Source organism: Stenotrophomonas sp. YJH_SMC_40, assembly GCF_059368615.1.
In genome coordinates this window covers 1-57,671 of record NZ_JCAFRX010000009.1, presented here as the reverse complement: position 1 = coordinate 57,671, position 57,671 = coordinate 1, and the positions used below count along the sequence as shown (strand labels likewise).

The following is a 57,671-nucleotide window of genomic DNA, read 5'->3' as shown; positions in this document are numbered from 1 at the left end:
GTGCTGGCGTTCTTTGGTAACCGCCGATCTTGGTCGGCACCACACAGCTCCGGTAGTCGCCAACCTTGGTCGGCGGCTTCGTGCCAACCAAGGTTGGCACCTACCAAGGCAGGGCCAACGGTGGCATCGACCGTACAAGCCGCTGTATTCGTCTTCGTCTGCGCTGCCAGCCACCCGCTGCTGGATGCGATGACCTCCGGCGGCCTCGGCGTGGCCCTCGCCTGGCCCTGGAGCGAACAACGCTTCTTCGCGCCGTGGCGACCGATCCGCGTTTCACCGTTCGCCCCACAGTTCTTCAGCGCGCGCGGCCTGGCCACCCTGCTGTCGGAACTGCGCTGGGTGTGGCTGCCACTGGCTGGCGCCGTTGTTGCCTGGAAACTGATCCAACCCGCTCCTGCTGCCCCACGAGATCCGTCATGAGTCCTGCCCTGCCTGCTGCCCTGGTTGCCGAACTGTCCGCCCTGCTGGGCGCGGAGGGCTGGCGCATGGATGACAGCGCGCTGGAGGCCAACGCGCAGGACAACTCGTGGCGTCATCAACGCCCCGCCGCCGTCGCGCAGCCTGCCAGCATCGAACAGGTGCAGGCACTGGTGCGCGCATGCCGGGCCCATCACGTAGCGCTGGTCGCACGTGGCGCCGGCACTGGCACCACCGGCGCGGCCGTGCCGCTGCCCGGCAGCATCGTGCTGTCGTTCACCCGCATGGACCGCATCGTCGAGATCCGCGCCGGCGATCGCTGCGCGGTGGTGCAACCGGGCGTACTCAATGGCGCCCTGCAGCAGGCACTGGCCCCGCATGGCCTGTTCTGGGCGCCGGATCCTTCCAGCGCCGAGATCTGCAGCGTCGGTGGCAACCTGGCCTGCAATGCGGGCGGCCCGCGCGCGGTGAAGTACGGCACCAGCCGCGACAACGTGCTGGGCCTGGTGGCAGTGACCGGCACCGGCGATGTGATCCGCTGCGGCGGCGCCTACACCAAGGACGCCACTGGCTACGACCTCACCCATCTGCTGGTGGGCAGCGAAGGCACGCTGGCATTGATCGTGGAAGCCACGCTGAAACTGACCCCGCTGCCGGTCAGCCAGGCCGGGCTGCGCGTGCTGTACCGCGATGCCGATGCCGCCGCAGCCGCGGTATCGCGATTGATGTCGCAGCCGGTAGTACCCACCCGCCTGGAGTTCATGGACGCACGTAGCCTCGAGCTGCTGCGGCTGAACGGTGCCGACGTGCCGGAGGCCGGTGCAATGCTGCTGGTGGAAGCCGATGGTGACCACGACACCCTGCCTTATCTGCTGCAGGCCCTGGCCAGCGCCGCTGAAGGCGACGGCATGATCGAACTGGACGTGGCGATGGAAGGCCGTGCACGCGACCAGCTGTGGGCCGCGCGCAAGGCACTGTCGCCGGCACTGCGCACCGTCGCGCCCGGCAAGATCAATGAAGACGTGGTGGTGCCGGTGTCGCGTATTCCAGAGCTGGTGGCTGGCGTGCAGGCATTGGCACGCGACTACACGCTGACCATCGTCACCTTCGGTCATGCCGGCAACGGCAACCTGCACGTCAACATCCTCTATCACCCGGACGATGCCGAAGAGAACGCGCGCGCGCATGCCGCACTGCCGAAGATCTTCGAGCTGACCTTGGCACTGGGTGGCACGCTGTCCGGCGAACACGGCATCGGCCTGGCCAAGCGCGATTTCATGGCGCAGGCCTTCACCCCGGCTACCTTGGCGACGATGCGTGCGATCAAGGCCGCGCTGGACCCGGATGGCATTCTCAACCCGGGCAAGGTGTTGCCGCCGGCATAGACCGCGCGCACTCCTGTAGAGCCGAGCCATGCTCGGCTCACCGCGCGCAGCGCGGACTTCCCGCCTGCGGAACGAAGAGCAGCCGAGCGTGGGCTCGGCTCTACAAAGGCTTGTCGTTCGCGATATCGATCAGGGTCTGCCGGAAACTGGGCAGCAGCACGCGATTACCGTGCCCACTCAGATGATCGTTGTCGAAAAACAACGGTCCGCCCTCTTCCACGGCCGAACAGGTCTGCGGCCCGCACAACAGTGGCAGCGGATCCCACACCGTCAGCGATGGATAGCGCGCTGCCAGCTCAGCCAGCAACGCCATCTGCGGCGCGCGCAGCCTCTCCAGATCGGAACGCGGCATGCTCAGGCCACCGGCGCAGGCGGGATTGCGGCGGTTGAACCAATCCGAACAACGGTAGGCCCCGGCCTTGAACAACGGCAGCGGTGCATCCACAACCACGCGCACACCCAGCCGCTGCAGCCGCCCCAATACCCGATCAGCCTCATCGCGTGCCGCCTGCGCATGGGCCGGCGTGCGTTCGGCCAGCAGCTGCCGATAGATTTCCTGTGCATCCTGTCGCTGCCAGTCGAATCCGCGCAGCTCCGGCATGCGCAACGCCGCCAGCAGCACGATGTCTCCGGGGCGGGCCTCGCGCTCGATGGTCGACAACGCGTCTTCAATGAAGCCCTGGCAATCGGCCGGGCTGGCCCGCAACAGATTGACGAAGCTGCAGCCACCACGATCCTGCTGGCGCACCTCCATGCCGGTCTGGCGCGCGACCATGCTGGTCATGGTGCGATAGGCCGCTGCGTGTGAGTCACCGGCCACGAACAGGCGCCGCCCTTCAAGCGCCGGTGCACTCACCGGCTCCAGCGGGCGCCACGCCGGGTAGCGGCGCGCCTGCCATGCATAGCCGTCGCGGGTAACGCTCAGCGAGACCTGCTCGTGGTACTCCACCGTGGCCCAGGCGCCTGCGCCGCATAGCGCGACCACTGGCAGCGCCATCCCCAGCACCTTGGCCGGTGCCAGGCTCAGCAGTGATGCCGCATTCCGCAGTGGACGCTCGATGAAGTGATACGACACGGCGGAGACCGCCAGCAACAACACCGGATACAGCCACAGCGCGACGCCATGCAGGCCATACGTCCAGCGCAGCAGCACCAGCAGTGGCCAATGCCACAGGTACAGCGAATAGGACAACCGGCCCAGGTAGGCCAGCGGTGCGCAGCCCAGCGCGCGCTCAATGCGCGATGTACCTGGTGCCGACACGCTCGCCAACAGCATCAACGTACCGGCCGTGGTGGCCAGCACGCCCGGCACCGGCATCGCCAGCTGCGGTGCGATCACCACGCCTGCACCCAGCAGCACCAGACCGGCCACTGCAACCGCATCACCGCTCCGGCCCGGCGTACGCGTGCGCATCCACTGGTAGAGCAGCGCGCCCGCAGCCAGCTCCCAGAACCGCGCCGGCAGCAGGTAGAACGCTGCCGCCGGCGCCGTCTGCGCCTGCCAGCCTGCCCACGCCAGCGACAGCAGGGTGAGCACCGGCAACAGCCAACGCGACCACGGCCAGCGCTCACGCCCGCGCAGCCACACGAAGAACAGCAGCGGGAAGACCAGATAGAACTGCTCCTCTACGCCCAGCGTCCACGTGTGCAGGAACGGATTGAGTTCCGCACCGGGCGAGAAATAGTCGTCCTGCTGCCCGGCCAGCACGATGTTGCTGAAGCCGACCAGCGCAGCCCAGCCGGCTTGGTCGAACTGCTCGTTGCGCCACGCGCGGGGAATGAACAGCGCCGACAGCACGAAGGTGGCCATCAACATCACCAGCAGCGCCGGCAACAGGCGCAGCACGCGGCGCCGGTAGAAGTCGAGCAGCATCGCGCCCAGCGACGCATGGGTGCGCGAGGCCAACGACTGGCTGATCACGAAGCCGGACACCACGAAGAACAGGTCCACACCGGTGAAGCCACCGGGCAGCCACTTCGCATTGGTGTGGAAGACCACGACGGCCAGCACCGCCAATGCACGCAGGCCATCGATGGTGGCGTTGTGGGAACGCTCGGGAGGGGACATGCAGGCAACCGGCAGAAGACAGGGCGGCAGCATCGCCACCGTTTGCGCAGTCATTCAATGGATAATCGCGACAGACCTGGACATCGTTCAGGTCCGGTCCCGGAGCGACGCGATTGTAGAGCCGAACCATGCTCGGCTGCTCTTCGTTCAGATCGCGATGAGCCGAGCGTAGGCTCGGCTCTACGGCAGCAGCCAGGGGGCAGAGCCCATTGCCATGGCAATTGGATCCGACCCCGCTGCACGTCCGCTTACCAGGCCATGCGCAGGCCCAGCTGGCCGCCCACATTGCGGTAGCCGTAATCACCGCGCTGCACGCTCACGCCCCCCCACGCGCCCCAGCGCTGGCCCAGCTTCAACTCGGCACCGGCCTGCACCTCATAACGGTTGCGCGGCACGTCTGCGCCCAGCGTGTCACCGTTGAACTGCAACGTGCTGGTGCCGCTGCCACGCAGCCAGTTCACGCCCAGGTACGGCTGCACCGTGTTGCCGGCTGCAGTGTCATGGCCAAACACGCGCACGCCCAGACGCCCGCTCAGGCCGCCAGCATCGGCATGGTCGATCACCGTGCCATTGCTCTCCACGTGGCGATCGGCGCGGAAATCGACATAGCTCAGCTGCAGTTGCGGCTGCACATACAGTGCGCTGGCGGTGCCCTGCCACACGTTGAAGGTGTAGCCGGTCTCCAGCGACGCACTGGCCATGCGCGAATCGTAGTGCTCCGGCTCCAGGCCAATGCCCTGCACCCGGTTATCGAAACGGCCGTACTGCAGGTTCGCATCCATGTACGCACCCTGCGTACCGTCAGCCGCCTGCATCCAGGTGCCGTACACACCTACCGCGCTGCCACGCACCCGACCCTTGGCGCTGTAGCCGGTCAGATCGGACACTGCGCTGCTGTCGGCACGCCCCGTGCCCATCATCACGCCGAACGCTGCATTGCCCCGGCGAACCAGGTCAGTGCCAATCTGCAGCACCGAGGTGTTGCCATCAATCGACAGCTGGCCACCGACCGCGCTGAAGTCCGCCTGCTGCCGGCCCACGCGCGCCCATGCGGCACGGCCTTCATCCAGCGAAACGGCACCGATGCGGTCATTCAGACGATGGGAAAACATGTTGATGGCTGCCGACTGGTTGGCCAGGTACGCCCCGGCTTCGGGACGCAGCACCGGCACCGGGTCCACCGGATCCACGGGGTCCACCGGATCGATGGGGTCAACCGGATCAACCGGGTCCACCACACAGCCCGGCGCGGCCGGATTGTCCTTGCAGATATCGAACCATTGCGAACGCAGATACCAGTTGCCATCGGTGGGATCTATCACGCCCCCCTTGAACAGGAAGTACTCATAGGAGCCGCCCACGGCGCGGCCGGCCAGCGCATAGGTTGCCAGCGATGCACCATCCACTTCGATCAGCTGGATGCCATCGGTGGTCTGAGCGCCAACGCCGCCAATGTTCTTCACCGCAATGCTTGCATCGCCCGAAGTATCGCCACGCACATGCAGGCGATCAAAGGCGCTGTCGTCACCGCCCAAGGCGCCCTGGAACAGGAACGTCGCGCCCTCGCTGTGCAGATCACCGTCTACGGTGAGCGTGTTGAATCGGCCACTGCCGTCGGACAGCGCCACACCACTGTTCAGTACGCTCAGTTCGCCTACCGTGGCATCACCGGTCAGTGTCCACTGGCTTCCGCTTTCAATTGCCATCGTCTGCACCAGGTTGGACGTGCCCTGCCACAGCGACCCGTCTGCCAGGCGCACGTGCACATCGGACTGCGGCACCAGACCGGCATCCTCGTCCTCGGGCGTGATGACGATGTCGCCGACCATCTGCGAATGCCCCTGCAACACCACGTCGAAACGCCCCGCCACCGCCGCATCCAGTGCGATGGCAATGCCATTGCCACCCGATACGTAGGCGTTGTTGGACAGCGTCAAACCGGAGTCACGGCTGCTGCGAACCCACACACCACCGTGCTGCACGCTTTCCAGCGCACTGCCGTCGATGCCCAGGCTGCCGTTGTCATTGATCACCGCAGCCCAGGCGCCCTCGCCCTCGGTGCGAATGTGCGAACCGGTCAACGTCATCCCGCCGCTGCCCCCGGTCAGCACACCATGGGCCTGCTGGCCTTCGGTACGGATGATGTTGTCGTCCAGATGGATGCTGCCGCCCTGGCGCGCAACCGCACCAATGGCACCCGCGCCCGTGGTGTGAATCTGGGCCGCACGCGCAGTGATGATCGGGCCGGCGCCGATGCCAGTGAAATCGGCATACAGGCCATGGCTGCTCTCACCGGACGTGGTCACAGTCACGCGGTCCAGATCCACCGTACCGGTTCGGGCATCAATGCCCACCGCACGGTCCCCCTCGCTGATGACGGAACTGCGGGCCATTGCCAGCGTCGAATCGGAGAACATCTTGACGGTTGCGGTCCCGTTGCCGGTGCTGTGGAAGCTGGAGTCCGCCACAGTGACTGCATTGCTGCGACCATTGATGTCCAACGCGATGCCGCTGGCGTTCACCGCGCTTCCTGAAAGATCAAGCTGGTTGTTATCACCCAGCCAGATGCCCGACTCGCCTTCAATCGAAACGCCGGTCAGGGTCATGTTCGCCCCGGTGGCCGACACCGCGCGGCTACCCAGCCCCATCGCCGAGATCGAGCCACCGGTCATGCTGATGTCACCGCCGCCGGCGAGGCCGACCGACGACACGCCTTCCATGCGGATGTTCACATCCTGCAGCGTGGCCTGGCTGCCGGTATGCGCCACAACCCCCATGCCGGTGCCCTTGTTGATGACGTCGGTCGCCGTCAGATGCAGTTCACCGCCCGTCGTTGCCAGCGCGGTGGTGGCACCAAAACCGCTGGTGACCAAAGTCGAACCATTCAGTTCGATACGACTGCCAGCACCTTCGGCGCGGGCGGCGGATGCGCCATCGCCATCGGCACTCACGTTGACCGCACCCAGCGGAACGATGCTGCCGCCGTTGAGCGCATGGAAGGCGTGGTTGCCCACGCCGGTGGCGCTGTAATCCCCCGCTGCCGGGGTCTGTGCGTCACCGTCTGCGATGACCTGCTGTGCGTGTGCACGAACAGGTATGCCAACGGCGAGTGCCGCCGTCAAGGCGAGGGCCAGCGCCGAGTATTGGATCTGATGGGATCGCATGTTGAGGCCTCCTTTTGTCGAGACCGGCATAGTGCATGTCGCGTTCAACGCCCACCATGCAATTAGTTGTAATGTCGGATGCGACACCGCCGCTGCACATGCGCCACCAAGTTTCGTGAAAAGGAACCTGAGCCTGGCAACCCGGCGTAGTGGTTGCGCGACTGGCCCCCAGCGCCATCCTCACGGCTTCAATACGGGCGCCAGGTAGTAATCGCCGCTGCTGTCCAGCTCGGGATACTCCGGTGACCGCAGCGAGATGAGTCCGGTACGGACGGGGGAGCTGCGCATCAGACCGCCACGCGAAAACACCAGCGCGGTATAGCTGATGACGTACTGCAATCCGTCACCGGCGGTAGTGTCGAACTCCATCTCCAGTTCCTCACCCAGGCGGAGCGGCCTTCGATCCAGCAGATTCCAGTAGACATCGAAAGCCAACAGCACCGAATCGGGAGAGCTGGCATAGGATGCGTACGTTCTTCCCTGGTATTGCAGGTCACCTGCGTACGTCAGACCTGGCACATCCAAGCGCACGAAGACACTGATGGGCCCGCCCGGAAACGCGCACTTCCTCAAGGATGAGCGCCCTCTTTCCTGATCCATGAAGACGCGTGGTTGTACTGGAGCAGCTGCATAGACCGTATCAAGCACAACGTCCGGATAGGCTGTGTAGTGTTCGCATGCCATTGCCGGCCCGGATACCAGTGACAAGCCGGCAAGAACGGATCCAAGCAGTGAGCGAAGACGCGTGTAATGGACGATGGCCAGACGCATTGAATATCCTCATCGAAATTCAGCTCATCGTGCCCACCCTCGTCAACGCAGCCCATCAAATCCGTTGCAGATGTCCGACGTGGTCCTACCAGTAGTCCACGTTGAGCACTGCCTCTCCTTTGATCATGCCTGGAACAAGAGCATCCGCGGTGCGGTAATAGCGAGCGGTGAAAGCATGGTCATGCACTCCCCCCGTGCCGGGATTGAAGTGCCAGGCCCGCCCAAACTGCACCTCGCTGCCGCCACGTAGAAGCTGTACACGGACCCCCTTGGCACCGGAATCCGCTGTAGGGGTCAACAGGCTTCCGGTGTTTCCCCCATCCCCCGCATCCTTCAACATCAGTTCCGCGCGCGGCACGTTGGCTCCGCACTCCATGCGAACCACCACGATCTTGTCTTTCGCCGTATCCCCCGGCGCGATCAACTCCGCGACGCTGACATCCTGTAGCACCTCCGCAACGTCCCGCACAGGGCAGGTTGTCGGAGGAAACTGCATGTCAATACTGATGGGAAGACTTGCATTGATCGTCGAATGGTCAACGGAGGAAAATTCCAGATCCAGCGTGGTATGGAAGTCGCGCATTCTCTCGCCGCGGCTGTACACGTATGCGATCACAATGAAGTTCGTGTTGCCAGGAACACCTGGAAAACGGTTGGGACCAAGTCGCAACGGCCAGTACGAACGGTCTCCATCGCTTGCAACAAATCCCAGCAGCGCCGAATCAGGACCAACTTCGTACAGCGGAAGCCGACCTTGGATGGGATACGCGGTGAAGTCCACATCCGAGACCCAACGCAGTGCCGGGCCCACCAGGGTCATATCCAGAGAGTGCTTACTGGAAACGGGGCAACCGCTGGAACTGATATTGGTTCCGTCGTCCCATATCATGCGGACCGTGTCAGGATGCCCGGGCCTGCTCTTGTTGATGACGATGGGCGCTTGTACGGTGAACGTGCAGCTGCTTGCATGGCCCGCCAGGGCAAGCAGCAAGGAAACTACCATGGCGAGGAAAACCCGACGAAACCATCGGCGCGTGTCAGTAGCAGTGTGCAATTGATCAATCTCCTGCCAGTAGCCCGGCGATCGGCGTTCATAGAAGAAAGCGAAGGGGGTGGTGACGCGCCCATTGCTCTTGGCCCGTCCAGGACCATCGATTGGGCCGTGATTGTCCGCTGGCAACTGCAATGCACTCACCAGTAGTCCACGTTGAGCAAGGCTTCGCCCTTGATCAGGCCGGGCACCAACGATTCATTGGTGCGGATGTAGCGCGCGGTAAAGGCAATCTCATGCGTGCCGCCGGCACCGGGCTCGAAACGCCAAATGCGCCCGAACCTCACTTCACGGCCTGCTTGCAGGAGCTGCACCCGCACGCCTTTCGCATCTGAATCCGGCGTCGGCGTCAGCTGGCTTCCAGAATTTGTCGCGTCGCCAGCATCGGTCAAGGTGATCTGCGCACGCGGTGCGTCCGAGCCGCAGTTCATGCGCACCGCCAGCGGCTTCTCCTTGGCTGTACTGCCCGGACCAGGCAGTTCCGCCAGCTGCACATTCGGGAGCACTTCCGAAACATCCTGCAGGGGACAGGTTACGGCCGGGAATCGGGGCGCCAGGTAGTAGGCTGCGCTGGAGTCCAGGCCCGGATATTCCGGCGATCGCAACGAGATCTGACCGGTGCGGACACTGGACGTGCGCATGCGCCCACCGCGCGAGAAGACCAGCGCTGTGTAATTGATGGTGTGCTGGAGCCCGTCACCGGCGGAAGTCTGGTAATCCATCGCCAGCTCCTCCCCGAGACGAAGCGGCTTTCGCTCAAAGATATTGGAGTAGACATCGAAGGCGAGCAGCGCTGAGTCTGGAGAGGACGCATAGGACGCGTAGGTCCGACCTTCATAGTGAAGCTCCCCGGCATAGACAAGCCCGGGAACATCCAGCCTGACGAGCACTGCAATGGGGCCACCGGGAAACGAGCACTTGCGCAAGGCGGACCGCCCTCGCTCCTGCGCCATGAAAACATATGGCGCAACCGGGGCGGACAGATAGACCGAATCAACTACAACATCCGGATAAGCGGTGTAGTGCTCGCATGCCTGCGCGGCCCCTGTAACCAGCAGGAGTGCCACGAGAAGAATGTACGGTAACGCACAGGGTGGCATGCAGCGGGGAATGGCAGGATGCACAGCGAGTCTCTGACGAATTTCAATTCATCGTCATCGCTTCCACCACACCACGCCATCGAATCTCTTGCAGAACGCCAGGAAAACCGCGGCAAAGATACCGCCTGAATGTGCTGACGCCGCATGGAACCACGACGCTGCCCCCTTTACCAATAGTCGACATTCAGTACCGCTTCGCCCTTGATCTGCCCGGGCTCCAACGCCTCGTTGGTGCGGATGTAGCGCGCAGTGAACGCGATGTCATGCGTGCCACCCACGCCGGGTTCGAAATCCCAGATACGTCCAAAGTTCACTTCACTTCCGCCCTGCAGGAGCTGCACCCGCACGCCTTTCGCATCCGAGTCAGCCGTTGGCGTCAGTTGGCTACCTGAGTTTGTCCGGTCGCCAGCGTCGGTCAAGCTGATCTGCGCACGCGGTGCATCCGTACCGCAGCTCATGCGCACTGCGACGGGCTTCTCCTTGGCGGTACTACCCGGTACGGGCAGTTCCGCCAACTGCACATCCTGGAGCGTCTCCGAGACATCCTGCAGCGGACAGGTCACTGCGGGAAACTGGGGAGCCAGATAGTAGGAGGACGTCAGATCAAGCTCAGGGTGTGCCGGTGATCGCAGCGAGACCTGCCCGGTCCGCACGCTGGACGTGCGCATGCGCCCGCCCCGCGAAAACACCAGCGCCGTGTAGTTGATGGTGTTCTGCAAGCCATCCCCCGCAGCGGTCTCATACGGCAGTTCCAGCTCCTCACCCAAGCGCAGTGGTCTTCGGTCAAAAATGTTCGAGTACGCGTCGAACGCAAGCAATGCAGAATCAGTCCCGGTAGCATAGGAAGCGTAGGCCCGCCCCTGGTACTGAATGTCCCCGACGTAGACCAAGCCAGGAATCTCCAGCCGCACGAAGACCGACACCGTGCCACCGGGCAGTGAGCACTTCTCATATGCGGCCCGACCGCGTTCCTCGGCCATGAATACATTGGCTCCGGACGGCGGGGATGTGTAGACGGTGTCGAGCAGTACATCCGGCTTCGCTGAATACTGCTCGCAGGCCATTGCGGCTCCCGCCGTCACAACGAGCGCCAAGGCAGTGAACAGTTTCGCCGGAATCGATTTGCGCAGCACCATGCCGGTAGATGCAGTGCGAACATGAGCAGACATGCAACATTCTCCGTTATGGACAGTGGCCGCCGCACGTTGCGTGCGCACGGCCATCACTCACTCGTAGTCAGCAGTGACCACGATCTCGGTAGAAACCTCACCCGCGCTCGGCGCTTCGCCGGTGGGCAGGAAATAGGCGGCACGCAGGTCGTAACGCGCGGTGGCGCCAGCCACCGGCACATCGATGCCGGTGTCACCATCCTTCAGATAGTTGCTGCCGGTGGTACCGGACAGCAGCGAGATCGACACGCCTTCGGCGGCATCGCTTACAGCGGTGTTCTTCCAGCGCGTTGCATCGCCGTCGGCGGCGGTACCGGCGAAGGACAGCACGGCCTTGCTTACGCCAACGCAGCCCGCGAATTGCAGCGCCCCGGCCTTGATCTGCGCATCGGCGCCGGGCGTCAGGTCGCTGGCCTTCACCGGGTCCAGGGTGATCGGCGCTGCGGTGAGCGTGCAGGTGCCGGGAAGCACCTTGCCGCTGATGGTGAGGGTGGCGCTATCGGCCAGAGCCAGCGGCGCGGCGGCCAGCAGTGCGGTGCACAGAGTGATGCGGTTGAACAGGTTCATGAAAGAACTCCTTGGGTTGAAAGAATGGAATCAGGACATCAGAACGAGGTGGCTTCGACCGCATCCAGGGCGGCCTGCAGCCCATTACTCGGGGCCGGCAGCGGCGTGCACACCGCCTGGCTCCACGACAGCCCATAGGCATCGGGGGCATCCGGGGTGGTGTATTCCAGGCGGCAGCGATGTGGGCCGTCCGGGTCGACGATCAGCTGGCCCTGTTCGGGTGCGCCACGCAGCTGGATCACACCGCCCTGGCCCACTGCGCCATAGCTGCGGCCGGTCTCATCTTCGATACGCGCGGCAAATGGCAGCGGCTGGCCCAGCGCATCGGTGGCGTCGATGAACAATGTGCGCTCGCGCTTGGCATTGAACGCAACCCGCACGATGCTGCCCGCCGTCGGCGCAATCCGCTGCGAGGTCTGCAGCAGCTCCACATCCATCGGCAGGCCCGACGGGTCCAGTTCGATCTGGTTCCAGCGGTAGGGGCTCACGTGCGGCAGCAGCGCATAGCCGTTGCGACCGATGCGCACGTCGCTGCCGTAGCCGATGCGAGCGCCCTGCGCGCCATCGGCCTGTACCAGCGCGAAGCCATCGCCCACCGGCGCACCGAAGTTGATGCCATCGCGGTGCACCACCACACTGCCGGCCGCGCTGGCGTTGAAGGCGTTGTAATCACCCGACCGGCTGTAGCCGGCGGTGACCGTGCCATGCCCACCGCGATAGGACGCGTAGGCATTGGCGCTGCCCGCCCCGTCACTGGAATCGCTGGCAGACAGGCTGTAACTCAGCTGCTGATCAGCACCCAGCGTTCCGTTCAGGCCCAGCTGGCCCTGATCACCGCGTGCCGAATGGGCCACCTGGGTGCTCAAGCGCGGCGCACGCGGGGCCGAGCCCAACGGAATGCTGAAGGTCGCCGCATAGCGGGTGTCCTGGCGGCCATCGCCCATCTGCAGGCGCATGGCAGACAGGCTCAGATTGGCGCGGCCCATGCTGGTCTGGAAGCGCAGCTGCAGATCGTTGTGCTGCTGCGCGCTGTCCCAATAGCGCACCTGTCCGCCATTGAGCGAGAGCGTGCTGCGCTCGCCAATACGCTGCGAGAAGTTCACCTGGAAGCGCTGGCGCGCACGGCCACTGACGCCCCACTCGTCGTTGTACGCCTGGGCGAAATCATTCAGGGAGAGATAGCCGCGCGTGCTGTAACGCAGCGCTGCCAAGCCGAAGTTGGTACCCGTTGCGGTGATGTAGCGCTGGTAGTTCAGCCGGAAGCTGTTGCCGGTCACCTGTTCGCCATTGGCCAGGCGTGCGCGCGAATGGGTAACGTCGGCACCGAACGCACCGAGCGGTGTATTGATTGCACCGCCGAACAGTGCGGACTGGAAGTCTTCGGCAATCTGCACCCCGCCCAGCGCGGTGAAATGGTTGCTGATGCCACGTGCGTAGGTGCCTTCGGCAAAGCGCAGTGCTTCACGCACACCGCGTGCATCGCGAAGTTCACCGGCGGTGACGCTGAAGCGGCTGGCGCCCGGCCGCAGCGCCTGCGGCACTGCGGAGAAGTTGACAGTGAACTGCTGCTGGCGGCCATCGGCTTCAGTGACGGTGACGTCCAGGTCGCCACCGAAGTTGGTCGGGTACAGATCTTCGATGGAGAACGGCCCCGGCGCCACGCTTACTTCGTGGATGACGTGGCCATTCTGGCGGATGCTCACCACTGCGTTGGTTTCGGCAACGCCCTGCACCACCGGCGCGAAGCCGCGCAGCGAGTCCGGCAGCATGCGCTCATCGCTGGCCACCCGCACACCGGTGAATGACAGCGACTCGAACAGTTCGCCACCGGTCGTGCCCTGCCCCAACAGCAGCTGGGCATTCCATGCCGGAAGATCGCGCTGCAGCGTGCTGCTGATCACATCATGACGCGAGCCATGGCTGCCCTGGCTGAAGGACGAACGGTGACGCAGCCGCCACGCGCCCAGGTTCACGCCCGTGTTCAGCCCCAGATAGGTCGCCTGCTGGCCCTGGTTGCGGCTGTGGTTGATGTTGTAATCGAAGAAGGCTGCCGTGACGCCGTGGTCGCGCTGTGCAGGTGCCACGTAGCCGCGCGCATCGCGCGCCTGCGCAGCCTGCGGCACGTTCACTAGAAGCTGCAGATTGCTTTCATCGAACTCGACCGTGGCACCGTCGATCAGGCTGGGAAGTGCGACGCAGCCTTCATCATCCTGGTCCAGCTCGGCCAGGAACATCTCCTTCAGCGGCAACTGGCGTACCAGCCCGGCCGGCAGGCACGGGGTTGCCCCCAGAGGTGCCGGCGCCGCCACGAAGGTGATGTCGCGCTTGTCGTGGAACTGGCCATTGACCACCACGTCCAGGGGATACACGCCCGGCTCCATGGGATTGCCCTGCGCATAGCGCTGCATGTCGATGGCCCGGCCACCAATCAGGAAGCCCTCGCTGAACTGCAGGGACTCATCGCCATGGGCACTGGCATGACCGGCAATCGCCATTGCCACGGCGGCGGCAATCGCCAGCCCCAGTGGACGGCTGGCAAAACGATGCGGCGTGCGGAGATGAAGGAGGCGCATGTGCATGGTTAGCGTCACTCGATGAGGCCGAAGGCGACATCGCTCGTAGTCGAAGTGGGCCGAAGCGTAGACAGCGTGCGACCGGCTTCCCATGCAATTTGTTGCAAAGCGACAACGCGCCACGAAACCACGCGGTTTCCAGCCAAGCCACTGTTTCGGCGCAATTCAGGCTTGTTTTCAACAAATGACAGCAGTCAATCGAATGCATTGCAGATGCACCGAACGCCGCATGCGACAGCTTGTCGCAGCCGGAAATGACGCTTCTTAACCGGACGCTGTACCGCAAGCACGGACTCAACTGCCCTGCAAGCACCTTGCAACTAATTGCATATCCACGTGCCGCCCGGCTGGGAACACTGTGCGCATCCGCTGGCTCGTCCAATGCGGATTCCCCTGATTCCCTACCAAGGACACTCCCATGTCGAACCGATTGAACCTGATTGCCGCCGGCGCGCTCGCGCTGGCCCTGTCTCCCGCCGCATTCGCCGAGAAGCTGGAAATCACCGGCGAGCTGATGACCAGCACGTGCTCGGTGGATGCCACCGGCGGCACCATCACCGTGCCGATGGGCAAGGTGGACGTCGCGTGGGTGAATGAAGCCGAGCGTGCCGGCATGAAGAACTTCAGCATCCTGCTGGACTGCACCGGCTCCGGCGCTGCGCAGGATGTAGGTGTGCGCTTTGGCGGCACGCCCGACGGCAGCACCGGCAACCTGGCGCTGACGGCTGCCTCTACGGCCACAAACGTGGGTGTTGCGCTGTACGACGCTTCAGGCAACCACCAGAAGCTGGGCGAGGACCCGCTGCAGTGGGTGAACATCCCGGCTGCCGGCAAGGGCCAACTGGACTACAGCGCCTGGTATTCCTCGCCTGGCAAGAACGCCACGGCCGGCACGGCCAACGCCTCGGGCGATTTCGTCGTGCTTTACAAGTAACGCACACCCGTGCGCGCCACCCCCGTGGTGGCGCGCCTTATTGGAGGACGACCTGATGAAGATCCGTGCAATGACGTGGATGACCGCGCTGCTCGCTGGCGCCCTGGCGCTGCCGGCATCGGCAGCGGTGACGCTGCAGGGCACGCGCATCGTGCATGACGCGGCCCAGGGCCGCGATGTAACCGTGAAGGCCACCAACGGTGGCGACAAGGCCGCCATGGTGCAGGTCTGGATTGACGATGGCGACAGCCATGCACGCCCCGAGAACGTGCGCACGCCCTTCCGCCTGACGCCGGCCGACCCGCGCCTGCTGCAGGCCCACCAGGGGCAGGCGTACCGCATTACTTACGCGCCGCGCCCGTCGGAGACACCGCTGCCGACGGATCGTGAATCGCTGTTCTACTTCAACCTGCTGGACATTCCGCCCAAACCCACCGATGCCGCCGGCAAGAACCTGCTGCAGTTCGCCGTGCGCACGCGGGTGAAGCTGTTCCACCGCCCGGCCGGCCTGCCCGGCAAGCCGCGTGATGCGGCCGGGCAACTGCAATGGCGTGCGCAGGCCGGTGCCCTGCTGGTGAGCAACCCCAGCGCCTACCACGTGACTGTAAGCACGCTGACCCTGCCTGACGGCCGCAAGGTAGAAGCAGAGATGATCGCACCGGGCGCACAGGTACGTCTGCCGCTTCCGAGTGGCGCGGCGATGCCCGCGACGGTGACGTTCCAGTGGCTGGACGATTACGGCACGCCGCGTGATGCCGAGGCGAAGATCTCCTCTTGAGCGCAGCCTGACGCGCGAGCCGTCTTCTGTAGAGCCGAGCCCATGCTCGGCTGCTGTGCGGCCAGATCGGGCCGAACCCCGTGCATTGCGCTATGAACCGAGCATGGGCTCGGCTCTACATGCTTTGTCGTAATTGACGCGCTCCCGTGCGCGCGGGCCATCTGCAACGCTTTCGAACTTTCCAACAATTCTCATTGGCAGCAAGGGCGCTGCATGCAAATGATGGACCGCCACCGACAACGGGTGGCACGGGCTTCCAATCCCGTTAGGTTGATGTGTTGGTTACGCTTGCCTGCCGGCGTCGCTCTTTCCTTGTTGGGTGGCGTCGGCAGGCATTCTGTCCGCGCTTACATGGCGGGCGGTGCGTGGGGGCCTTGTGCCCGCCGGCGCTTCTACATCGACCTCCGGTATTGGAACCATGCACCGTCCGCCACCCTCGCTGTTAAGCGGGGTGGCCCCTTGTTTCCTGCACAAGGATGCCGCCATGACTGCTGCGCACTACCCTTACCTGTTCGCCACCCTCGGTGAAGCTGCCAACCAGCTGCCCGAGACCATCGCCCGCGCACTGGAAACCACGCTCAGTGCCACGCACGGCAGCACTGCGCCCGCCAGCAACACCTTGCTGGCGTGCCTGCAGCGCATCCGCCATGTGGAAGCCGCCGATGGCCAGCCGTGGCCCGACAGGGGCCGTACGTCGGGACGATGCATGGCTATGGCACGAGCGGACCGGGCCAATGCCGGCCTGACGTTGCTGCTGGAACTGCTGCATGCCACCGAACGCGTGCGCGTGGACGGCGATGATGATCAGCAGGTAGGCGACGACGTGCGCGAAGGGCTGCTGCTGGCCTGCCGTGGGCTGGCCGAGTATGTGGATGTGCAGTTGCACGCGACTTGAGCAGCGCGCGTTCTGAACTGCAGAAAGGCGCTCAGTTCCAAACTGCGCGGCTCGCGATTACAACAGATCTGATGGCCCACCGTCACGCTGGCACGGATAGTTCGCACTTCTTTTCAGGGAGTGTACCGATGCACAAGATGATGGTTCCGCTGAAGCGCTATACGCAGTTCAGTGGGCGCGCCAGCCGTAGTGAGTACTGGTGGTTCCAGTTGTTCATGATGATATTCACCATTCCGTTGAACGTGCTGGGTTTCATCGCCGGGTACATCAACTCCACATCGCTGGCGCTGGTTTCGTCCGGGCTGATGCTGGTGGTATGGCTGGCACTGGCGCTGCCGCTGATCGCGGTGACCATTCGCCGGCTGCACGATACCGATCGTTCGGGCTGGTGGTTGCTGCTGGGGCTCGTGCCGATTGCCGGCCTGGCCGTGCTGGTGTTCATGCTGCTGCCCAGCACGCCGGGCGACAACCGCTTCGGCGCGCCAGTTCCGCACGTGTAGCCTCCCCGCTTGGGTAGGTGTCGACCTTGGTCGACACGGTGTTGCCACGGGCGGCTCGCACATTCGCTTTGGTAGGTGTCGACCTTGGTCGACGCGGTGCTGCCACGGGCAGCTGACACGTTCGTGCCAACCAAGGTTGGCACCTACCAGAGCAATGCCGATGTGCCTCCACGGCCGTGTGTGCACGGGCGGCTGATACGTTCGTGCCAACCAAGGTTGGCACCTACCAGAGCAATGCCGAGGTGTCTCCGTCTGGGTAGGTGTCGACCTTGGTCGACACGGTTTCGTGCCAACCAAGATTGGCACCCACCAGCACAGTACCGCTGCGGCTACGCGAAGTGCTGGTAACCGCCGTCGGCGGCTTCGCCATCTACGTGTACGCCCTGTCCATTGGCAACGCGGCCGATGCGGGTGAGCGGCACGTCCAGCGATTCGGCCAGGTAGTGCAGCGCGTCGCGCTGGTCGGCGGCGGCGGTGAAGCACAGTTCGTAATCGTCGCCACCACGCAGTGCGCAGTCGCGTGCACCGTCGCGGCCGAGCAGCTCACGCAGCGCGTGCGAGATCGGCAGCGAATCGGCATCCACATGCGCGGCCACGTTGCTGCGTGTGGCGATATGGCCCAGATCGGCCAGCAGGCCATCGGACACATCCACCGCCGCATGCGCGAAGGCACGCAGGCGCAGGCCCAGGGTCACGCGTGGCGTCGGCCGCAGCAGACGCAGGCGCAGGCTTTCGTAGTCGGCCAGCAGCGTGGCGGTGGTTACGCTCAGTGCCCCCTGCTGCCACAGACGCAACGCGCCGGCGGCATCGCCCAGCGTGCCGCTGACCCAGAGATCGTCACCCACCTGCGCGCGATCGCGGCGCAGGGCTTGGCCACGCCCGACCTGGCCCATCGCGGTCACCGACAGCGACAGCGGGCCACGCGTGGTGTCGCCACCGATCAGCGCGATGTCATGCTGGTCGGCCAGTGCGAAGAAACCATCGGCGAAGGCGTCGATCCAGTCTTCAGAGGCTTCCGGCAGCGACAACGCCAGCGTGCACCACGCCGGGCGCGCGCCCATCGCTGCGAGGTCCGACAGGTTGACCGCCAAAGTCTTCCAGCCAATGTCGAAGGCCGGTGTTTCCATCGGGAAGTGCACGCCGCTGTTGAGCGTGTCGGCGGTGACCACCAGCTGTTCGTTGGCGCGCGGCTGCAGCAGCGCGGCGTCGTCACCGATGCCGAGCAGGATGTCGTCGCGCTCGAGGGTACGGGCGCGGATGCGGTCGATGAGGGCGAATTCGGCCAGGGACATGGGGCGTTCCGGCGGGTTGCATGGATGGGCGGCGGGCGCGGATGCCGACCAGGTGAACCGGCTGGGGGGTAGAGTCGACTGTCAGTCGACTGCTCTCCGGTCCGACACTACGACTGCTGATCGAAAGGCAGTCGACTGACAGTCGACTCTACCGAAGCAGATTCCCGCGCCGTTCAATGAACGATGCGGGACGCAGGGGGTCAGTGACCCGATTCGACCTTGCGCCATTCCACGGCGGCACGATCCAGCACGCCGTTGACGTAGGTGTGGCCGTGCTCGGAACCGAAGCGCTTGGCCGATTCGATGGCTTCGTTGATCACCACGCGGTACGGCACGTCCAGGCGGTAGCGCAGCTCGTAGGCGGCCAGGCGCAGCACCGCGCGTTCGATCGCGTCCACTTCTTCGATGCCACGGTCCAGGTACGGGCCGAGCGCTTCGTCGATGTCGCGGCGGTTGTCGAGCACGCCGTGCAGCAGCGCCTCGAAGTACGCCAGGTCGGCGATTTCGCGGGCCTGCTCGTGGGCGAACTGGGCGATCAGCGACTGTGCGTTGCCGCCGGAGATCTGCCAGGCATAGATGGCCTGCACGGCACGACGGCGGGCGCGCGAGCGCAGCACCGGATCGACGCCATCGCGGCGGACGGGTTTACCGGAGGGCTTGCCCTGGGTGTTCTTGTTCATGGCAGCTGCTCCAGAAGATTGACCATTTCCAATGCGGCGAGTGCGACTTCCTCGCCCTTGTTGCCGTGGCTGCCGCCTGCGCGGGCCTCGGCGTCTTCAACGCGTTCCACCGCCAGCACGCCGTTCAGCACCGGCACGCCGAAATCCAGCTGCACGCGCATCAGGCCTTCGGCACAGCGGTCGGCCACGTGCTCGTAATGACGGGTATCGCCACGGATCACGCAGCCCAGGGTGAGGATGGCGGCGTGTTCGTGGGCGGCGGCCAGGCGTGCGGCCACCAGCGGCAGTTCCCAGGCTCCCGGCACGCGGATCACGTCGATGTTGGCTTCGGTGATGCCGTTGCCGGCCAGGCTCAGGCGGGCGCCAGCGACCAGCGCGTCGGTGATGCGGGCATTCCAGCGGCTGGCCAGGATGGCGAAGCGCGCCGATTCGGGAGTGCGAAGATCGCCTTCGAAGTGGCTCATATGCGGCTTGGGGGACTCGATAAGGGGGTAATTCTAGCGTGGATGGGCCCCGGCCGTGGCTGGCGGGGGCGCAAGGGCGTGCCGACCAACGGTCGGCACCCACCGATGGCAGGGGTCGGCACCCACCGGTAGTGCCGGGCGCTGGCCGGCAAGCCCGGGGATGCGGTTGCCGGCCAGCGGCCGGCACTACCCATTACAGGGTGACCGTCTCCACCACTTCCAGGCCGTACCCGGCCAGGCCGATCTGGCGGCGCGGGGTGCCCAGCACGCGCAGCTTGCCCAGGCCCAGGTCGGACAGGATCTGCGCGCCGGCACCATTGCGGCGCCACTGGCTCACGTCCTTGTCCTTGCCCGGTACCACCGGCGCCGGCTGCTGGCGCAGGCGGGCCAGCAGGGCTTCACCGTCGCGCGGGGCCTGCAGCACCACCATCACACCGGCGCCTTCAGCATCGATCGCGCGCAGGGCATCGGTGGCAGCCACGCCGAAGTCGTCACGGCGCCAGTGCAGCAGGTCGGCCAGCGGATTCTCCACCTGCACGCGCACCAGGGTCGGGGTTTCCGCATCCGGCGTGCCACGAACCAGCGCGAAATGCAGGTCGTGGGCGATGCGGTCGCGGTAGGTCACCAGCTTGAACGGGCCGAACTCGGTGTCGATCTCGCGCTCGTCCACGCGTTCAACGGTCTTTTCGGTGGCCAGGCGGTAGGCGATCAGGTCGGCGATGGAGCCCATCTTCAGGCCATGCTCGCGGGCGAACACTTCCAGCTCCGGGCGGCGCGCCATGCTGCCATCCGGGTTCAGGATCTCCACCAGCACGCCGGCCGGTTCCAGCCCGGCCAGCATGGCCATGTCCACGGCGGCTTCGGTGTGGCCGGCGCGGGTCAGCACGCCACCCGGCTGGGCGATCAGCGGGAAGATGTGGCCCGGCTGGTGCAGGTCCGACGGCTTGGCGTTGGGCTTCACCGCGGTGCGGATGGTATGCGCGCGGTCATGCGCCGAAATGCCGGTGGTGACGCCCTCGGCGGCCTCGATGCTGACCGTGAAGTTGGTCTGGAACTGGGCGGTATTGGCCTGCACCATCGGCGCCAGGCCGAGATCGGCGGCGCGGGTACGGTTCAGCGGCAGGCACACCAGGCCGCGGCCATGGGTGACCATGAAATTGATGTCGCTGGCCTTGACCAGCTCGGCGGCCATGATCAGGTCGCCTTCGTTCTCGCGGTCTTCGTCATCGACGATGACGACCATGCGGCCCAGGCGGATGTCTTCCAGGATGTCCGGAATCGGGGCGAAATTCATGCGACATCTCCCTGTGGGTGCTGACCGTTGGTCGGCACACTGATCAGCCGCTCCACATAACGGGCGACCAGATCGATTTCAAGATTGACCGCGCTGCCCACGCCTGCGGCGGAGAAGGCGGTGTTGGCCACCGTGTGCGGGATCAGGGCGACTTCAAAACCTTCATCGTCCACTTCGTTGACGGTGAGGCTGACGCCGTCCACGCAGATCGAGCCCTTCTTGGCGATGTAGCGGCGCAGCGAGGCCGGCGCGGCGAAACGCCAGCGCTGGGCACGCGCGTCTTCGTGGATGGACAGTACCTGGCCGAGGCCGTCGACGTGGCCGCTGACCAGATGGCCGCCAAGGCGGTCGGTCGGGCGCATGGCGCGCTCCAGGTTGATGGCCGCCCCTTCGCCCAGCTGGCCCAGCGTGGTCAGGCCCAGGGTCTCGGTGGAGGCATCGGCCTGGAAGCTGCTGGTGTCGAATGCGATGACGGTGAGGCAGACGCCGTTGATGGCAATGCTCTCGCCCATCTGCACGTTGTCGAACGGCAGATTCCCGACATTGAAGGTGAAGCGGACATCGCCGCCGATGGATTCGCGTGCGGCCAGACGGCCGACGCCTTCGATGATTCCAGTAAACAAGTAACGTTCTCCGCGAAAAGTGAGCGAAAAACGCCGCAAGGCAAACAGGCGCACGCAGGGCATGAGCCCTGTGGCACCGTCTTCTTTCATCCGGACTATGACCGTCGGCTCCGGCATTGGACCGGATCTGCTGACCCCCGGCCGTGGGCCGGGGCGCTCGCGGGCTCGTGCTTGCGCACCTACCGCCGGTGGGGAATTGCACCCCGCCCTGAAGACGTTTGTGTACCGGCGAACCGGCGTGGCTAGTGTACCAGCCCGGGCTGAACGGGGTCGGATGCCACAGCTGTGACGGCCGTCGCTCGCAATTTGTAAAACTTTCATTAAAATTCTGCCCCGGACGACATGAGGTCGCCACGGGCTGCCCGGAGGGCCGGCCCGCCAATGGACTGAAATTCACAGGAATTCCCATGCGCAAGATCCTGATCGTGGCCGCCCTGCTGGCCGCCGCCCCGTTCTCGGCTTCGGCCGACGCCCTGAGCTACACCTACGTTGAAGGCGGCTGGACGCAGGTCAAGACCAACGACGACCTGCTGGATGACCCGAAGGTCGACGGCGGCTATCTGCGTGGCTCGGTCGCCCTGTCCGAACAGGTCCATGTGTTCGGTGGCTGGACCTACGCCAGCAAGTCGTACAACTACGACTACGGCTCCTACAAGCTGAAGCTGAACCAGCCGGAGCTGGGCATCGGCTACCACATGCCGTGGACCGACCGCGTCGACTTCACCGCTGACGCCGCCTGGGTCCGCCAGCAGGCCGAAATCACCGTCAACTCCGATTTCTACGGCCGCCTGCGCAACAAGGACCACACCAACCTGGGCCGCGTCACCGTGGGCCTGCGTGGCAAGCCGTCGCGCATGACCGAAGCCTGGGTCAAGACCGGCTACATGGACGGTGGCAACAACTTCAAGGGCACCTGGGTCGGCACCCTGGGTGGCCAGATCAACTTCACCAAGACCTGGGGTCTGGTGGGCGAGATCTCCGGCTACCGCGATGTCACCCAGTACTCGGCCGGCGTCCGCGCCAGCTTCTGATCCAACGATCGCTCCTCGTCGTGCGATCGAACGGGCCCCGCAAGGGGCCCGTTTTTTTTGTCCACTGCACACCGTCACCTGGCTGCATCGCGCCATCGAAAGTGTGGGCAGATGCGCTAGGCTTGCGCGCCTCTGGAACAGGAAAACACCGTCATGAAGACCCCCACCCGTACCCTTCTGGCCAGCGTGCTGCTGTGCGCCCCGCTGATTGCCAGCGCGGCACCGGCCCAACTGACGCCCGAGCAGGCCTTCGACCTGTATGCACGCGTGCTGCTGGAAGACGACGCGGCCGCCACGCGCACGCTCAACGACGCACTGAAGCCGGCGTTCGAGGGCCAGGATGCCGTGACCCCCAACCCGGGTGCGCTGGCCAAGGCCTTGGCCGAACCCTGGCAGACCGTACTGGCCAGCACCGGCGCCAAGGTCGACGCTGCGGGCACCGAAGCGCTGTATGCCAAGGCGCTGCGTGATTCGAAGTGCCGCGCGACCAAGAGCGTGATCGAAGACAACGAATACGTTGAAGACCAGAAGCTGGCGCGGATCACCTACAGCTGCCAGCTGCCCGACCTGGGCAAGGTGCGCCCGCTGTTCGCTGCCAGCCTGGCCGACAATGCCAGCCCGGCCGCGCGCAAGCAGTTCACCGATGCCTATACCCAGGCACTGCAGAGTGGCGCGCGCGTGCCGGTCAGCAGCACCTTCACCCTGTACCCGGCCAAGGACAACGGCTACTGGTACAGCGGCAACTTCGATGACCTGGTGGGCACCGTAGCCGGTGCACTGGCACCGTTCGAGGACTGGATGCAGGACGCGCAGGCAGCCAACGCGCCGAAAGTGACCGGCGTACCAGGCTGCGACCTGCTGCTGCAGCAGCACCGCGCCTGCGTGGCGAAGATCGCACCCGACCAGATCAGCGGCGTGGACGCGATGGCCGAGGAACTGAAGGCCAAGGCGCAGGTGAAGTCGACCGATGAGATGACGCAGGAGTGCAAGGCACTGCGCCCGATCGCCGAGATGATGTGGACCGACGAATGCGCGTGAGCCGGTAAGCTGTAGCGCCGGGTCATGCCCGGCGACACCAGGCTGCCGTCATCCTTCGTCATCATCGTCCGGATGTTCACCGAACTCCGGACGATTCTGCTGGTACTCGCAGCCGTGCAGGGTCTTGCCGGGCGCCCACGCACGCACGATGCGCGCGCGATCTTCCAGCCAGCCATCGGCCGCCGTGCCGGTATCGTAGAAGCCTACGAAAGCAGCGTCGCTCCAGCCATCGTAGGGTGGCAGAAGCCATTCTTCGGCCAGCGTTTCGGCGATATCCCCGTCCAGCTCTGCGTACAAGGTCTGACCCACCTTGACCAAGCGCGAGACGGGCCTGCCGGCGATCATGATCGGTGCCGGCGGCACCCACCAGCGATTGCCCTCTTCATCTTCTCCATCCTTCCAGCCTTTGAAACGCGTATCAGTGGTGTGCGCCGACATGGTCACCGCCCAATCGGCCGTGTAATTGCGCAGTGCGTCGGCGTTGCAGCTCAGCACGTCATCGAGCTCAGTGGCGATATCCACACCCGGCGCGAACACCACGTCAGGTTCCTTGCCGCGCCTGCGCAACTGCTCCATCCGCGTGTCGTAGCGCTCCTCGCACCCCACCAGCACAGAGTCGGGGTGGGTAGAGACGCGCGACGCCGTAAGTGAACGAACCGAAAAGCCGATTTCGCTGACATTGCGCAAGGACAGGTTCCGCACATGGATGTGAGGGGCGGCGGTTGCATGTAGCGGATTCATTTCCAGCTGCTTGGATATCGTCTCAAAGGAGACATCATCAAGGATGGCCATCGTCCCTTCCGACAGCACTGCGATGCGCTGGGTCGGGTAGCCGAATACAGTGATCGGACTAGGCAGCTCGACCTCATGCAGATACGAATTGGGCTGTTTGACAACGATCCACGCATCGAATGGCGGCTTTGCACGCTTGCCATCACCCAGCACGACATCCCACACATTTCGCGACAGCGGCTCGCGTACCGAGGTGGGAGCCCGGCACTCGATGACGGCGGCCAGGTCCTGCAACGCCTGCGCGCTTGTGATGGCACGCACGGCAGCGGGATCATCGCCATCTGCGAAAGCAATGCGTAATTTTCAGACAAGTTGCATGGACCAATGCATGGAGCGCCCCTGATCGTCAGGGACTTCCGCCGCTTCCGTCCACGTCATGTTGAGACTTCTTTTCGCCCTGCTCCTGTGCGCGCCGCTGGGCGCAGATGCTGCAGCGCTTTCAATGGAAGACACCTTCGCTGCCTATGCGCGCGTCATCACCCAGAATGACGAGGACGCCAGAACTGCGCTGCGAAACAGCCTGCGCACTGCAGACCCGGACAACTATCCCGACATCGGAGACGTCGTTGACGCACTCTACGCATTCGAGAATCTTGCCACTGGTTTCGAAGAGCCCGCGGCCAGTGCGATCAACGCGCGCCGGAAGACCATTCACTGCCGTTCGGTCAGAACCGAGGAGGACAGCTCCTCCCATCGCGGTGTTGTGGACTACCAGTGCACGCTTCCCGATGTTTCTGGCGCCTTTGACGCCTATCGGGAGAATCTGGCGCGCTCACGTGCCGGGGACCCTGATGGCGATGCTTTCAGAACGTTCCTTGGCATCTATGCGGCAACCCTGCGCGACGCGCCTGACACCACGTACGTCGCCGCCTCCCGGGTTCGCCCCCGCCCCCAACTTCTCCGGGTTTGTCAGTGATGACGGCCGTGCCAGCATCCTGGTCGCCGAGCTGCCCTCCGAGGCCAGCAGCACAGTCAGCGGACTGTTCGTGGATGAGCCCGCTGCGCGTCGCCGCTTCGCCAGCCAGGGCGTGCAGGTCGATCATCTGGAGTCGCTCAGCGTCGAGCGGCGGACGATCCCGGTGGTCATCGGGCAGCCAGGTCGCGCACGGTTACACCTTCGAAAAGTGGATGGCGCTTTTCAGCGGCTCCCCCACCGTCATGATTACGGTTCAAGCCCCGCGTGACCATGCACTGACGCACAGGCAGGCGATGCAGGCCTTGGCGACCGTAACACTGCGTCCGCAGGCCACGCTTGAGCAGAGGATCGCCGCGATGCCTTTCAGCGTTGAGCCGGCGTCCCCTTTCCGCCTGCTGGACACCCTGTCCGGATCAGCCGTGGCACTTACGGCCGGTGAACTGGATACTGATCCCGATGGTCTGCAGCCCCTGGTAATTGTCGCGTCGCAGCTTTCTCTCCCCTTTGCCTCTGACGATCCAGAGAAGGTGTCCGATCAGTTGATTGCAGGGACCGTCAGCATTCAGGGCGGAACGATCACCTCAAGGGAGAACGTGCCGTTCGGCGGTATCGCCGGGCACCGGGTTGATGGGGTGACACCCGACGGACGCCACTACCGCAACTATCTCGCCCTGTGGCCGGATGAGCGTTTCGTCCGTTTGGTTGCCATCCTGCCGGCAGACAGTTCCAAAGAAGTGGAAGACGCGGTTGACGCCATGGCCTCCTCGGTCCGGTTCCGCGGGCCATGACACCGACGATGCGGACCGACAGATTCGCGTGAGCCTATGCCACCGGGTCAGGCGCGCGCCTTCCCCAACGCCACACATTTTCAGACAAGTTGCATGGACCCCTGCATGAGGTGCCCCTGATCCTCAGGGCCCTCCCGGACTGCCCCTGTGCCGCCATGCTGAAATCCATCGCCATCCTGCTGCTGGGAGCGCCGCTCACCGCTACCGCCGCGCACCCTGCAGCGCTCTCGCTGGAAGAGACCTTCGAGACCTATGTGCAGGTCATCGTTCACGGCGATACGCCGTCGAAGGAAAAGCTGCGCCACCATCTGCGTGCATTTGCGAACAGCGACAGCGTTGAGGTGACCGTCAACGCCATCGATGCGCTTCAGCTGCCCAAGGTCGCCTTCAACGGTACAGCAATGGAACCGGTTGCCAGTGCTCTGGAGATGCGGCAGAAGGCCATGTCCTGCACCATCACCGACATCACCCGGGAGACGGTGCATTCAACGCCACAGGCGACCGTGGCGTATCGGTGCGCTTTTCCCGACCTCTCGGGCTTCTTTCCGACCTACCGGGACGCGCAGAAGCGACGCGCCGACGTCGGCGATGATCCCGAACCCGCCAGGGCGCTCTTCGCGGCATTCGCCAATGCCCTGCGCGACGCGCCGGATCATTCACATGAGGGCAGCACTGTGTTCCTGCAGTCCGCAGGCAGCGGCCACTGGATGGCTCTCGACCTGCCGTTGCTCGGTACGGCGCTGCTGCAACGGATACTGCCCTTCGACGCATGGAATACGCGGATCGAAGCGGAAGCCGTACCTGTGGTTACCGGCATACCCACCTGCGACCTGATGATGGCCGCCCAGCTGGGGTTCTTTGCCCGGCATCATCCCCAGAGCCCCTTCCTGAGCAACGGCGTACTGCAACGCAATCTGCTCAAGCGTGTGGAGGGAATGAGCGACGCGGAGGCAACGCGCGACTGCCAGATCGTCCATGAGCGCAACCGGGAGCTGTGGAACAGGGAGAAGACCGAATGATGCCGGGATCGTTCATGATCCGGCATCTGGTGGCCCTGCTGCTGGGCTCGCCGTTCTGGGCGGCAGCCGCTGAACCTGCCGCGCTTTCGCTGGAAGCAACCTTCGATGCATATGCTCAGGCCAGGTTCCAGGACGATACGCGCGCCAAGGAGCTGCTTCGCCGCAGCCTGCAGACCGCCTCCACGCCGGTGCCGGCCGACATCGAACTGAAAGTAGAGGGCCGCGCCTTCCAGAACCTGGCGGAGGTACACGGCGAGGCGATTGCCGACGCCCTGCAGGTACGCCGGAAGCGCATTCACTGCCGGGCAACCGGCAGCGATGTTGAAGAGATCGGAACACTCAGCGTTGGCACCGTGACCTATCGGTGCGTGCTGCCAGACATGTCCGGGCACTTCGAGGCCTATCGTGGGAGCCGAGAACGGATGAAGGATGGAGAGGGCGACCCGATGGATGATGCGTCCTTCCGTACGGCGTACGCAACGGCGCTGCGTAGTGCACCCGATGCGCTGCATGAAGGAAGCATGCGCTTCATCAGGAACGGCGACGGACCGTGGGACAGCATTGAGATGCTGTATTTCGACGCCGACATCCGCGGGCTGTTGATGCCGATGCAGGCATGGGACGAGCGCATCGAAGGCGAAGGCGTGCCTGCCGATCTCCCGCCGCAGGCCGAGTACACGCTGCAGGCGCGGGTGCTGCTGCAGAACGATGCCGAAGCGCGGCAGTTGCTGCGGGCACTGGGCGAGAACCTCGACCCTGGCGAAGCCATGGACTGGCGCCCCATCATCGAAGACGTTCCGGCGTGGTTGTCGCGCCAGGACTCCGCAGCGCCCTCGCCCGACGTCACTGCAGCCTTTGCCGAGGCACTGGCGTTGCGGCTGCCGAGGGTCAACTGTGCTGCTCGGGAATTCGTGCCATTGGGCTCGCCGGAGATCGGCATGTACACGCTGGTGTGCCAGCATCCGGACGTAGAGCCGCTGCGTCAGGCCTATCTGGCGATGCGCGCCGCGCCGGAAATCGAGCGCCAAGCGCGTATCGATGCGTTGTTCCAGCGTTGGGCCACACTACTGCGCGAGGCGCCGGCCGTACCGCATTGCACGCCGGTAGTCGGCGGATACCAGGCACGCCATGCGTTCGCGCATGCCGAGCGCATGCAGCAGTTGTACCAGGCCATTCTGTGGCGGCTGCTACCCTTCGACGTCTGGCTGGAAGAACCGGTAGTGCCAGGTCCGGATGAGCTGTGCGATCTCACATAGCATCCTCCCAGTGTGACGGCGCTGGCCGGATGGCGGGCGAAACGTGCAGGTCATCCGTGCTCGGCCCATCTTCGACGACGACAGAGGTGATCGCACTTTCAGAACCGTTGCATGGCCCTGCGCAGCCTACATGGTCAATGCTGTTGCCCTCTTCCACCGGGGCAACCGCATGAAACACCGTATGACATCGATCGCGATCATGTTGCTGGCGCTGATGGTGTGCTGGCAGGCCGAAGCGTCCAGGTTCAAAGCCACCAGGATCTTCGTCGTCAAACCCTCGATTGCCTTTGAGTCAACCCAGCTGAGCGACAGGCACCTGGATGCGTGGATGAGCAATGACGACCACTGCCGCGATTTCCTGATGTACCACGATCAGTGTGCCGTGCTGGTACTGCCGGATGAGTACGACGACGGTTTTACGCGTCGCCAGTTGCGGTTCAAGGCGAGGCAACTGCCGGGCGAGGCGCTCGGCGCGTACTGCCGCGACCTGCATGTGCTGTGGAAGCAGCAGTGGAAGGGCCAGTGCCCGGTCGGCGAAGAAGACGACGAAGCGGCGTGACGCCAAGGGCCCAGCCCCTGCTCTGCGTCATTCCATCATGGGCGCAGCAGCAGTCTGATGTCCCCACCCACCTGGCGCTGGTCAACCACACGCAGGCGGCGCTGCTGGTCCATCGCATTGATGCCGAGGCCGGCCAGCAATGGGCGTCCATTGTCGCCCAGCAGCGTGGGGGCCTGGTAAAGCAGCAGTTCGTCCACCCAGCCACCGCGCAGCAGCGCACCGGCCAGGGTGGCGCCGGCTTCGGTATGCACTTCGTTGATGCCACGCTCGGCCAGCAGCGCCAGCACCGCGCCCAGATCCAACCGGCCCTCTGCGCTGGGCACGCTGGCGAATTCTGCGTCCGCCGCATCCGGCGCACTTACCGCCGCATCGTGCAGGTACAGCGTCGGTGCCCCGCCCTCGCGCACGCGGCCGCACTCGAGCGAACGCAGGCGCGAATCGAGTACCACGCGCAGCGGTGGCATCACTTCGGTATCGGCCAGGCGCACGGTCAGCATCGGGTCATCAGCCAGCACCGTGTCGGCGCCGGTCAGGATCGCACCAGCACGCGCACGCCAGTGCTGCACGTCTCCGCGTGCGGCTGGACCGGTGATCCACTTGGAGCTGCCGTCGGCCATCGCGGTACGGCCATCAAGGCTGGCGGCCAGCTTCACCCGCAGCCAAGGGCGGTTTCGCTCCACGCGTGACAGGAAGCCCTTGTTGATCTCACGTGCCTGCGTCGCCATCAGTCCTTCGGCGACCTCAATGCCGGCATTGCGCAGCAGATCAAAGCCACCGCCATCGACCTTCGGGAACGGATCGCGCATTGCGGCAACCACGCGCGACACGCCCGCTTCGATCAGCGCCAGTGCACACGGCGGCGTGCGTCCGTAGTGCGCGCACGGTTCCAGGGTGACGTAGGCGGTGGCACCACGCGCCTCGCTACCGGCCTCGCGCAGCGCGAACACCTCAGCGTGCGGTCCACCGGCGCGCTGGTGCCAGCCCTGCCCGACCACGCGTTCGCCATGGGCGATCACGCAGCCGACCATCGGGTTGGGGCGGGTGGTATAGGCAGCGCGCTCGGCCAGGCGCAGCGCGTTGGCCATGTGCAGGTGGTCGATGACGGAGAACGGGGTGGTCATGCGGCCATGGTAACGCCGCCGGTGTGGATCCACGTCATCAGTGCCAACCAAGGTTGGCACCCACCAGGTAAAGGTAGATCCACGCCATGCGTGGATGGAGCGCCATCGTGCCAACCGAAGTTGGCACCCACCAAGGCAGAGGCGGTCAGCCCTTCTTCTTCTTGGTCAGGGCGATCACGTCGCCCAGCAGCTGCAGCTGTTCGGTACTGGACGGCAGGTCGCGTTCAAGCTTTTCGATCTCCTCGCGGAAATCGGCCACGTCCTCGAAGCTGCGGTAGACCGAAGCGAAGCGCACATAGCCGACATGGTCGAGCTTGCGCAGTTCGTTCATGACGAACTCGCCGACCTTGATCGAGGGCACTTCGCGCTCACCGCTGATGCGCAGCTGGTGGACCACAGCGCGTACTGCCGCTTCGATCTTGTCTTCGGCCACCGCACGCTTCTGCAGCGCGCGGTCGAAGCCAGCGCGGACCTTGCGCTGGTCGAACGCTTCGCGGGTGCCATCGCTCTTGACGATGGCCGGCAGCTTCAGCTCGACTGTTTCCATGGTGCTGAAGCGCTCGCCGCAGGCTTCGCATTCACGCCGACGGCGGATCGTCGCGCCGTCTTCAGAGACGCGCGAGTCGATGACCCGGGTATCGGCATGTTGGCAGAAGGGGCAATGCATGGAACGCCTGGCTCAGGGAAATACCTATTGCCACGGTCATGGCAGCGTCGCAAAGGTACCTGAGAAGGGGCCCGGCAGCAAATGCTGTCTGCGCGGAAGTGCCTGCATTTCGGTCGAACCGAGCCTTCAGCGCGGTCAGCGCTGCGCGTTCAAGCGGGTGCCGGCGGCGCCGAGGCCGCGCGCGCCCAACGCAACCACACCAGGTGCCCTGCCATCACCAGCAGCGGTGGGCCAAAGCCGAGGAAGGCAAATGTCGAGATCTCCCCATGCTTGAAGGTGAAGTACAGCGTGGCCGCAACGACGCCCAATGCGGCCAGGGCCCCCACCCCCAGCCCTACCCAGGCGACAACCGGGGAGTGGCGCAGGCCGGTGACACCTCGCCACAGGTACAGGCCGCTCAGCCACAACCACGACAGCAGGCCGATGATTCCGGCCGACGACCACAGCAGCAACAGCCAGTGCTCGTCGCCCGTCAGATACTTGCCGTCCCATACGACCATCAACCCCAGCACGGCACCCGTGCCGCCTGCCGCCACGGCGGGCAGGCCCACCAGCAGGCCGGCGATCGCCATCCAGCGTTTGTGCAGACGCTCATCCATGCGTTCGATCTCCTTCCATGGGCCACGTCATCCGCGGCGTTTGATCCACAGCAGCATCGCAGCCGGCACCAGCATCGACGGGCCCAACAGTAACAAGCCGATGCCTTCGGCATGCACGGCGATGCCCCACCACAGCGCCAGCCCCAGCGGGGGCAAGGCGGCGAGACCGCCTGCCAGCAGCATCCACCACCAGAGCCGGTGCACGTGCAGCCCGGCACGCCCCTGCATCAGAAAACCCGCGCTGAGCCACAACCAGGCCAGGCAGCCGGCAATGCCGGTCAGGCCCCACAGCGGCATCAGGGTCACCGCGGCCAGCGTGCCATGGCCGAACTGGCCCAGCCCCGTCAGCAGCAGCATCGTCGCCGCGGCACCACCCGCCACCAGGCTGGGCAGGCCAAACAGCACCGCCAGCCCGGTGTACAGGTACTTGAGGCGGCGCTCATCCACGCGGGCCTACTCCTCTGATCGCGCCGGGCCGGATGGCTCGCCCAGGGCGTCAGCACGCAGCCGCAGGAGGATCAACGTACCGGTGGGCACCAACAGGGACGGCCCGGCGAACAGCCCGCTGAGCACGGACGAACCCAGCTCGGCGAAGTAATACAGCGCCATCGCCACCAAGGGCAGGCCTGCCAGCACGCCCAGGCCCAGCAGCAGCCACCAGCGGCGTGATGCCATGTACAGCCCGCGTGCACCATCGCGCAGCCAGACGATGCTGAGTGCGACCCAGGCCACGAGGCCGGCGATCGCGCACGATCCCCACGCGAACATGCCGGCGGCAAACCACAGTTTGTCCGCGTCCAGCGAGACGAGCCCGATCACGCCCATGACCACGGCGATGCAGGCGCCGGCACCGCCGAAGAACAGGCTGGGCAGGCCGAACAGCACCGCCAGCGCGGTGTACAGGTACTTGAGGCGGCGCTCATCCATGCGCGGGATTCCTGGTGACGGGGTCAGAGCCCTTCCCTGCGGGAAGGGATCCGACCCCTGCGTCGATCCGGAAGGCGGGGGCGGATCCCTTTCCGCCAGGAAAGGGCTCTGACCCCGGCCCTGATCAGCCGTAGACCGGGTACTTGCGGCACTGCGCGCTGACGGCATCGCGCACGCGGGCAATGACGGCGTCATCGTTCGGCGCGTCGAGCACGTCGGCGATCCAGTTGGCCAGGTCCACGCAGTCCTGTTCGACGTAGCCACGGGTGGTCACCGCCGGGGTGCCCAGGCGCAGGCCCGAGGTCACGAACGGCGAACGCGGGTCGTTCGGCACCGAGTTCTTGTTGACGGTGATGTGGGCCTTGCCCAGCGCCGCTTCCGCGTCCTTGCCGGACACGTCCTTGCCGATCATGTCGACCAGCATCAGGTGGTTCTGGGTGCCGCCGGAGACGATCTTGTAGCCACGCTCGATCAGCGTATTGGCCATCGCCTGGGCGTTCTTCACCACCTGCTGCTGGTAGGCCTTGAAGCCCGGTTCCAGCGCTTCCTTGAAGGCCACGGCCTTGCCGGCGATGACGTGCATCAGCGGACCGCCCTGGATGCCCGGGAACACGATCGACTGCAGCTTCTTGACCAGGTCTTCGTCGGCGCCCTTGGCGATGATGATGCCGCCACGCGGGCCGCGCAGGGTCTTGTGGGTGGTGGAGGTGACCACGTGGGCGTGTTCCAGCGGGCTCGGGTAGACGCCTGCAGCCACCAGACCGGCAACGTGGGCCATGTCGACGAACAGGTAGGCACCGACCTTGTCGGCGATGGCGCGGAAGCGCGCCCAGTCGATCACCTGCGAGTAGGCGGAGAAGCCGGCCACGACCATCTTCGGCTTGTGCTCCAGGGCCAGGCGCTCGACTTCGTCGTAATCGATCAGGCCCTGGTCGTTCACACCGTACTGCACGGCGTTGAACAGCTTGCCCGAGGCGTTCACCTTGGCGCCGTGGGTGAGGTGGCCGCCGTGGGCCAGGCTCATGCCGAGGATGGTGTCACCCGGCTGCAGCAGGGCGAAGTACACGGCCTGGTTGGCCTGCGAGCCGCTGTGCGGCTGCACGTTGGCGTAGTCGGCGCCGAACAGCTGCTTCAGGCGATCGATCGCCAGCTGCTCGGCGATGTCCACGTACTCGCAGCCACCGTAGTAGCGCTTGCCCGGGTAGCCTTCGGCGTACTTGTTGGTCAGCTGGCTGCCCTGGGCTTCCATCACCGCCGGGCTGGTGTAGTTCTCGCTGGCGATCAGCTCGACGTGGTCTTCCTGGCGCTGGGTTTCAGCGGCGATGGCCTTGGCCAGTTCGGGATCGTAGGATTCGATGCGGACGTCACGCGGGAACATCGGGTACTCCAGCAGGCAGGGAAAAGGGGTACGGCTCAGCCCCCGATTGTAGCCCCGCACCGGCCCGCTGGGGCCGAAACGGACGGGGCCGGCATTCCCGAAGGAATCCGGCCCCGTATGGTTTCGAGGGATGTTGTGGGGTCAGACCCCTTTCCGATGGAAAGGGGTCCGACCCCGGCCGCGATCCTCAGCGGCTGCTGAGCACGTACTGGGCGATCACACCGGTGGCGATGGCCACCAGCAGCATGTTGCCGCGGTCATCGCGGATCCACTGGTGCCCGTAGGGCGGGCGACGCAGGTTGTAGCGCGGGTAGTCGTTCACCACGTAGATCGGGCCGCGGTAGTAGTCGCGATAGCGGTGGCCGACCTTCCAGCCATAGCCCGGGCCGTAGGCCGGACGATAGACCACGCGCGGCGGTGCCGGGCGGTAGTAGCGGTCATGGTCGCGATGCCAGTCGCGGCGGTCGCGTTCCCAGTCGCGACGGGCCTCGCGGCGGTCGCGCTCCCAGTCGCGGCGGTCCTGGCGCCACTCACGGCGATCCTCGCGCCATTCACGGCGGTCGTGGTCGCGGCGATGGTCGTTGTCGGCGAATGCCGGGGCCACGGCGCCCAGTGCCAGCACAGAGGCCACGGCACTGGCCATTACTCGATTGATGCGCATGTCAGACCTCTGCTTGGTGGGTGGTGAGCCCATATTGCGCAACCGATCTGAACCGTTTCCGGCTGGAAACGCTTCCCGCTGCAGGACTGTGACCGGGTATTCAGGCGATAGCCAGCCCGGCGGCGCCTCCCGGGAGCGGCCCGGAACCGGTTCCGGCTATAATTGGCGGTATTCCATTTCAGTCTGTGCCCGCTGCCGCAACGGGATCTATCCGTGACGGGTCGGGCGCAGGGCCGCGCCTACGGAGACCGCATGTCCTCGCAATACATCTACACCATGAACCGCGTGTCCAAGGTGGTCCCGCCCAAGCGGCAGATCATCAAGGACATCTCGCTGTCCTTCTTCCCGGGCGCGAAGATCGGCCTGCTGGGCCTGAACGGCGCCGGCAAGTCCACCGTGCTGAAGATCATGGCCGGCGTGGACACCGATTTCGAGGGCGAGGCCCGCCCGCAGCCGGGCATCAAGGTCGGTTACCTGGCGCAGGAACCGGAACTGGACCCGACCAAGACCGTGCGTGAAGCGGTCGAGGAAGGCGTGGGCGAAGTGCTGCAGGCCCAGGCCGCGCTGGAAGCGGTGTACGCCGCCTACGCCGAGGAAGGCGCCGACTTCGACGCGCTGGCCAAGGAACAGGAGCGCCTGGAGGCGATCCTGGCCGCTGGCGACGCACACACGCTGGAAAACCAGCTGGACGTGGCCGCCGACGCGCTGCGCCTGCCGCCGTGGGATGCCATCGTCGGCAAGCTGTCAGGTGGTGAAAAGCGCCGCGTGGCCCTGTGCCGCCTGCTGCTGCAGAAGCCGGACATGCTGCTGCTCGACGAACCGACCAACCACCTCGACGCCGAGTCGGTGGAATGGCTGGAACAGTTCCTGGCGCGCTACACCGGCACCGTGGTGGCCGTCACCCACGATCGCTACTTCCTGGACAACGCCGCCGAGTGGATCCTGGAACTGGACCGCGGCCGCGGCATTCCGTGGAAGGGCAACTACACCGACTGGCTGACCCAGAAGGACGAGCGCCTGAAGCAGGAAGACAATCAGGAAAAGGCCCGCCAAAAGGCGATCCAGAAGGAACTGGAGTGGTCGCGCCAGAACGCCAAGGGCGGCCGCACCAAGGGCAAGGCCCGTCTGGCCCGCCTGGAAGAGCTGCAGTCGGTCGATTACCAGAAGCGCAACGAGACCAACGAAATCTTCATCCCGCCGGGCGAGCGCCTGGGCAATGCGGTGATGGAGTTCAAGAACGTCTCCAAGAAGTTCGGCGACCGCCTGCTGTTCGACAACCTGAGCTTCCTGGTGCCGGCCGGTGCCATCGTCGGCATCATCGGCCCGAACGGTGCCGGTAAGTCGACCCTGTTCAAGATGATCACCGGCCAGGAAAAGCCGGATACGGGCGAGATCGTGGTCGGCCCGACCGTGAAGCTGTCCTACGTGGACCAGAGCCGCGACGCGCTGGAAGGCAACCACAACGTCTTCCAGGAAATCGCGGGCGGCCTGGACATCCTCAACATCAACGGCATCGAGATCCAGTCGCGCGCCTACATCGGCCGCTTCAACTTCAAGGGCCAGGACCAGCAGAAGATGGTCGGTTCGCTGTCCGGTGGTGAGCGTGGCCGCCTGCACATGGCCAAGACCCTGCTGCAGGGTGGCAACGTGCTGCTGCTCGACGAACCGTCCAACGACCTGGACATCGAAACCCTGCGTGCGCTGGAAGATGCGCTGCTGGAGTTCCCGGGCAACACCTTCGTCATCTCGCATGACCGCTGGTTCCTGGATCGCATCGCGACCCACATCCTGGCGTTCGAAGGCGACTCGCACGTGGAGTTCTTCCAGGGCAACTACCGCGAGTACGAAGAAGACAAGCGCCGCCGCATGGGTGACGACGCTGCGCCGAAGCGCCTGCGCTTCAAGGCGCTGAAGTAAGCCATACCGCAGAAAACGAAAGGCCGCGCTCGCGCGGCCTTTCGTCTTTCAGGCGTTCCTGTCGCCATGGATGCCCGCTTTCCGGGTGTTTTCGCCGGCCGGGATTCAACCGTTGATGAACGCAGACGCCTCAAGCGGGCTTGAATCCTTGTCGTAATCGGACTTTGCAATTCGTTGTATGTTTTCACTCGCCTGCATCGGTTTTCCTACGTTCCCGCTTCATCCCCCAACGTAGGAAACCGCAATGAAAGCACTGATCATCACCACGGCAGCCCTGCTGCTGTCGGGCACCGCCACGGCCGCGACCACCGACTGGGACGGCTTCTACCTGGGTGCCCAGGCCTCGCATGGCGAGGGGCACAGCAAGGACCGCAGCAATGCCAACGCCTCGGAAAAGAGCGTGCGCGGCTTCACCGGCGGCGTGCAGGGTGGCCGTCGCTGGCAGTTCGACAACAACATCGTGGTCGGCGTTGAAGGCGCGCTGTCGTTCGGCAACGTCAGCCGTGACTGGAAGGATCGCGAGCAGCACCGGTACAGCCCGTACTACGGCAAGGACGCGGTGACCCGTTCGGGCACCTTCGATGTGACGCTGGGCCGTGCGATGGGCCGCTGGCTGCCCTACGTCGGCGCGGGCGTGACCGTGGCCCAGCAGGAATTCACCCTGGGCTGCGACAAGTCGCTGGTGGAAGCCACCAACGGCTGCCGCGTGGCCGAATTCGAGACCCGCGCCTCGCACCTGTCCACCGGCGCCCATGCCACCGCAGGCGTGCTGTACCGCTTCAACGACCGCCTCTCGGCCGGTGCCGAATACCGCTACACCCACCTGGGTTCCAGCCCGGTGACCCTGGAAGACCCCAACTACCCTGCTGCGGCCCGTCGCAGCTTCCATACCGACTACAGCAGCGTTACGCTGAAGTTGAACTACCACTTCTAACCGCCTGGCGACGCACCCGCAGGTCCCCCAGGGCGGCAGGGCGCGCAGGCACGAGAGATCTGCGATGTCCCTGTTCGAGCGCCTGTTCCAGCTGCAGCAGCACGGCACCACCGTGCGCACCGAGCTGCTGGCCGGTGTCACCACCTTCCTGACGATGTCCTACATCGTCTTCGTGAACCCCGAGATCCTCGGCACCACCGGCATGGACGCCGGTGCAGTGTTCGTGGCCACCTGCCTGGCCGCTGCGCTGGGTTCGGCGGTGATGGCGCTGGCCGCCAACTTCCCGGTCGGCATGGCACCGGGCATGGGCCTGAACGCGTTCTTCGCCTTCACCGTGGTCGGCGCCGCCGGCCTGCCGTGGCAGCAGGCACTGGGTGCGGTGTTCATCTCCGGCCTGGTGTTCCTGGTGCTGTCGCTGACCGGTGTACGCGCGTGGCTGGTGTCGGGCATTCCGTCGTCGCTACGCTCGGCCATCGTGGCTGGCATCGGCCTGTTCCTGGCGATCATCGCGCTGCAGAAGTCGGGCGTGATCGTCGGCAATGAGGACACGCTGGTGGCACTGGGCCCGTTGAACACGGCGCCGCCGCTGCTGGCACTGGCCGGCTTCCTGCTGATCGCGGTGCTGGAAGCGCGCCGCATCCGCGGTGCGATCCTGATCGGCATCCTGGCGGTGACCGGCGCTGGCTGGGCATTGGGCGATGTGCAGTACCAGGGCCTGGTCTCGCTGCCGCCGAGCCTGGCACCCACCTTCCTGCAGCTGGACCTGCCGGGCCTGCTGCACCATGACGGCGGCGCACCCATCGCAGTACTGCTGCAGGTGGTGCTGGTGTTCGTGCTGGTGGAAGTGTTCGATGCCACCGGCACGCTGTACGGCGTGGTCGGTCGCGCCGGCCTGCTGAAGCTGCCAGGCGCGCAGAAGCGTTTCGGCCGCGCGCTGCTGGCCGACAGTACCGCCATTGTGGCCGGCTCGATGCTGGGCACCAGCAGCACCACCGCCTTCGCTGAAAGCGCCTCGGGCGTGCAGGTGGGCGGCCGCACCGGCCTGACCGCACTGGTGGTTTCGGCGCTGTTCCTGGCCGCGCTGCTGTTCTCGCCGCTGGCGGCGATGGTGCCCAGCTATGCCACCGCACCCGCGCTGCTGTTCGTGGCCGGCCTGATGCTGCGCGAACTGGTGGAAGTGGACTGGAGCGACCTGACCGAATCGGTGCCCGCCGCGCTGTGTGCGCTGGCGATGCCGTTCACCTACTCGATTGCCAATGGTCTGGCGTTCGGCTTCATCGCCTATGCCGCGCTGAAGGCCGGTACCGGGCGCTGGCGCGAAGTGCATCCGGCCGTGTGGCTGGTGGCGGTGCTGTTCACCCTGCGCTACGCGTTGGAATAAGCGGTAGGCGATGCCGGCCAGCGGCCGGCACTACCAGAGCACGCTACGGCCCGCGGCCGGCACTACCGGACGCGGGGTTCACCCGCCACGCACGGGGCTTTGGGATGATGCGGGCATGGTTTGGCCTGCCCTTCCCGCGGATCCGTCTTCGCCGTTGCGCCGCCGGCTGCTGCGCGCGGCGGTGCTGGCGCCATTGGCCGGTACGCTCGCTACCCTGCCCGGCTGCTCGCTGCCGGTGCAGGTGGATGGCACCTTCCTGCAGCCGTGGCGCAGCCACCTGCAGTGGGGCCTGGCCGACTGGCAGCGATCCTTGAAGCTTGCACGTACGCTGGGCTGCCGGCAGCTGGTGCTGCAATGGACCGGCATCGTCGGTGGCAGCGACGGCGACTGGTCGCTACCCGACGGCAGCCTGCAGCAGCTGTTTACCGCCGCCGGCGAGAACGGCATCCGCATCCGCGTCGGCCTGCCCTTCCAGCAACGCTGGTGGCAGGCCATCGCCGCGGACGACGCCACGCTGAAGGCCTTCCTGGCCGAGAGCCTGGCGTACGCACGCAGCTGGTTGGCACAGGCACCCTGGGCGCAGCAGCCGGCCTTCGGGGGCTGGTACCTGCCCTACGAACTGGAGCAGTACCACTGGGCCGTTCCGGCCCGCCAGCAATGGCTGGCGCAGTGGCTGCACGGGCTGGTGCAGGCCGCCAGCACGCGCGGCGGTGACTGTGCGATCTCCTGCTACTTCAGCCGCCTGCAGACCGATGGCAACCTGGTCACGCTGTGGCAGGCGGTGCTGGCACAGGCCACGCTGCGGCCGATGGTACAGGACGGCGTGGGCGTAGCCGGCGCCGGCAACGTGCAGCAGCTTCAGCCGTTGCTCGATCATTTCCACGCGCAGGGCATCGGCTTCGATGCGATCGTTGAGTTGTTCCGCGAACTGCCCGGCGGCCCTGCCGACGGCAGCGGATTCAAGGGCGAAACGGCCGATGCCGCACGCATCCAGCGGCAGTTGGCATGGGCACGCGACAGCGGCGCACAGCACGTGCTGGTCTATGCACTGGAGCCATGGCTGACCCAGGACACACCGCAGGCCGCAGCGCTTCGGCGACGCTGGGGCCTGCCTCAGTAATAGAGGATGGCGGTGGCGAACAGGCCCTTGGCACGCTGCGTATCACCACCGCCGATCGCGAAGCGGTATTGCACGGTCAGGTCCAGGTAGGAACGCGGCGTGTTGTAGTGGTCCTCGCGGAACCCGTAACGCACGCCCACACCCGGCCCTGCGCCAAGTGACCAGCTGCGCTGCGTATCGTTGAGCGCGAACGACTGCGCCGGGAACGGCGGATAACGGATGTCGCGCGCGCGTGAGCGCTGGTCCAGCCAATCGGCACCCACCACGACATAGGGTGTGACCACCCAATGCGTCTGCCCTGCACCGAAGCGGAAACTGCGCCCGGCGCGCAGTTCACCGGCAGCGAACCACTGTTCGCGATGCAGGCGGCCATTGGCCTCACCGATCCGACGCACCGGCGCGCCATTGGCATCGAGTGCATCGAGGGTGAAGTGCGCGCTGTTGTCATCCCAGGTATAGCCGCCCTGCGCGTAGCCGCTGACCATCCACCACTGGTTGACGTCGGTGCGCAGATCGGTGCCGTGGTAATAGCCATAGGTCAGGTAGGACATCCAGCCACCGGAACCGCTGGCCAAGCGGTAGCGGGCCAGCGTGCTGGCTTCCAGTGGCGGGTTACGGGCCAGCTGCAGGCGGCACTGCACGGCCGCCGAGGCGGGGTAGACCTCGCCCTGGCGGGTTGCGCTGCCGAGGAACTGGCGGCGCTCGATGCCGGCGCTCAGGCCGGTCTGGCCGAAGGCGTAGCGCATGCCGAACGAAGCGATGGTTGACGGCCAGCCGGTGGTGGAACGCGAATGGCTGAGGCGTTCGGCGCGTGCACGCGCATCCGGCGTTGATTCGCCGGTGCACGGGTCCACCGCGCGGATCGATTCGTAAGTGCCACCCTCGTCGTACAGCGTGTTGAGCAGGCGTGCGTAGAGTTCCAGCGTGCCATGCTGGTCGTTGAAGGCCGGGGGCCGCCAGAACGCCTCCAGCGTGCTGAACACCGAATCGCCCGGCGTGCTGATCGCTGCACCGCCGACATTGGTCGCCGCCTGGCGCGCACCACGGAAACCCGCCGAGGCGATCACGCCCCACTCGCGCGAGTAATTGGCGATGGCATTGCGCACGCTGTAGCGTTGGCGCTCATCCAGTGGCAGCTCACCGGCATCGGCGCGATCAATGGCGCTACGCAGCAGCGTCACCGCCTGTGGATGGTCGCCGTTGGCTGCGCTGGCGTAGGCCTGGTCGAGCACTACGCTTTTCGGTGCCCTGCCGGTGGCCTCGGCGGCCCGGAAGTCGGCCAGCGCGCGCGCCGGCTCATGGGCCTTCTGGTTGAGGTAGCCGCGCTGCATCAGCGCCCCCGCGTCATCAGGGTGCTGTGCCAGTGCCGCATCCAGGCGCTGCCGCGCTTCATCCTGCTGGGCACGGTTGCCCGCCGCCAGCGTGGTGGTCAGCAGGCCTTGCAGGTTCGCGTCGTCCGGTGCGAGTTGCACGGCCTGCCGCGCCTCACCGATGGCATCGGCGTAATCCTGGCGCGCGTAGGCAGCGTAGGCACGCTGTGCGGCACCGCCATCCCCCTGCAGATCGGCCGGCACCAGTTCGCAGACGTTGCCGCTGTCACCGGACTGGCAGTGCTGGACCGGTGCCGGGTAGGCCTCGGCGCTGATGCGGGGAAGCGCGCGACTGGAGTGGATCGCCCGGCTGCGTTGCGCGATGCCCTGCTGCAGCAGCTGCTGCGCGCGTGCATCGCCCGCATCCGTTGACAATGCCGACTGCAACGGTGCCAGCAGTGCAGCTGCGCGTACCCGATCACCTGCGGCCAGTGCCGCATCCACCGCCAGCAGGCGCACGTTGCGCTGCTGCGCGGTTGATCCCGACGTGGCGAGCGCGGCATCGAAATCCTCATTGGCCCGCAGCGTACTGCCCTGGCGCTGGCGCAGGTAGCCACGCATCACCCGGGCATTGAGATCGTTGGCGTCCACCTGCAATGCCTGATCAGCACTGTGCTCAGCGTCGGCCAGCTGATCGCCCTGCAGCTGCGCGGTGATCAGCAGCAACCGGTATGAAGCAACGTCGGGTGCCAGTTCCACGGCGGCGTGCGCCTGCTCAATGGCGGCGGCATCCTCGCCTGCGGACAGCAATTGATAGGCCTGCTGTGCCTGCAGCAGCGCGCGTTGGCGGTCCAGTGTCACGCGTCGCGCGCGCAGCGCTTCGACATTCGGTGCGCCCAGCTGCAGCGCGGTGCTGATGGCGGCGTCGGCCTGTTCGGGCTGTTGCTGTGCTTCCAACGCGGCCACCCACAGCAGGGCCCATGCGCCCTGTTTCGGCTGCTGCCGGAACGCCTGCTCGGCCTTGCTGGCGGCGATGCCCATCTGCCCGGCGTCGTAGGCCGCATAGGCTTCGGTTGCCAGCATGTGGGCCTGCCGGTTGTTGCGGTCTGCCGCCGTTGCGGGCGCACGCGGTACCGCTGTGCTGCGCGATGCACCTGTGGTCGTCCTGGGCGCAGCCGCCGCCAGCGGCGGCAAGGCCGGATCCTTCAACCCCGCATCCAGTGCACGACGTGCCTGCTGCTGCGCCTCGGCACCCCGCCCCAGTTTCTGCAGCGCATAGATCTGCAGCAGGCGCAGCCGCACCACGTCCGGGCGCAGCCGGATCGCTTCACTGGACTGCCGGTAGGCCGCAGGGTAATCGCCACGTTCATAGGCGGCAAACGCCTGCTCGGCGATGCGGTAGGCGGCACCGGACAATGGCAGTGGTGCATCGGTCTGTGCCAGCACCGGCGCGGCGGCCGTGGCCAATACCACGGCGATGACGGTGGACAGCAGCGTGGTCTTCATGCCGGCAAGGCTCCGGGCGGCGGCGACTGCAGCGTGGCCGCACGCCGGCGCTGCTCCTGCATGGCCTGGGCCACGGCCTCTTCGGTGGTGATGCCCTGCTTGACCAGGTAATCGCCGATGCGGCCGTCGCGCTGCGGCATGTAGTCGTCCAGTGCGATCTCGAAGCGTGCGTGATCGATCAGGCGCATTTCCACCAGCAGGTCTCCCAGCAGGGGCACGTTGTCCAGGTGCCATTGCCGGTCGCCACCGATCAGGCGCAGACCCGCGTTGATCTCGCTTTCGCGGGCGATGCTCTGTTCGATGTGCTCGCTGCGCGTTTCCTGCTTCAGCAGCGCCACGGCGTCGTCGGGCAGCGGACTGGCCACGGCCAGCCGCAGGGTGCCTTCCTGGCGCGGCGGCAGCGGCAGCATGCGCCATTGCACGCAGGCATCGGCACTGACCGGGAACTGGCAGGCGCGCAGGTAGTCCACATCGATCACCGCGCGTGGCAGGTCACCCTGGAACGCGATGGCCTCGGCCAGGGTCTCGTCATCCAGCCAGCCCTGGGTGAGCAGGATGCGGCCCAGCGGTTGCTGGCGGCCTGCCTGCTGCTGGTCCAGCGCCTGCTGCAGGCGCTCGGGTTCCACCGCCTGCCAGGTGGTCAACAGCTCACCGAGCTGCTTGCGGGTCTGCACCAGCTGCGCCGCATCGGGGAAGTCGTGCATGGTCTTGTCCCAGACCATGCGCTTGCCGAACAGCAGGTAGGCCAGGAAGACCTTCCAGGCACGGGCGGTGGCCATGAAATTGATCATGTTGCCGACCACCATGCGCGGGATCGACATCAGCGCGTGCTCCCAGCCGTACAACCGGTTGACGAAGTAGAAGCGCTGCACGACCCGGGTCGCCAGCGCTGCGGTGGTCAGCAGCGCGACATTCATCTGCCAGGTACCGGCCTGGAACACGCTGGGAAACTGCATCGTCCACAGCCCGGTCATCTTCAACAGCCAGAACAGCAGCAGCTGCAGGAAGATGATGTAGGCGATGATGCTGACGAACGAGGTGATGATGCCCTTGCGGTCGCGCGCCAGCAGGTACTTGGTGGCCAGCGATCCGCGCCAGCCCAGCGACTCCCAGCTCTGCAGGCCGATGCCCAGCACCCAGCGCGCCTTCTGCCGGTACGACGCGCGGAAGTTGTCGGGGAAGTACTCGCGCACGCACAGCGCCATCTGCTGGGTGCGCTCGCGCACCGGCCCCCAGCCGAACCAGGATGGGCGGCGCACGCGGAACTGCACGGGGAAGCGGGCGAAGATCGACTGCATGCCCATGGCTGCCAGCCTCGCACCGACGTCGTAATCCTCGGTGAGGCTGTCGGTGTTGAAAGGCTGGTTGTCGGTCTGCGCGCTCAGCGCCAGCAGCGCGCGCCGCGAGAAGCAGGTACCCACGCCCGCGGAGGGCACCATGCCGGACACGCTCTCGCGCACCACCAGATCCTTTGCGTGCCATTCGGCGAATTCGTCCATGTAGACGCCGGCCACCAGTTCGTACCACTCGCGGTCCAGTGAGGTGACCGGCAGCTGGATCATGTCCTTGCGCGGCAGCAGGTAGTTGTAGAAGCGCAGTTCCATCGGGTGCAGCACGTCCTCGCTGTCGTGCAGGATCACGCCGGCGAATTCGATGTCGTGGCGCTTCTCGTAATCGAAGATGGCCAGGATCAACCAGTTCAGGCAGTCCGCCTTGCTGGTCGGCCCGTCGTGCGGCACTTCAACGCGGCGCAGGCGCTTGTAGCGGCGGCGCATGCGCTCCACTTCGTCGATGGTCTGCTGGTCGTTGGGATAGGTGCCGACGAACACGACGTACTCGCGGTAGTCGAGCACGTTGATCATGTTCTCCACCATCTGCGCGATGACGTCGTATTCCATCCACGCCGGCACCATGATCGCCAGCGGCTGTTGCGGCCGCTGCATCAGGTCTTCCTGGGTCAGCGGCCGGTACGCTTCGCGGCGCTTGATGGTAAGCGCGCGCCAACTCTCGCGCACCCAGTACCAGACATCGATGAACAGGTCATCGAGGCTGGAGATCAGGATCAGCACGGCCACCGCCGCCGCCGCCGCCGTGGTTTCCAGGAAGGCGTAATAGTTGGCCAGCTGGATGTTCCAGAACAGACCGTCCACGGTGGATCAGTGCCCTGTGTTGGCGGACTTGCGGCGGCGCACCTGGGTGACGCGGGCGGCCAGCAGCGCGAACACGATCACGCCGACCAGCAGCAGCAACCAGACCATGTGCCGTTCCCACTTCGATTGTGGATTGCCATCCTGGGCAACGTGGCTCCCGTAAGGATCCTGGCGATCGAACTCGCGCACGGCATCACTGCCGTCGAGCACCGCCAGATCACCGCGCAGCAGCCGGAACGGTGCGCCGAACGACGGTGCCTGAGTGCCCAGGTCGCTGTACAGCACGCCGAGCTGGCCGCCGGAGGTGCCGACCTGCACCACCGCGGCGCGGTCCAGGCCGCTGACATCCAGCAGCGGCTGAGGCTTCCCGCCGATCAGCAGGTGGCCGTCCTTCAGGCCGGCCACATCGACACCCGACGGCGCCACACCGAAAGCCAGCCACGGCGCACCCGGGCTGACCGCCGCACCGGCATCGACCACCTTCAGCTCCGACGCCTCTGGCGAGGCCCCCACTGCACTGGCCACCGCGATCACCTTGCGCAGCGATGCCGGCGCGTCCTGCAGCCACGTGGCGGGCACGAACATCTGGTTGCCGCGTGACAGCTGGCTGCTGGCACCGACGAAGTCACTGCCCAGCGAACGCTTGGCCAGGGTCATGTGGCTGCTGGGCAGGATCGAGACCGGATACGCGGTGGCCGGATCGTGGCAATAGGGACGAGCCGGCTGGCGCAGGAAGCTGACGCGGATCTCGTTGCGTGCCGACAGCGCGTAGGCCGGCACCCTGGCCACCAGCCGCTGCGGCTGGCCGTTGGCCGACAGCACCTTGCCGCCCAGCAGGTAATCGTTGAAATGGATGGTGGCCACCGCGCCCTGCCCGGCCGCATTGGGGGCCGCCGAGACATCGATCACCACCTCCTCGGGCAGGCGCCCGTCGGCCGACAACGCGCCGAGGTCGAAGCTGGCGCTGCGGTCCGCGCGGGTCACGACATCCATCGTGCCGGCGATGTTGCCGAGTCGGCTCAGCAGCACCTGGTCACCGTCCAGCTTCGGCGTGCCCGCTGCGCTGACCTGCAGGCTACGGCCCAGCGCATAGCTGCGCCACTGTTCGGCGAACAGCCCGGCGATCTTGCCCGCCGCCGCCGGGTCGACCACCAGCGTCGGACGGCCGGCAACGGCCACCACGCGGACCGAGGCGGTGGCCGCGGGCTTTTCCAGGCCGCCCATGTCGGTACCGCGCCACGCGGCGAAGGCCGTGACCGCATCGGCGCCGGTGGCGCCGACCTGTGCAGCGAGCGCATCCAGTCCCGCGCGCACGCCGGCCCGCAGCGCATCGCTGCCGATCATCACCTCTGCGGCCAATGGCCCACTGTCACGCAGCGACAGCAGTGCCCCCACTTCAGCCAGATCCTTGATCGCATGCGCGCGCTCGCCAGTGGCCAGCGCGGCATAGGCCGGCACGATCTGCAGGCTGGCCGGGATGCTGATGCCGGTCAGGTCGACGCTGTCACCGACCTTGGGCAGCGCCACCACCTGCACCTGCTTGCCACCGGCCTGCAATGCGGTACCGATGCGCCAGGCCGCATCGTAGGCGGGCGCCTGCAGTGCCTTGCCATCCACCAGCAGGCGCACCTGCGGGGGCAGCGCGCCCCACGCCTTGGCCACGGTGTCCACGGCGCGGCCGTCGAAGCGGTAGCTGAAGCGCGAGTCCGGCGACAGCCGCAGCACGTTGGCCGGCGCGCTCTGGTCGGCACATTGGTAGTCGGACACGATCGACCACCAGCCGACGCCGACCCGCACGAAGCCGTTCTGGCGGGGTTCGCCATCGATGGCCAGCAGCTGGCTGGCGTCACCCTGTGCGTCGGTGATCGAGCGCGCGGCGATCGGATCGCCATCGACCGACCACAGGCCAGAAGTGCGCCCGGCATGGCCGCGCACGTAGCGCCCGTCCAGCTGCAGCTGCGCATCGCGGGTGGCGACACCGGCCGGCACCGGTAGGTAGATCTCGCGCTGGCTCTCCTGCCCGCTGAGCACCAGCGGTTGGCGGAAACCGAGTTCGCGCAGGGTCATCTGCCGGCTGACCGTGCTGTCACCGCTCCACTCGGCGAACTGGCCGGCGACGCTGTCGGCGGCATGGGCACTGCCAACCACGCCCGACAGGACGAACGCGACGGCGGATGCAAACAGGGGAGAGCGGCCGGTCTGGGTCATGGCGTCACTTCGCGTGGGTGGGGGTGGACGGCGCCGCTGCTGCGGAGGCCGGGCGAGAATTCGGGAAGCGGCGTGCCACGCAGGGCGGCGACGATGCGCGCGCTGGCGCGGCCATCGCCGTAGGGGCTGGCATCGGGATCGAAGCGGGTCAGGTGCGGTGGTTGTGCCAGTGCCGCGTTGACCGCCTCGACAATGCGCGAGGGCGTGGTGCCGACCAGCCTCACCACACCGGCCTCGACCGCCTCCGGGCGTTCGGTGACGTCGCGCATGACCAGCACCGGCTTGGCCAGCGCCGGTGCCTCTTCCTGCACGCCACCGGAGTCGGTGAGGATGACGTCGGCGCGCTGCATCAGCCGCACGAAGCGCAGGTAGTCCTGCGGCGGCACCAGGTGCACGTTGTCGAGATGGCCGAGGTGGGCGTTGACCGGGCCCTGCACGTTCGGGTTCAGATGCACCGGGTACAGCACCTGCAGGTCCGGCCGCCGTGCCAGCTCGGCCAGCGCACGGCAGATGTCCTCGAAGCCCTGCCCGAAGCTCTCGCGGCGGTGGCCGGTGACCAGCAGCAGGCGACGATCGGGGTCAAGCATGTGGAAGGGTTCGTCAGCCCGCGCACGCAGCGCCGGGTCGGCATCCAGGCGCTCCACGGTCTGCTGCAGGGCATCGATGACGGTGTTGCCGGTGACCAGGATCTGCCCGCCCAGGTGTTCACCGGCCAGGTTGGCGCGCGAGCTGGGCGTGGGCGCGTACAACTGGTCGCCGACCACATCGATCACCCGCCGGTTCATTTCCTCCGGCCACGGCCGGTTGATGTCACCGGTGCGCAGTCCGGCCTCGACATGACCGATCGGAATCCGGTGGTGGAACGCGGCCAGCGCGGCGGTCATCGCCGTGGTGGTATCACCGTGCACCAGCACCCGGTCGGGACGGACCTGCGTGTAGAGCGCGTCAAGCCGTTCGAACAGTCTGGAACACAGGCCATTGAGGGTCTGGTTGGGCACCATGACATCCAGGTCATGGTCGGCGGTGATCTCGAACAGCGACATCACCTGGTCCAGCATCGCCCGGTGCTGGCCGGTGATGCAGACCACCGATTCGATGTCCGCAGCCTCGGCCAGGGCCCGCACCAGCGGCCCCATCTTGATCGCTTCCGGTCGCGTGCCAAACACCGACAGGACCTTCACCGCAGCGCTCCGGACAGCCGGTGCGGGGAAATGCCAGGAGCTGTAGCCACGTCTGGATCCTTTCGGCGTTCCCGTCCAATACCCGCAGGCAGGAGACGGTCACCTCATGAGGAAACTCCAAAATCGCGACGTACATCACATTCGAATGATGGTACGCGCGTCGTGGCATTGATCTTCATCGTTGGAAGATCAAGACGCAGTCAACGCCGCCCGTGTCACGGGCGACGTTGCGGTGGAACGCAGCAGTGGCTGCGGCCTGGGGCAGCCTTACTCGTACTGGATGGTGAAGGTGGCCTGGCCGTTCGCGACACCGGCACCGACCGTGCCGGCCTGGGTCTGCACATAGCGGGCGCGCAGCGGCAAGGTCATCGTGCTGGTGCCGGGGGTGGTGGTACCGACATTGACGGTCTGGCCGAAGCGCACTTCGCGCTCGGTGGTGCCATCGCGCTGGACCATCTGGATGCCGATGCGGGTGGCGCTGTTGGTGGCCGCACTGAGCTTCAGCACGCCCGGCATGTTCGAGCTGTCCTGATCGGCATCGAGGCGGATGCCGATCTTGCTCTGGTACTGCGCGACATTGCTGCCCTGGCAGTTCAGGCGGATCTCGAAATCGCGGTCAACGGCCTTGGAACCGACACCGGTGAAGGTAGTGTTGGGCACGCTGCCGAAATCGACGGCGATATTGCGGCTGCCGGCCTGCACTTCACAGGTCGGGCTGACCACGGTGGTGCCCGAGCCCTTGAAGGTCGAGGTCAGTTCCGGACGGCCAGGGCCGTCGCCGTCGAGATAATAGGTGGTGAAGCGGCCGTTAGGCGCGATGATGCCCGAGCCCGTCTGCGCGGCGGTCTTGATCAGCTCCACCCGGAAGCGGCCACCGTTGAGGGTCAACGTCCGGCTGCCCCCCAATTGCAGGGTATGCGGGTAGTAAGTCTGGATGGTGCCCGAATCACGATAGACACGAATGCCCACCCCGGCTACATCGGTGGCATAGACGTTGCTGAAACCCGGGACCGCGTTCTGCTGCGCGGCGTTGACGAAACGGCCATTGGCACTACCGCCCCAGCGATCGCAGTAACCGATGCTGTCGCGCTGGTTGATAGGCACGATCAGCTCCTTGATCACACCACCGACGGGCAGACTGGGCAGGATTACGATCTGCCCCATGTCCATCTGCACGTCCTGCGCGACAAAGCCCTGTTGGGTGATGTAGCAGGTCGCCAACGCGGGGCTGGCCACGGCAATACCAGCCAATATGGCCACCGCACTCAGCGCCTTGCGGCCACGGGAAGAGATCATCGGCATGCTGCCTCCAGCGGGATGAAGCCGGTCCTGGACGCATCGGCGCCCGCCGGAACCTGGTAATCGACGGTGCAGCGCTGGTCGGCGCCGGCGCCCCACTCCACCAGCAGGCGGCCCTGGTTCTTTTCACTGCGCACGTACAGGCGGCCACCCTGGCTGACCATGCCCACCGGCTGGCCCTGCTCATCCTTGACCTGCGCACCGAACGGCATGGTGCGGCCATCCGGGTTGCGTACCTGGATCAGCAGCGCGTTGCCCTTGCGGGTATCGAAGCGCAGGTAGCTGATGGCACCGGCGAACGGCGCGATCGACTGGCTGGTGCTTTCCAGCTCGACGTCGTGGGCCATGCCCTGCGGGTCGAGGGTGACGGTGTTGAGGCGGTACGGCGACACGTACGGGACCACCGCGTAGCCGCGGCCATCGACGCGCAGGCCCGGGGCGTTGCTGACGATCGCATCGCGTGCGCCCGGCGCTTCCACCAGCACCATGGTGTCGCCACGCTGCGGGGTGAAGGTGAAGCCGCCCGGATGCACGACCACGCTGCCGTTGGCACCGACCGAAGCCTGGCGGAAATCGCGCGAGTGGCTGTAGGTCGCGTTCAACGCGGAGTAGCGGCTGCGGTACTCGGCGTTGCCGACCGCGGTGGTTCCACCTTCGCGGGAATCGGACAGCGCCACGCCGTAGCTGAAGTTGTTGTCGACACCGGCCGAACCGGTGATGCCGACGCGGCTGTTGTCGTAGCCACCGCGGTCGCGCACGCCGAGATCGGCGCTGAACGACACCGGGTGGGAACCACGACCCAGCGGCACGCTCATCGACAACAGGTACTGGGTGTCGGAACGGCCCAGCACGCCCTCTTCGGTGCGCAGCGCCGAGAAGCCGTAGTTCACCGAGCGCCAGGCATTGTTGTAGCCCACCTGGTACTGCTTGGAGGTGCCGGAACGGTCGTAGAAGTCACGCACCGAACCGGTCACGTACAGCGCGCCGCCGCGACGGCCCAGCGGCTGGTTCAGCGTTACCTGGAACTGGCTGCGCTGGCGGCCACGGGTGGTCGGATCGATGCCGCGCTTGTCCGAATCACGGCCGTACAGCGCGTCCTGCAGGCTGTAGAAGCCTTCGGTCGAATAGCGGTAGGCGGCCAGGGTCAGGTTGGTCCCGGTCTCGCCGATCATGTTGCTGTAGCTCAAGCGCACGCTGGCACCGGTGTGGTTGCCGTAGTGATCGAACGAGGTACGCGCATGGGTGACGTCGGCAGCGAATGCGCCGACCGGCGTGGACAGGCCGACGCCGTACAGCAGCGACAGGTAGCCATCGCTCAGTGCACTGCCACCGTACAGGGTCAGCTGGTTGCCGATACCGCGCTGGTAGGTGCCCTGCACCAGCCACGGCTCATCGGCCAGCAGCTTGTTGCGCACCTGGCCGGCCGTCAGCGAGTAACGCGACACGCCTTCCCGCAGCATCTGCGGCACCGAACCGAACGGCACCTTGAATTCGCGGCGGCGGCCATCGGCCTCGATCACGCTCACTTCCAGATCGCCGCCGTAGCCGGTCGGGTACAGGTCGTCGATGACGAAGCTGCCCGGCGACACGGTGGAGGAGTAGATCAGCTGCTCGTTCTGGCGCACTTCGATGCGCGCGTTGGTCTCGGCGATGCCGCGCACGACCGGCGCGTAACCGCGCAGCGAATCGGGCAGCATGCGGTCGTCGCTGGCCAGACTGGCACCGCGGTAACCGATCGAATCGAACAGTTCACCGGTGGTGTAGGCCTCACCGATGGTGAGCATGCCGCGCACCTGCGGAATGCCGCGCTGCGCATAGGTGGCGATGCTCTGCCAATGGCGGCCGTCGCCCTCGGACCAGGTCAGGTTCGAATCGTGGCGGAACTGCCAGCCACCCAGGTTCATGCCAGCGTTGAGGCCGAGGTAGGCACTGCGGTTGCGCTGGCCACCTTCGACGCGGCTGTCGCTGTCGATGGCATTGAAGCTGTAACCGACGAAACCGGCGTTGATGCCACGGTCCCACAGCGCCGGGTTGACGTAGCCACGCGCCTCGCGGCGCAGGAACACCTGCGGGATGCTCAGGTCGTAGCGCAGGTTGCCGCTGTCATAGACACCATAGGCGTTGGCCATGCGCTGCTGGACCGGCACGCAGCTGGTCTTGTCGGTGGGCACGGACGGATCCTGCTGCAGCAGCACGGCCTCGCTGTCCACGCCCATTTCTTCCAGCATCGGCAGCGGCAGGCAGGCGTCGACACGGCCCTGCGCATCGGCCTTGAACTGCAGATCGCGACGGCCCTGCCAGGCACCGTTGACGTACACGTCGACACGATAGTTGCCGGCCACCATCGGGTTGCCGTTGCTGAAGGCCGCCAGGTCCACCTGCTTGGCCTGGCCAGACAGGAAGCTGGAGTTGAACTGCGCCGATTCGGGTGCACGCGCATTGGCCGCACCACTCTGCGCCATGAGCGCCTGTTCGCCGAGATTGGCCGGGGCAGCCAGCGCCCATCCTGGGCAGGCCACGCCAGCAACCAACAGGCAAAGCGCCTGATGGATCGACAATGTCAATCTGTTTCCGATCACACTGACATTCCTTCAATTCGCCGCACAGCGGCGGTGGCGGGATGCGCAGGCCAGGGGCCGGCGCGGCGCGTTCAGCCCCCGGTGCTGCCGAGGCGGATGGTGTGTTCCACCCGGCCGCCGTAGTCGTTGATGGTGATGAAGCGGACCTGGTCGGTGCCCGCCGGTGCGGCGAACTCCAGGCTCTGCTTCGGCGCGACCATCGCGCCCTTGTCCTCGACGGCCTTTTCACTGCTGCCGCTCACGGCATGTACTTCGGCCAGAGTGACGTGGAAGGGGCTCGGGTTTTCCACCCGCAGGCGGTCGCCATTGCGGGTCCAGCGCAGCGCTGCCGGTGCATCGTTGGCGACGCCCTTCAGGCCCTGCGGCCGGTAGAAAAGTTTCAGGCGCGAACGAAACGCGACCTGCAGGTAATTCTGTTCGCCGCTGTCAGCGTTGTCCGGGGACGGCGGCACATCCAGCACGTTGAGCCAGAACACCGACTCGCGGTCGGTCGGCAACTGCGCGCCGGAGAAGATCAGTCGCAGCGCCTGGCTGCGGCCCGGCTCGACGCGCGCGATCGGCGGCGTCAGTACGAACGGGGCATCGCTGGTATCGGCGGTCTGGTTGGCGTCGCCGCTGTCGATCCAGGCCTGCACCAGCGCCGGCGAATCGCCCACGTTGTCGACCTGCACGGTGACTTCGCGCGCCTGCGCCGGATAGATCACTCGCGTGCCATTGACCACCACGCCGGCCAGAGCGTTCTGGCAGAAGGGCAGCGTGAACGCTGCCAGCAGCAGCGCCCGGGGAAAGAATGCTTTCATCGGAAGTACTACGCTCGAGGTATGTGGCCAGGGGCCGCGATGCACGGGCCGGCGCGTACGCCGGCCAGTGCGGGTACGGCTACGATCAGTTGTAGATGATCGTGTACTTGACGCTGCTGGTGACGTCGCCCGGGGTGGCGGCGGCAGTGGCGTAGTACTCAGCGTAGTAGTTCAGGTCGGCCGAGCCGTCGGTGCCGACGGTGACCCACTGCGAGTTGGTCTGGGCCAGGCCAGCGCCGGCAGCCTTGATCGGCAGGACCTGGTTGTTCGAGCCCAGCAGCTGCAGCTGCACGTTGGTGGCAGCGTTGGCCGAGGCCTGGTTCAGCAGGCGGCCGGTGTTGAAGTCAACGGTCGAACCCGGCTCGAAGTAGGTCGCGACGTTGCCGGCGCTGCACTTGGTCAGGTTGATGGCGAACGGGGTACGACCGGCGACGGCACCGGCGGTGGCCAGGGTGTTCTTGGACACGGTCGGCAGGTTGACGGCGAAGTCCTTGCCGCCCGGGGGGGTCGAGATGGTGCAGGTCTTGTCGGTCACCTTGCCGTTGAAGGTGATGGTGCCGTCGGCGGCGTTGGCGGCCAGCGGAGCGGCGGCCAGCATCAGAGCGGCAATGAGGTTGATCTTGTGCATTCGCTTTTACCTAACCCTACTGAAGAGATGAGAAGTAGAGGAGGAAGCAAGGAGCACTGCCGGGCTATCAAGACCCATCCTTGCGTCTCACCTGTGGCCGGACTCGGACATACCTTCCCCTGAATCCGTGACGCAAGTATAGGCACAACTGTGATGAAAGTCTCATTATTTTTCTGAACGCCAATTCATTGACGCCTCAAATGTGACGTGTTAGGCGAAATCATGGTTGGGGGAGCGCAAGGAATTTGACGGTGGCCGGATCAGGCCACAAACGACCCTGCATGACGCACCTGGCGGCGCGTTCGGCATGCGCGGAAACAGGCCTTTTTAAGGTGGAAATCACCTTATTTGATGCGCATCACTCTTTGTTGGTGATGGCCCTAGCAGATTCGGAATCGTCCTATTAAAGACGGATCGAACCTGTCGCTAACTAGGACACACCGAACCAGAGAACGTGTCATGAGAACCTCCCTTCTGCTGTGCGTGGCCCTGATGTCCGTCAGTGCGCTGGCCCAGGCCAGTAGCGGCAGCATTCGTTTCAGCGGCCGTATCGCCGAGCCGGGCTGCACGACCAACCTGTCCCAGGGCGAGCTGAGCCTGGCGGCCTGCCCGCCGTCGGCCAAGGGCTCGACGGTGGCCGTGACGGCGCTGGCCGATGGCCAGGCCGCGACGCTGCGCGACGGCAAGCGGCAGGGGCAGAAGCTGTCGGTGTCGGCCAGCGCGATGCGCGCCGGCGATATCGCCTTCTCCGAGCGCTACAGCGTGCAGGCTTCGAAGCAGCAGCCGCTGCAGGGTGCCTACCTGGTGGTGGTCGACTACCTGTAAGCCGACGTGTTTACGCCGGCGGCAGCTCGAAGACCTGGCGCAGGTAGGCCAGGTAGCCGGGGTCGTCGCACATGCTCTTGCCCGGCGAATCGCTGAGCTTGGCCACCGGCTGGCCGTTGCAGCGGACCATCTTGATCACGATGTTCAGCGGCGTCGGACCCAGATCATTGGTCAGGTGGGTGCCGACGCCGAACGCGACCTGGCAGCGACCACGGAAGTAGTCGTACAGGCGCATGACCTTGGCGATGTCGAGCCCATCGCTGAACACCAGCACCTTGCTGCGCGGATCGACGCGGCGCTGCTGGAAGTGCGCCAGCATGCGGTCGCCCCAGTCGAACGGATCGCCCGAATCGTGGCGGACACCGTCGAACAGCTTGCAGAAGTACATATCGAAGTCGCGCAGGAACGCATCCAAGCCGACCACGTCGGACAGCGCGATGCCGAGGTCGCCGCGATACTCGCGTGCCCACGATTCCAGCGCCGCCACCTGCGAGTCACGCAGGCGTGGGCCCAGCGCCTGGAAGGCCTGCAGATACTCATGGGCCATGGTGCCGTGCGGGGTCATGCCATACAGGCGGGCGAAGTGCACGTTGCTGGTGCCGACCAGCTGCGGGCCGAGCGCATCGCGCAGCAGCGGCAGCAGGCGCGCGTGCCAGTCGCGCGAGTAGCGGCGACGGCTGCCGTAGTCGGCGATGCGGCACTGTTCGAAACCGGGGGTATCGCGCAGCAGCGCGGCCTTGGCCTGCAGGCGACGCTCGCCTTCGGCGAAGTCGGCGGTGGTGGTGTTGCGGAACCAGACTTCGTTGATGATCGCCAGCAGCGGCACTTCGAACAGGATAGTGTGCAGCCACGGGCCGGTGATGTCCAGTTCGATCTCGCCGGGCACGGCCTTCGACGCGCGCAGCTGGATGTACTTGCGGTCGAGGTGGAACAGGCCGAGGAAATCGGCGAAGTCGGGCTTCACGAAGCGCAGGCCACGCATGTAATCCAGCTCCGCGTCGCTGAAACGCAGGCTGCACAGGTGGTCGATCTCTTCGTCGATCTGGTCGATGTAATGGGCCAGGTCGATGCCGGGCGTGCGGCACTTGAACCGGTACTGCACCTGGGCACCGGGGTGCTGGTGGAGCACCGCCTGCATCATGGTGAACTTGTACAGGTCGGTGTCGAGCAGGGACTGGATGATAGGCATGGGGCGGATTATGCGCCCAGCAGGGTGAACCGGGGGCGCGGCCAGTGGATCCACACCATGCGTGGATGACCCTATCCATGCAGCCGAGCGTGGGCTCGGCTCTCCGCGGAACGGCATTGGTAGATCCACGCCATGCGTGGATGCCCTTCCGGTTCTACAACGACCTGCGCAGCAGGCGCGGCACCAGCATCAGGGCGTGCGCCCAGATCGCGCCCCACACCGCCACGCGCACCGGCAGCGAACGCTGACTGGCCTCGAACTTCCGGAAATAGCGCCACAGGCCCTTGTGCTTGTGCCATTCGACGAAGAACGGCCGTGAGCGGCTGGAGACACCGCGCACATGGGTGACCTGCAGGTCGTTGGCGATCGCCACCACCGCGCCAGCCTCACGTGCGCGCCGGCACAAGTCCAGGTCTTCGGCGTGCAGGCGATAGCCGGCGTCCCAGCCACCGATGCGGTCGAACAGCGCACGTGGCATCAGCAGCAGCGCGCCAGACAACGCCGGCACCCGCTGCAGCGCCTGCTGCGGATCGCGCGGGACCGACAGCTTCGAGCCTTTGCCGGGCGAACGCAGCATCAACAGGAAATCCGGATCACGACGGCGCACGGCCTCGTCCGCATGGCCATGCTCGTCCAGCTGTTCGACACCCAGCAGGCAATCCCCCAACCGTTCGGCACGGCTGCGCAGCTCGGCCAGAGTATCGGGCTCGACCATAAGGTCCGGGTTGATGAAGGCCAGCCACGGGCTGTGCGAATCGGCCACCCCCTGGTTGTTTGCGGCGGCAAAGCCGGGATTGTCCGGATTGCCGACAAAACGCACGCGCGGGTCGTGGCTGGCATGGCGCTGCACGATATCCAGCGTGCCATCCATCGAGCCGTTGTCGATCACCCGGATTTCGGCCACGTCCTGCGCCTGGCGCAGGCGCGAGAGGCAGGCATCGATGGTGCTGCCGCTCTGGTAGGTGACGACGATGGCGGCAATGGCAACATTCAAGCAGGAGGCTCCGGCGCGGAAGACGGGACGAACAGGTCCCCCTGTTCCTTCGGCATTATCGCCTGCCGCATGCGCTGCTGCAGGTCGGCACGCAGCCCGTGCAGTGGATCATGCATCAGGAAGTCAGCCAGCCGAGGCACCCAGCCCGGCCAGCGCGCGGCCAGGGCCTCGAGATCGCCATCACGGCTGACCGCCTCCCCTGCCCGGCTGACGAAGGCGGTCTCGCACAACACGTTGCGCCATCCCAGGCCGGCCATGCGCAGGCTGAGGTCGACCAGCGCCGCGTTCCAGCCGGCATAGCTGTCCACGTCCAGGCCGCCGGCACGCCGGCGCGCGTTGCCCCGCACCAGCACCGCGTGGGTGACCGCCGACGGCAGCTCCGGGTGCAGCGCTGGCAGGCCGGCACAGGTCTGCGCCAGCAGCGCGGCATCGTCGGGTTCCGGATTGATCTCGCCCAGCCGGGGCCACGCAGCGGTTTCGCCGGCATTGCACCACGGGGTTGCGGTGGCGATGGCGGCATCGCGGGCGAAGGTGTCCTGCAGCTGCTGCAGCCAGCCCGGCGCGGGCACGCTGTCCGGTGCCAGCACCGCCACGTCCATGCCATCGCAGGCGCGCAACATCTCGTCCAGGTGGGCCACCTCGCCCAGCGGCCGCGCGCGGCGGGTGTACTCGGCCTGCAGTGGCGTATGCGCCAACCAATGTTCCACCACCGCCTGCGCGCGCGGCCCGGTCTGCGCATCGTCGGCCAGCCAGACCGCGGTCCCCGGCGCGGTGCCGGCATCCAGTGCGGCCAGGCAGCGGTCGAGCGCGGCATCGTCCACGCACAGCGGCAACAACACGATCGCCCCCATCCCGCCTCCGTGGTTGTCGTTAGCCACAGCCTAGCACTGGGAGGGTATCGGCCGGGTTGCACCCGGCACCGGCAGAGGCCAGAGCCAGAGCCGAAGCAACAGCCGGAGCAAAAGCTGGGTTCCTGGCGGATGGCGGGGTGGGTCCGGTTGCGGGGGACGCTGCAAGTCCCCCTTCCGGGGCCCGGCCCAGCCGCTGGCGGCTGTGCGTTCGGGCGCTTGCGAAGCAGTGCTTCGCAAGCAAAGCGCCCTCACCCATGTAAGCTCGGTCGCCGCTTGCTCGTGTGCGCTGTCCTGCGCACACGGCAAGACCGGGGTTGGGCGT

Annotated in this window: 50 protein-coding genes and 1 riboswitch (1 of these 51 running past the window's edge); of the genes, 18 read left to right on the top strand and 32 right to left on the bottom strand. The window is 65.9% G+C overall.

Annotated features, from left to right (window positions below; translation table 11 throughout):
• Both AC5P6X_RS16940 and AC5P6X_RS16935 read left to right on the top strand, forming a co-directional pair.
• Positions 1–420 carry the 3' portion of a metal-dependent hydrolase gene (locus tag AC5P6X_RS16940; RefSeq protein ID WP_049451408.1) on the top strand. Its footprint begins 225 nt before the window's first position, so only the last 420 of its 645 coding nucleotides appear in the window; its start codon lies off the left edge, out of view; its stop codon occupies positions 418–420.
• Positions 417–1,802, top strand: a complete 1,386-nt coding sequence (locus AC5P6X_RS16935; protein WP_049451407.1) for an FAD-binding oxidoreductase — start codon at positions 417–419, stop codon at positions 1,800–1,802. Before AC5P6X_RS16940 ends, AC5P6X_RS16935 begins: the two co-directional genes overlap by 4 nt.
• Positions 1,803–1,902: 100 nt before the next feature.
• Here the strand turns inward: AC5P6X_RS16935 and AC5P6X_RS16930 are convergent, their stop codons facing one another.
• The 8 genes from AC5P6X_RS16930 to AC5P6X_RS16895 all read right to left on the bottom strand — a co-directional run bounded on the left by AC5P6X_RS16930 (position 1,903) and on the right by AC5P6X_RS16895 (position 14,265).
• A complete protein-coding gene (locus tag AC5P6X_RS16930) occupies positions 1,903–3,924 on the bottom strand; it encodes an acyltransferase family protein (RefSeq protein WP_049451406.1) in 2,022 nt (673 codons plus the stop codon).
• Positions 3,925–4,118: 194 nt separating this feature from the next.
• On the bottom strand, positions 4,119–7,034 hold the full coding sequence (locus AC5P6X_RS16925) for an autotransporter family protein (RefSeq protein WP_108270239.1): 2,916 nt from the start codon (positions 7,032–7,034) through the stop codon (positions 4,119–4,121).
• 180 nt (positions 7,035–7,214) lie between these two features.
• A complete protein-coding gene (locus AC5P6X_RS16920) occupies positions 7,215–7,805 on the bottom strand; it encodes a hypothetical protein (RefSeq protein ID WP_088436081.1) in 591 nt (196 codons plus the stop codon).
• Between the two features lie 85 nt (positions 7,806–7,890).
• Positions 7,891–9,000: a fimbrial protein gene (locus AC5P6X_RS16915; protein WP_234411770.1), complete on the bottom strand. Its 1,110-nt coding sequence runs from the start codon at positions 8,998–9,000 to the stop codon at positions 7,891–7,893.
• Entirely contained in the window at positions 8,997–9,923 is a 927-nt protein-coding gene (locus AC5P6X_RS16910) for a fimbrial protein (protein WP_234411771.1), read from the bottom strand. Before AC5P6X_RS16910 ends, AC5P6X_RS16915 begins: the two co-directional genes overlap by 4 nt.
• Positions 9,924–10,123: 200 nt before the next feature.
• Positions 10,124–11,125, bottom strand: coding sequence for a fimbrial protein (locus AC5P6X_RS16905; RefSeq protein WP_108270238.1), 1,002 nt, complete (start codon positions 11,123–11,125; stop codon positions 10,124–10,126).
• A gap of 57 nt (positions 11,126–11,182) precedes the next feature.
• Complete coding sequence (locus tag AC5P6X_RS16900; protein ID WP_099605830.1) at positions 11,183–11,692, bottom strand: fimbrial protein; 510 nt, start codon at positions 11,690–11,692, stop codon at positions 11,183–11,185.
• Between the two features lie 38 nt (positions 11,693–11,730).
• On the bottom strand, positions 11,731–14,265 hold the full coding sequence (locus AC5P6X_RS16895) for a fimbria/pilus outer membrane usher protein (RefSeq protein WP_171039720.1): 2,535 nt from the start codon (positions 14,263–14,265) through the stop codon (positions 11,731–11,733).
• Between the two features lie 418 nt (positions 14,266–14,683).
• On the opposite strand from AC5P6X_RS16895, the gene AC5P6X_RS16890 reads away from it, so the two are divergent.
• From AC5P6X_RS16890 to AC5P6X_RS16875, 4 genes are all read left to right on the top strand, one after another.
• Positions 14,684–15,199, top strand: a complete 516-nt coding sequence (locus tag AC5P6X_RS16890; protein ID WP_049451400.1) for a fimbrial protein — start codon at positions 14,684–14,686, stop codon at positions 15,197–15,199.
• A gap of 55 nt (positions 15,200–15,254) precedes the next feature.
• Positions 15,255–15,977 (top strand): fimbrial biogenesis chaperone, encoded by a 723-nt coding sequence (locus tag AC5P6X_RS16885; RefSeq protein ID WP_199174655.1) that lies wholly within the window; start codon positions 15,255–15,257, stop codon positions 15,975–15,977.
• Between the two features lie 484 nt (positions 15,978–16,461).
• Positions 16,462–16,872 (top strand): hypothetical protein, encoded by a 411-nt coding sequence (locus tag AC5P6X_RS16880; RefSeq protein WP_099605828.1) that lies wholly within the window; start codon positions 16,462–16,464, stop codon positions 16,870–16,872.
• A 128-nt stretch (positions 16,873–17,000) separates the two neighbouring features.
• On the top strand, positions 17,001–17,372 hold the full coding sequence (locus tag AC5P6X_RS16875) for a DUF805 domain-containing protein (protein ID WP_088436084.1): 372 nt from the start codon (positions 17,001–17,003) through the stop codon (positions 17,370–17,372).
• A 329-nt stretch (positions 17,373–17,701) separates the two neighbouring features.
• On the opposite strand, the gene thiL is transcribed toward AC5P6X_RS16875, so the two are convergent.
• From thiL to AC5P6X_RS16850, 5 genes are all read right to left on the bottom strand, one after another.
• Complete coding sequence (gene thiL, locus AC5P6X_RS16870) at positions 17,702–18,664, bottom strand: thiamine-phosphate kinase (RefSeq protein ID WP_099605827.1); 963 nt, start codon at positions 18,662–18,664, stop codon at positions 17,702–17,704.
• Between the two features lie 200 nt (positions 18,665–18,864).
• Positions 18,865–19,344, bottom strand: a complete 480-nt coding sequence (nusB, locus tag AC5P6X_RS16865) for a transcription antitermination factor NusB (RefSeq protein WP_005408062.1) — start codon at positions 19,342–19,344, stop codon at positions 18,865–18,867.
• Positions 19,341–19,808 carry a 6,7-dimethyl-8-ribityllumazine synthase gene (gene ribH / locus AC5P6X_RS16860; RefSeq protein WP_099605826.1) on the bottom strand — a complete coding sequence of 156 codons (468 nt, stop codon included), beginning with the start codon at positions 19,806–19,808 and terminating at the stop codon, positions 19,341–19,343. Before ribH ends, nusB begins: the two co-directional genes overlap by 4 nt.
• Positions 19,809–20,001: 193 nt before the next feature.
• Complete coding sequence (ribB, locus tag AC5P6X_RS16855) at positions 20,002–21,102, bottom strand: 3,4-dihydroxy-2-butanone-4-phosphate synthase (RefSeq protein WP_005408060.1); 1,101 nt, start codon at positions 21,100–21,102, stop codon at positions 20,002–20,004.
• A complete protein-coding gene (locus tag AC5P6X_RS16850; protein WP_099605847.1) occupies positions 21,099–21,725 on the bottom strand; it encodes a riboflavin synthase in 627 nt (208 codons plus the stop codon). Before AC5P6X_RS16850 ends, ribB begins: the two co-directional genes overlap by 4 nt.
• A gap of 74 nt (positions 21,726–21,799) precedes the next feature.
• A riboswitch (FMN riboswitch) is annotated at positions 21,800–21,945 on the bottom strand.
• Between the two features lie 187 nt (positions 21,946–22,132).
• Here AC5P6X_RS16850 and AC5P6X_RS16845 point away from each other — a divergent pair.
• The gene (locus tag AC5P6X_RS16845) at positions 22,133–22,756 is read left to right on the top strand and encodes a hypothetical protein (protein WP_049445008.1); all 624 of its coding nucleotides are present in this window, start codon (positions 22,133–22,135) and stop codon (positions 22,754–22,756) included.
• A 153-nt stretch (positions 22,757–22,909) separates the two neighbouring features.
• On the top strand, positions 22,910–23,794 hold the full coding sequence (locus AC5P6X_RS16840; protein WP_049451394.1) for a hypothetical protein: 885 nt from the start codon (positions 22,910–22,912) through the stop codon (positions 23,792–23,794).
• A gap of 48 nt (positions 23,795–23,842) precedes the next feature.
• Here the strand turns inward: AC5P6X_RS16840 and AC5P6X_RS16835 are convergent, their stop codons facing one another.
• Entirely contained in the window at positions 23,843–24,847 is a 1,005-nt protein-coding gene (locus AC5P6X_RS16835; protein ID WP_329757270.1) for a hypothetical protein, read from the bottom strand.
• A gap of 181 nt (positions 24,848–25,028) precedes the next feature.
• On the opposite strand from AC5P6X_RS16835, the gene AC5P6X_RS16830 reads away from it, so the two are divergent.
• From AC5P6X_RS16830 to AC5P6X_RS16810, 5 genes are all read left to right on the top strand, one after another.
• Positions 25,029–25,502 carry a hypothetical protein gene (locus AC5P6X_RS16830; protein WP_123958215.1) on the top strand — a complete coding sequence of 158 codons (474 nt, stop codon included), beginning with the start codon at positions 25,029–25,031 and terminating at the stop codon, positions 25,500–25,502.
• Between the two features lie 74 nt (positions 25,503–25,576).
• On the top strand, positions 25,577–26,290 hold the full coding sequence (locus AC5P6X_RS16825) for a hypothetical protein (RefSeq protein ID WP_138496782.1): 714 nt from the start codon (positions 25,577–25,579) through the stop codon (positions 26,288–26,290).
• A gap of 155 nt (positions 26,291–26,445) precedes the next feature.
• Positions 26,446–27,309, top strand: coding sequence for a hypothetical protein (locus tag AC5P6X_RS16820; protein WP_099605823.1), 864 nt, complete (start codon positions 26,446–26,448; stop codon positions 27,307–27,309).
• A gap of 14 nt (positions 27,310–27,323) precedes the next feature.
• Positions 27,324–28,565, top strand: a complete 1,242-nt coding sequence (locus AC5P6X_RS16815; RefSeq protein WP_138464163.1) for a hypothetical protein — start codon at positions 27,324–27,326, stop codon at positions 28,563–28,565.
• Positions 28,566–28,608: 43 nt separating this feature from the next.
• Complete coding sequence (locus tag AC5P6X_RS16810) at positions 28,609–29,124, top strand: hypothetical protein (RefSeq protein ID WP_234411773.1); 516 nt, start codon at positions 28,609–28,611, stop codon at positions 29,122–29,124.
• A 35-nt stretch (positions 29,125–29,159) separates the two neighbouring features.
• Here the strand turns inward: AC5P6X_RS16810 and ribD are convergent, their stop codons facing one another.
• From ribD to AC5P6X_RS16775, 7 genes are all read right to left on the bottom strand, one after another.
• A complete protein-coding gene (ribD, locus tag AC5P6X_RS16805; RefSeq protein ID WP_495215535.1) occupies positions 29,160–30,245 on the bottom strand; it encodes a bifunctional diaminohydroxyphosphoribosylaminopyrimidine deaminase/5-amino-6-(5-phosphoribosylamino)uracil reductase RibD in 1,086 nt (361 codons plus the stop codon).
• 145 nt (positions 30,246–30,390) lie between these two features.
• Positions 30,391–30,912: a transcriptional regulator NrdR gene (nrdR, locus tag AC5P6X_RS16800; RefSeq protein ID WP_004143350.1), complete on the bottom strand. Its 522-nt coding sequence runs from the start codon at positions 30,910–30,912 to the stop codon at positions 30,391–30,393.
• Positions 30,913–31,061: 149 nt separating this feature from the next.
• Positions 31,062–31,511: a hypothetical protein gene (locus tag AC5P6X_RS16795; RefSeq protein ID WP_049451385.1), complete on the bottom strand. Its 450-nt coding sequence runs from the start codon at positions 31,509–31,511 to the stop codon at positions 31,062–31,064.
• A 27-nt stretch (positions 31,512–31,538) separates the two neighbouring features.
• Positions 31,539–31,958: a hypothetical protein gene (locus tag AC5P6X_RS16790; protein ID WP_049451384.1), complete on the bottom strand. Its 420-nt coding sequence runs from the start codon at positions 31,956–31,958 to the stop codon at positions 31,539–31,541.
• A 6-nt stretch (positions 31,959–31,964) separates the two neighbouring features.
• Complete coding sequence (locus AC5P6X_RS16785) at positions 31,965–32,438, bottom strand: hypothetical protein (protein WP_049451383.1); 474 nt, start codon at positions 32,436–32,438, stop codon at positions 31,965–31,967.
• A 124-nt stretch (positions 32,439–32,562) separates the two neighbouring features.
• Positions 32,563–33,816 carry a serine hydroxymethyltransferase gene (gene glyA / locus AC5P6X_RS16780; RefSeq protein WP_088436092.1) on the bottom strand — a complete coding sequence of 418 codons (1,254 nt, stop codon included), beginning with the start codon at positions 33,814–33,816 and terminating at the stop codon, positions 32,563–32,565.
• A 187-nt stretch (positions 33,817–34,003) separates the two neighbouring features.
• The gene (locus tag AC5P6X_RS16775) at positions 34,004–34,477 is read right to left on the bottom strand and encodes an RcnB family protein (protein WP_033834700.1); all 474 of its coding nucleotides are present in this window, start codon (positions 34,475–34,477) and stop codon (positions 34,004–34,006) included.
• A gap of 252 nt (positions 34,478–34,729) precedes the next feature.
• On the opposite strand from AC5P6X_RS16775, the gene ettA reads away from it, so the two are divergent.
• The 4 genes from ettA to AC5P6X_RS16755 all read left to right on the top strand — a co-directional run bounded on the left by ettA (position 34,730) and on the right by AC5P6X_RS16755 (position 39,829).
• Positions 34,730–36,394 carry an energy-dependent translational throttle protein EttA gene (gene ettA / locus AC5P6X_RS16770; protein ID WP_005408049.1) on the top strand — a complete coding sequence of 555 codons (1,665 nt, stop codon included), beginning with the start codon at positions 34,730–34,732 and terminating at the stop codon, positions 36,392–36,394.
• 244 nt (positions 36,395–36,638) lie between these two features.
• Positions 36,639–37,328, top strand: a complete 690-nt coding sequence (locus AC5P6X_RS16765; RefSeq protein ID WP_049451381.1) for an outer membrane protein — start codon at positions 36,639–36,641, stop codon at positions 37,326–37,328.
• 64 nt (positions 37,329–37,392) lie between these two features.
• On the top strand, positions 37,393–38,709 hold the full coding sequence (locus AC5P6X_RS16760) for an NCS2 family permease (protein WP_005408048.1): 1,317 nt from the start codon (positions 37,393–37,395) through the stop codon (positions 38,707–38,709).
• Between the two features lie 115 nt (positions 38,710–38,824).
• Positions 38,825–39,829, top strand: a complete 1,005-nt coding sequence (locus AC5P6X_RS16755) for a DUF4434 domain-containing protein (RefSeq protein ID WP_171039718.1) — start codon at positions 38,825–38,827, stop codon at positions 39,827–39,829.
• On the opposite strand, the gene AC5P6X_RS16750 is transcribed toward AC5P6X_RS16755, so the two are convergent.
• The 8 genes from AC5P6X_RS16750 to AC5P6X_RS16715 all read right to left on the bottom strand — a co-directional run bounded on the left by AC5P6X_RS16750 (position 39,823) and on the right by AC5P6X_RS16715 (position 53,490).
• A complete protein-coding gene (locus AC5P6X_RS16750; RefSeq protein ID WP_099605819.1) occupies positions 39,823–42,645 on the bottom strand; it encodes an NfrA family protein in 2,823 nt (940 codons plus the stop codon). The genes AC5P6X_RS16755 and AC5P6X_RS16750 overlap by 7 nt on opposite strands.
• Positions 42,642–44,795 (bottom strand): glycosyl transferase family protein, encoded by a 2,154-nt coding sequence (locus tag AC5P6X_RS16745; RefSeq protein WP_495215534.1) that lies wholly within the window; start codon positions 44,793–44,795, stop codon positions 42,642–42,644. Before AC5P6X_RS16745 ends, AC5P6X_RS16750 begins: the two co-directional genes overlap by 4 nt.
• Positions 44,796–44,801: 6 nt before the next feature.
• The gene (locus AC5P6X_RS16740) at positions 44,802–47,003 is read right to left on the bottom strand and encodes a hypothetical protein (RefSeq protein WP_099605817.1); all 2,202 of its coding nucleotides are present in this window, start codon (positions 47,001–47,003) and stop codon (positions 44,802–44,804) included.
• Positions 47,000–48,184: a non-hydrolyzing UDP-N-acetylglucosamine 2-epimerase gene (gene wecB / locus AC5P6X_RS16735; RefSeq protein ID WP_099605816.1), complete on the bottom strand. Its 1,185-nt coding sequence runs from the start codon at positions 48,182–48,184 to the stop codon at positions 47,000–47,002. Before wecB ends, AC5P6X_RS16740 begins: the two co-directional genes overlap by 4 nt.
• A 267-nt stretch (positions 48,185–48,451) precedes the next feature.
• A complete protein-coding gene (locus tag AC5P6X_RS16730) occupies positions 48,452–49,486 on the bottom strand; it encodes a fimbrial protein (protein WP_005408041.1) in 1,035 nt (344 codons plus the stop codon).
• Positions 49,477–52,041, bottom strand: coding sequence for a fimbria/pilus outer membrane usher protein (locus AC5P6X_RS16725; protein ID WP_099529822.1), 2,565 nt, complete (start codon positions 52,039–52,041; stop codon positions 49,477–49,479). Before AC5P6X_RS16725 ends, AC5P6X_RS16730 begins: the two co-directional genes overlap by 10 nt.
• Before the next feature lie 92 nt (positions 52,042–52,133).
• Positions 52,134–52,862, bottom strand: a complete 729-nt coding sequence (locus AC5P6X_RS16720) for a fimbrial biogenesis chaperone (protein WP_088436096.1) — start codon at positions 52,860–52,862, stop codon at positions 52,134–52,136.
• 85 nt (positions 52,863–52,947) lie between these two features.
• A complete protein-coding gene (locus AC5P6X_RS16715) occupies positions 52,948–53,490 on the bottom strand; it encodes a fimbrial protein (protein WP_495215533.1) in 543 nt (180 codons plus the stop codon).
• A gap of 459 nt (positions 53,491–53,949) precedes the next feature.
• Between AC5P6X_RS16715 and AC5P6X_RS16710 the strand changes: the two genes are divergently transcribed.
• Complete coding sequence (locus AC5P6X_RS16710) at positions 53,950–54,315, top strand: hypothetical protein (protein ID WP_044569511.1); 366 nt, start codon at positions 53,950–53,952, stop codon at positions 54,313–54,315.
• Positions 54,316–54,325: 10 nt separating this feature from the next.
• Here AC5P6X_RS16710 and pncB read toward each other — a convergent pair whose 3' ends face one another.
• The 3 genes from pncB to AC5P6X_RS16695 all read right to left on the bottom strand — a co-directional run bounded on the left by pncB (position 54,326) and on the right by AC5P6X_RS16695 (position 57,349).
• On the bottom strand, positions 54,326–55,504 hold the full coding sequence (gene pncB / locus AC5P6X_RS16705) for a nicotinate phosphoribosyltransferase (protein WP_088436097.1): 1,179 nt from the start codon (positions 55,502–55,504) through the stop codon (positions 54,326–54,328).
• A gap of 154 nt (positions 55,505–55,658) precedes the next feature.
• Positions 55,659–56,498, bottom strand: coding sequence for a glycosyltransferase family 2 protein (locus tag AC5P6X_RS16700; RefSeq protein ID WP_099605815.1), 840 nt, complete (start codon positions 56,496–56,498; stop codon positions 55,659–55,661).
• Positions 56,495–57,349, bottom strand: coding sequence for a glycosyltransferase family 2 protein (locus AC5P6X_RS16695; RefSeq protein ID WP_099605814.1), 855 nt, complete (start codon positions 57,347–57,349; stop codon positions 56,495–56,497). The genes AC5P6X_RS16700 and AC5P6X_RS16695 overlap by 4 nt, the downstream gene beginning before the upstream one ends.
• Positions 57,350–57,671 lie beyond the last annotated feature (322 nt).

What these genes read in the sequence shown, in the direction of transcription:
- AC5P6X_RS16935 (WP_049451407.1), top strand. Translation starts at nt 417, where the DNA reads ATGAGTCCTGCCCTGCCTGCTGCCCTGGTTGCCGAACTGTCCGCCCTG.
- AC5P6X_RS16930 (WP_049451406.1), bottom strand. Translation starts at nt 3,924, where the DNA reads ATGACTGCGCAAACGGTGGCGATGCTGCCGCCCTGTCTTCTGCCGGTT.
- AC5P6X_RS16925 (WP_108270239.1), bottom strand. Translation starts at nt 7,034, where the DNA reads ATGCGATCCCATCAGATCCAATACTCGGCGCTGGCCCTCGCCTTGACG.
- AC5P6X_RS16920 (WP_088436081.1), bottom strand. Translation starts at nt 7,805, where the DNA reads ATGCGTCTGGCCATCGTCCATTACACGCGTCTTCGCTCACTGCTTGGA.
- AC5P6X_RS16905 (WP_108270238.1), bottom strand. Translation starts at nt 11,125, where the DNA reads ATGTCTGCTCATGTTCGCACTGCATCTACCGGCATGGTGCTGCGCAAA.
- AC5P6X_RS16900 (WP_099605830.1), bottom strand. Translation starts at nt 11,692, where the DNA reads ATGAACCTGTTCAACCGCATCACTCTGTGCACCGCACTGCTGGCCGCC.
- AC5P6X_RS16895 (WP_171039720.1), bottom strand. Translation starts at nt 14,265, where the DNA reads ATGCGCCTCCTTCATCTCCGCACGCCGCATCGTTTTGCCAGCCGTCCA.
- AC5P6X_RS16890 (WP_049451400.1), top strand. Translation starts at nt 14,684, where the DNA reads ATGTCGAACCGATTGAACCTGATTGCCGCCGGCGCGCTCGCGCTGGCC.
- AC5P6X_RS16885 (WP_199174655.1), top strand. Translation starts at nt 15,255, where the DNA reads ATGAAGATCCGTGCAATGACGTGGATGACCGCGCTGCTCGCTGGCGCC.
- AC5P6X_RS16880 (WP_099605828.1), top strand. Translation starts at nt 16,462, where the DNA reads ATGACTGCTGCGCACTACCCTTACCTGTTCGCCACCCTCGGTGAAGCT.
- AC5P6X_RS16875 (WP_088436084.1), top strand. Translation starts at nt 17,001, where the DNA reads ATGCACAAGATGATGGTTCCGCTGAAGCGCTATACGCAGTTCAGTGGG.
- thiL (WP_099605827.1), bottom strand. Translation starts at nt 18,664, where the DNA reads ATGTCCCTGGCCGAATTCGCCCTCATCGACCGCATCCGCGCCCGTACC.
- nusB (WP_005408062.1), bottom strand. Translation starts at nt 19,344, where the DNA reads ATGAACAAGAACACCCAGGGCAAGCCCTCCGGTAAACCCGTCCGCCGC.
- ribH (WP_099605826.1), bottom strand. Translation starts at nt 19,808, where the DNA reads ATGAGCCACTTCGAAGGCGATCTTCGCACTCCCGAATCGGCGCGCTTC.
- ribB (WP_005408060.1), bottom strand. Translation starts at nt 21,102, where the DNA reads ATGAATTTCGCCCCGATTCCGGACATCCTGGAAGACATCCGCCTGGGC.
- AC5P6X_RS16845 (WP_049445008.1), top strand. Translation starts at nt 22,133, where the DNA reads ATGCGCAAGATCCTGATCGTGGCCGCCCTGCTGGCCGCCGCCCCGTTC.
- AC5P6X_RS16840 (WP_049451394.1), top strand. Translation starts at nt 22,910, where the DNA reads ATGAAGACCCCCACCCGTACCCTTCTGGCCAGCGTGCTGCTGTGCGCC.
- AC5P6X_RS16830 (WP_123958215.1), top strand. Translation starts at nt 25,029, where the DNA reads ATGGAAGACACCTTCGCTGCCTATGCGCGCGTCATCACCCAGAATGAC.
- AC5P6X_RS16825 (WP_138496782.1), top strand. Translation starts at nt 25,577, where the DNA reads ATGAGCCCGCTGCGCGTCGCCGCTTCGCCAGCCAGGGCGTGCAGGTCG.
- AC5P6X_RS16820 (WP_099605823.1), top strand. Translation starts at nt 26,446, where the DNA reads ATGCTGAAATCCATCGCCATCCTGCTGCTGGGAGCGCCGCTCACCGCT.
- AC5P6X_RS16815 (WP_138464163.1), top strand. Translation starts at nt 27,324, where the DNA reads ATGATCCGGCATCTGGTGGCCCTGCTGCTGGGCTCGCCGTTCTGGGCG.
- ribD (WP_495215535.1), bottom strand. Translation starts at nt 30,245, where the DNA reads ATGACCACCCCGTTCTCCGTCATCGACCACCTGCACATGGCCAACGCG.
- nrdR (WP_004143350.1), bottom strand. Translation starts at nt 30,912, where the DNA reads ATGCATTGCCCCTTCTGCCAACATGCCGATACCCGGGTCATCGACTCG.
- AC5P6X_RS16795 (WP_049451385.1), bottom strand. Translation starts at nt 31,511, where the DNA reads ATGGATGAGCGTCTGCACAAACGCTGGATGGCGATCGCCGGCCTGCTG.
- AC5P6X_RS16785 (WP_049451383.1), bottom strand. Translation starts at nt 32,438, where the DNA reads ATGGATGAGCGCCGCCTCAAGTACCTGTACACCGCGCTGGCGGTGCTG.
- glyA (WP_088436092.1), bottom strand. Translation starts at nt 33,816, where the DNA reads ATGTTCCCGCGTGACGTCCGCATCGAATCCTACGATCCCGAACTGGCC.
- AC5P6X_RS16775 (WP_033834700.1), bottom strand. Translation starts at nt 34,477, where the DNA reads ATGCGCATCAATCGAGTAATGGCCAGTGCCGTGGCCTCTGTGCTGGCA.
- ettA (WP_005408049.1), top strand. Translation starts at nt 34,730, where the DNA reads ATGTCCTCGCAATACATCTACACCATGAACCGCGTGTCCAAGGTGGTC.
- AC5P6X_RS16765 (WP_049451381.1), top strand. Translation starts at nt 36,639, where the DNA reads ATGAAAGCACTGATCATCACCACGGCAGCCCTGCTGCTGTCGGGCACC.
- AC5P6X_RS16760 (WP_005408048.1), top strand. Translation starts at nt 37,393, where the DNA reads ATGTCCCTGTTCGAGCGCCTGTTCCAGCTGCAGCAGCACGGCACCACC.
- AC5P6X_RS16755 (WP_171039718.1), top strand. Translation starts at nt 38,825, where the DNA reads ATGGTTTGGCCTGCCCTTCCCGCGGATCCGTCTTCGCCGTTGCGCCGC.
- AC5P6X_RS16750 (WP_099605819.1), bottom strand. Translation starts at nt 42,645, where the DNA reads ATGAAGACCACGCTGCTGTCCACCGTCATCGCCGTGGTATTGGCCACG.
- AC5P6X_RS16740 (WP_099605817.1), bottom strand. Translation starts at nt 47,003, where the DNA reads ATGACCCAGACCGGCCGCTCTCCCCTGTTTGCATCCGCCGTCGCGTTC.
- AC5P6X_RS16730 (WP_005408041.1), bottom strand. Translation starts at nt 49,486, where the DNA reads ATGCCGATGATCTCTTCCCGTGGCCGCAAGGCGCTGAGTGCGGTGGCC.
- AC5P6X_RS16720 (WP_088436096.1), bottom strand. Translation starts at nt 52,862, where the DNA reads ATGAAAGCATTCTTTCCCCGGGCGCTGCTGCTGGCAGCGTTCACGCTG.
- AC5P6X_RS16715 (WP_495215533.1), bottom strand. Translation starts at nt 53,490, where the DNA reads ATGCACAAGATCAACCTCATTGCCGCTCTGATGCTGGCCGCCGCTCCG.
- AC5P6X_RS16710 (WP_044569511.1), top strand. Translation starts at nt 53,950, where the DNA reads ATGAGAACCTCCCTTCTGCTGTGCGTGGCCCTGATGTCCGTCAGTGCG.
- pncB (WP_088436097.1), bottom strand. Translation starts at nt 55,504, where the DNA reads ATGCCTATCATCCAGTCCCTGCTCGACACCGACCTGTACAAGTTCACC.
- AC5P6X_RS16695 (WP_099605814.1), bottom strand. Translation starts at nt 57,349, where the DNA reads ATGGGGGCGATCGTGTTGTTGCCGCTGTGCGTGGACGATGCCGCGCTC.